Annotated in this window: 44 protein-coding genes (1 of these 44 running past the window's edge); 21 read left to right on the top strand and 23 right to left on the bottom strand. The window is 70.2% G+C overall.

Translation table 11 applies throughout. The features are described 5' to 3' along the window. The 4 genes from D7Y21_RS09360 to D7Y21_RS09345 form a co-directional block, all read left to right on the top strand. A protein-coding gene (locus D7Y21_RS09360; protein WP_121712644.1) for a LamG domain-containing protein crosses the window boundary here: on the top strand, positions 1–92 show its end. Its footprint begins 2,482 nt before the window's first position; only the last 92 of its 2,574 coding nucleotides appear in the window; its start codon lies beyond the left edge, outside the window; the stop codon is at positions 90–92. Between the two features lie 248 nt (positions 93–340). After that, complete coding sequence (locus D7Y21_RS09355) at positions 341–1,813, top strand: hypothetical protein (RefSeq protein ID WP_121712642.1); 1,473 nt, start codon at positions 341–343, stop codon at positions 1,811–1,813. 89 nt (positions 1,814–1,902) lie between these two features. Then, complete coding sequence (locus tag D7Y21_RS09350; protein WP_121712640.1) at positions 1,903–3,837, top strand: hypothetical protein; 1,935 nt, start codon at positions 1,903–1,905, stop codon at positions 3,835–3,837. A gap of 4 nt (positions 3,838–3,841) precedes the next feature. Then, positions 3,842–5,581: an Hsp70 family protein gene (locus D7Y21_RS09345; RefSeq protein ID WP_121712638.1), complete on the top strand. Its 1,740-nt coding sequence runs from the start codon at positions 3,842–3,844 to the stop codon at positions 5,579–5,581. Positions 5,582–5,584: 3 nt separating this feature from the next. Here the strand turns inward: D7Y21_RS09345 and D7Y21_RS09340 are convergent, their stop codons facing one another. Both D7Y21_RS09340 and D7Y21_RS09335 read right to left on the bottom strand, forming a co-directional pair. Then, a complete protein-coding gene (locus D7Y21_RS09340) occupies positions 5,585–6,820 on the bottom strand; it encodes an acetyl-CoA C-acetyltransferase (protein WP_121712636.1) in 1,236 nt (411 codons plus the stop codon). 140 nt (positions 6,821–6,960) lie between these two features. Beyond that, positions 6,961–7,410, bottom strand: a complete 450-nt coding sequence (locus D7Y21_RS09335; protein WP_233591735.1) for an OsmC family protein — start codon at positions 7,408–7,410, stop codon at positions 6,961–6,963. Between the two features lie 184 nt (positions 7,411–7,594). On the opposite strand from D7Y21_RS09335, the gene D7Y21_RS09330 reads away from it, so the two are divergent. Continuing rightward, positions 7,595–8,944, top strand: a complete 1,350-nt coding sequence (locus D7Y21_RS09330) for an MFS transporter (protein ID WP_233612036.1) — start codon at positions 7,595–7,597, stop codon at positions 8,942–8,944. A gap of 5 nt (positions 8,945–8,949) precedes the next feature. Here the strand turns inward: D7Y21_RS09330 and D7Y21_RS09325 are convergent, their stop codons facing one another. Genes D7Y21_RS09325 through D7Y21_RS43425 form a run of 3 tightly spaced genes read right to left on the bottom strand, consistent with a single transcriptional unit; the run spans position 8,950 to position 12,691 of the window. Then, complete coding sequence (locus D7Y21_RS09325; RefSeq protein WP_233612038.1) at positions 8,950–9,192, bottom strand: FHA domain-containing protein; 243 nt, start codon at positions 9,190–9,192, stop codon at positions 8,950–8,952. Beyond that, the gene (locus tag D7Y21_RS09320) at positions 9,144–10,385 is read right to left on the bottom strand and encodes a hypothetical protein (protein ID WP_147469238.1); all 1,242 of its coding nucleotides are present in this window, start codon (positions 10,383–10,385) and stop codon (positions 9,144–9,146) included. The genes D7Y21_RS09325 and D7Y21_RS09320 overlap by 49 nt, the downstream gene beginning before the upstream one ends. A 2-nt stretch (positions 10,386–10,387) precedes the next feature. After that, positions 10,388–12,691, bottom strand: coding sequence for a thioredoxin family protein (locus tag D7Y21_RS43425; RefSeq protein ID WP_121712628.1), 2,304 nt, complete (start codon positions 12,689–12,691; stop codon positions 10,388–10,390). 155 nt (positions 12,692–12,846) lie between these two features. Between D7Y21_RS43425 and D7Y21_RS09305 the strand changes: the two genes are divergently transcribed. Continuing rightward, positions 12,847–13,674: a RimK family alpha-L-glutamate ligase gene (locus D7Y21_RS09305; RefSeq protein ID WP_121712626.1), complete on the top strand. Its 828-nt coding sequence runs from the start codon at positions 12,847–12,849 to the stop codon at positions 13,672–13,674. A 1,092-nt stretch (positions 13,675–14,766) separates the two neighbouring features. Then, positions 14,767–16,044 carry a PKD domain-containing protein gene (locus D7Y21_RS09295; protein ID WP_147469237.1) on the top strand — a complete coding sequence of 426 codons (1,278 nt, stop codon included), beginning with the start codon at positions 14,767–14,769 and terminating at the stop codon, positions 16,042–16,044. Between the two features lie 3 nt (positions 16,045–16,047). Here D7Y21_RS09295 and D7Y21_RS09290 read toward each other — a convergent pair whose 3' ends face one another. Beyond that, positions 16,048–16,404, bottom strand: coding sequence for a hypothetical protein (locus D7Y21_RS09290; protein ID WP_121712620.1), 357 nt, complete (start codon positions 16,402–16,404; stop codon positions 16,048–16,050). A gap of 3 nt (positions 16,405–16,407) precedes the next feature. Beyond that, complete coding sequence (locus D7Y21_RS09285) at positions 16,408–16,743, bottom strand: hypothetical protein (RefSeq protein WP_121712618.1); 336 nt, start codon at positions 16,741–16,743, stop codon at positions 16,408–16,410. A gap of 103 nt (positions 16,744–16,846) precedes the next feature. Between D7Y21_RS09285 and D7Y21_RS09280 the strand changes: the two genes are divergently transcribed. The 4 genes from D7Y21_RS09280 (at position 16,847) to D7Y21_RS09265 (ending at position 23,170) form a co-directional block, all read left to right on the top strand. Further along, complete coding sequence (locus D7Y21_RS09280) at positions 16,847–17,623, top strand: RNA ligase family protein (RefSeq protein ID WP_120565155.1); 777 nt, start codon at positions 16,847–16,849, stop codon at positions 17,621–17,623. 355 nt (positions 17,624–17,978) lie between these two features. Continuing rightward, positions 17,979–20,780, top strand: a complete 2,802-nt coding sequence (locus tag D7Y21_RS09275; protein WP_121712616.1) for a serine/threonine-protein kinase — start codon at positions 17,979–17,981, stop codon at positions 20,778–20,780. A 135-nt stretch (positions 20,781–20,915) separates the two neighbouring features. Further along, positions 20,916–22,178, top strand: a complete 1,263-nt coding sequence (locus tag D7Y21_RS09270) for a sigma 54-interacting transcriptional regulator (RefSeq protein ID WP_233612037.1) — start codon at positions 20,916–20,918, stop codon at positions 22,176–22,178. A gap of 59 nt (positions 22,179–22,237) precedes the next feature. Then, positions 22,238–23,170: a hypothetical protein gene (locus D7Y21_RS09265; protein ID WP_120565153.1), complete on the top strand. Its 933-nt coding sequence runs from the start codon at positions 22,238–22,240 to the stop codon at positions 23,168–23,170. A gap of 81 nt (positions 23,171–23,251) precedes the next feature. Here D7Y21_RS09265 and D7Y21_RS09260 read toward each other — a convergent pair whose 3' ends face one another. The 3 genes from D7Y21_RS09260 to D7Y21_RS09250 all read right to left on the bottom strand — a co-directional run bounded on the left by D7Y21_RS09260 (position 23,252) and on the right by D7Y21_RS09250 (position 26,143). Further along, positions 23,252–24,526, bottom strand: a complete 1,275-nt coding sequence (locus D7Y21_RS09260) for a hypothetical protein (RefSeq protein ID WP_121712614.1) — start codon at positions 24,524–24,526, stop codon at positions 23,252–23,254. Positions 24,527–24,551: 25 nt separating this feature from the next. Further along, positions 24,552–25,589, bottom strand: coding sequence for a hypothetical protein (locus tag D7Y21_RS09255; RefSeq protein ID WP_121712613.1), 1,038 nt, complete (start codon positions 25,587–25,589; stop codon positions 24,552–24,554). Positions 25,590–25,873: 284 nt separating this feature from the next. Beyond that, positions 25,874–26,143, bottom strand: coding sequence for a GlsB/YeaQ/YmgE family stress response membrane protein (locus tag D7Y21_RS09250; RefSeq protein ID WP_120525713.1), 270 nt, complete (start codon positions 26,141–26,143; stop codon positions 25,874–25,876). 274 nt (positions 26,144–26,417) lie between these two features. Between D7Y21_RS09250 and D7Y21_RS09245 the strand changes: the two genes are divergently transcribed. The 4 genes from D7Y21_RS09245 (at position 26,418) to D7Y21_RS09230 (ending at position 29,325) form a co-directional block, all read left to right on the top strand. Next, positions 26,418–27,290: a JmjC domain-containing protein gene (locus D7Y21_RS09245; RefSeq protein WP_121712611.1), complete on the top strand. Its 873-nt coding sequence runs from the start codon at positions 26,418–26,420 to the stop codon at positions 27,288–27,290. 197 nt (positions 27,291–27,487) lie between these two features. Then, positions 27,488–27,853, top strand: a complete 366-nt coding sequence (locus D7Y21_RS09240) for a group 1 truncated hemoglobin (protein ID WP_121712609.1) — start codon at positions 27,488–27,490, stop codon at positions 27,851–27,853. Positions 27,854–27,875: 22 nt separating this feature from the next. Beyond that, positions 27,876–28,871 (top strand): 2Fe-2S iron-sulfur cluster-binding protein, encoded by a 996-nt coding sequence (locus tag D7Y21_RS09235; RefSeq protein WP_121712608.1) that lies wholly within the window; start codon positions 27,876–27,878, stop codon positions 28,869–28,871. Position 28,872: 1 nt separating this feature from the next. Further along, positions 28,873–29,325, top strand: coding sequence for an Rrf2 family transcriptional regulator (locus D7Y21_RS09230; RefSeq protein WP_120565146.1), 453 nt, complete (start codon positions 28,873–28,875; stop codon positions 29,323–29,325). Between the two features lie 11 nt (positions 29,326–29,336). Here the strand turns inward: D7Y21_RS09230 and D7Y21_RS42580 are convergent, their stop codons facing one another. Together D7Y21_RS42580 and D7Y21_RS09220 are read right to left on the bottom strand one after the other, a co-directional pair. Beyond that, positions 29,337–30,905, bottom strand: a complete 1,569-nt coding sequence (locus D7Y21_RS42580) for a hypothetical protein (RefSeq protein ID WP_233612035.1) — start codon at positions 30,903–30,905, stop codon at positions 29,337–29,339. 86 nt (positions 30,906–30,991) lie between these two features. Beyond that, positions 30,992–31,732: an SDR family NAD(P)-dependent oxidoreductase gene (locus tag D7Y21_RS09220; protein WP_121712606.1), complete on the bottom strand. Its 741-nt coding sequence runs from the start codon at positions 31,730–31,732 to the stop codon at positions 30,992–30,994. An 85-nt stretch (positions 31,733–31,817) separates the two neighbouring features. Between D7Y21_RS09220 and D7Y21_RS09215 the strand changes: the two genes are divergently transcribed. Further along, positions 31,818–32,213 carry a helix-turn-helix domain-containing protein gene (locus D7Y21_RS09215; protein WP_120565143.1) on the top strand — a complete coding sequence of 132 codons (396 nt, stop codon included), beginning with the start codon at positions 31,818–31,820 and terminating at the stop codon, positions 32,211–32,213. Positions 32,214–32,282: 69 nt separating this feature from the next. Here D7Y21_RS09215 and D7Y21_RS09210 read toward each other — a convergent pair whose 3' ends face one another. After that, entirely contained in the window at positions 32,283–36,638 is a 4,356-nt protein-coding gene (locus D7Y21_RS09210; RefSeq protein ID WP_121712604.1) for a carbohydrate binding domain-containing protein, read from the bottom strand. 179 nt (positions 36,639–36,817) lie between these two features. Here D7Y21_RS09210 and D7Y21_RS09205 point away from each other — a divergent pair, with 179 nt between their 5' ends. The 3 genes from D7Y21_RS09205 (at position 36,818) to D7Y21_RS09195 (ending at position 42,918) form a co-directional block, all read left to right on the top strand. After that, positions 36,818–39,889, top strand: a complete 3,072-nt coding sequence (locus D7Y21_RS09205) for an aminotransferase class I/II-fold pyridoxal phosphate-dependent enzyme (protein WP_121712602.1) — start codon at positions 36,818–36,820, stop codon at positions 39,887–39,889. Between the two features lie 1,006 nt (positions 39,890–40,895). Continuing rightward, positions 40,896–42,194, top strand: a complete 1,299-nt coding sequence (locus D7Y21_RS09200) for an acetamidase/formamidase family protein (RefSeq protein WP_121712600.1) — start codon at positions 40,896–40,898, stop codon at positions 42,192–42,194. Positions 42,195–42,330: 136 nt separating this feature from the next. Then, positions 42,331–42,918 carry an SRPBCC family protein gene (locus tag D7Y21_RS09195; protein ID WP_158627264.1) on the top strand — a complete coding sequence of 196 codons (588 nt, stop codon included), beginning with the start codon at positions 42,331–42,333 and terminating at the stop codon, positions 42,916–42,918. Between the two features lie 10 nt (positions 42,919–42,928). On the opposite strand, the gene D7Y21_RS09190 is transcribed toward D7Y21_RS09195, so the two are convergent. The 4 genes from D7Y21_RS09190 to D7Y21_RS09175 all read right to left on the bottom strand — a co-directional run bounded on the left by D7Y21_RS09190 (position 42,929) and on the right by D7Y21_RS09175 (position 46,755). Then, a complete protein-coding gene (locus D7Y21_RS09190) occupies positions 42,929–44,149 on the bottom strand; it encodes a serine hydrolase (protein WP_121712596.1) in 1,221 nt (406 codons plus the stop codon). A 63-nt stretch (positions 44,150–44,212) separates the two neighbouring features. After that, positions 44,213–44,842 (bottom strand): 2OG-Fe(II) oxygenase, encoded by a 630-nt coding sequence (locus D7Y21_RS09185; protein WP_233591732.1) that lies wholly within the window; start codon positions 44,840–44,842, stop codon positions 44,213–44,215. Positions 44,843–44,915: 73 nt separating this feature from the next. Then, entirely contained in the window at positions 44,916–45,854 is a 939-nt protein-coding gene (locus tag D7Y21_RS09180; RefSeq protein ID WP_121712592.1) for a RimK family alpha-L-glutamate ligase, read from the bottom strand. Positions 45,855–45,882: 28 nt separating this feature from the next. Then, positions 45,883–46,755 carry a hypothetical protein gene (locus D7Y21_RS09175; protein WP_233612034.1) on the bottom strand — a complete coding sequence of 291 codons (873 nt, stop codon included), beginning with the start codon at positions 46,753–46,755 and terminating at the stop codon, positions 45,883–45,885. A 158-nt stretch (positions 46,756–46,913) separates the two neighbouring features. Here D7Y21_RS09175 and D7Y21_RS09170 point away from each other — a divergent pair, with 158 nt between their 5' ends. Next, a complete protein-coding gene (locus tag D7Y21_RS09170; protein ID WP_121712590.1) occupies positions 46,914–48,257 on the top strand; it encodes an erythromycin esterase family protein in 1,344 nt (447 codons plus the stop codon). A gap of 16 nt (positions 48,258–48,273) precedes the next feature. Here D7Y21_RS09170 and D7Y21_RS09165 read toward each other — a convergent pair whose 3' ends face one another. Then, positions 48,274–48,741: a transcription elongation factor gene (locus D7Y21_RS09165; RefSeq protein WP_121712588.1), complete on the bottom strand. Its 468-nt coding sequence runs from the start codon at positions 48,739–48,741 to the stop codon at positions 48,274–48,276. Between the two features lie 90 nt (positions 48,742–48,831). On the opposite strand from D7Y21_RS09165, the gene D7Y21_RS09160 reads away from it, so the two are divergent. Continuing rightward, the gene (locus tag D7Y21_RS09160; protein ID WP_121712586.1) at positions 48,832–50,925 is read left to right on the top strand and encodes a WD40 repeat domain-containing protein; all 2,094 of its coding nucleotides are present in this window, start codon (positions 48,832–48,834) and stop codon (positions 50,923–50,925) included. On the opposite strand, the gene D7Y21_RS09155 is transcribed toward D7Y21_RS09160, so the two are convergent. The 5 genes from D7Y21_RS09155 to D7Y21_RS09135 all read right to left on the bottom strand — a co-directional run. Then, a complete protein-coding gene (locus D7Y21_RS09155) occupies positions 50,900–52,018 on the bottom strand; it encodes a hypothetical protein (protein WP_147469236.1) in 1,119 nt (372 codons plus the stop codon). The two genes, D7Y21_RS09160 and D7Y21_RS09155, sit on opposite strands and share 26 nt — an antisense overlap. Before the next feature lies 1 nt (position 52,019). Then, positions 52,020–52,508, bottom strand: coding sequence for a DUF962 domain-containing protein (locus D7Y21_RS09150; protein WP_120565131.1), 489 nt, complete (start codon positions 52,506–52,508; stop codon positions 52,020–52,022). A gap of 342 nt (positions 52,509–52,850) precedes the next feature. Next, positions 52,851–53,480, bottom strand: a complete 630-nt coding sequence (locus D7Y21_RS09145; protein ID WP_120565130.1) for a hypothetical protein — start codon at positions 53,478–53,480, stop codon at positions 52,851–52,853. Between the two features lie 18 nt (positions 53,481–53,498). Further along, the gene (locus tag D7Y21_RS09140) at positions 53,499–54,077 is read right to left on the bottom strand and encodes a hypothetical protein (RefSeq protein ID WP_147469235.1); all 579 of its coding nucleotides are present in this window, start codon (positions 54,075–54,077) and stop codon (positions 53,499–53,501) included. Between the two features lie 63 nt (positions 54,078–54,140). Further along, positions 54,141–57,530, bottom strand: a 3,390-nt coding sequence (locus D7Y21_RS09135; RefSeq protein ID WP_147469234.1) for an annexin, incomplete at its 5' end; no start/stop codon positions are given.

The raw sequence follows: 57,530 nt of genomic DNA, 5'->3' as shown, positions 1-57,530 counted from the left end.
CTGGCGTCGTGCAGGAGATTCCCAGCGCCACCAAGGCCCACGTGCACTGCTTCCAGCCGGCTGTGACGGCGCAGTGGCGGTACCTGCCGTAAGGCATTGCATGGCCTGACGGCCTCCGGGGTTGTGGGTCAACGGCCAGCTGGGCACGGGCAACGCCGGCTACCGCGTGGTGCCCTACCAGGTGTCGCCCACTCCCTGCGTGACATGGCCCTGGAGGCTCCCGCTGAAGCGGACTCAGCGGGGGCCTTCACGCGATGCCCGGATGTCCTTCATGGACACGTGAGCCCGGAGGGTGGCTCGGGTGCCATCAGGTTCCGCGCACGCTATCGTGCGGGCTCACATGGATATCGACGAAGCGCTCCGCGAGTTGGGCGTGGACGCGGACCCCGGCGATGAGACGGTCCGCCGCGCGTACCTTCGTCAGCTCAAGACGCGCAAGCCGGAGACGGACCCGGAGGGCTTCGCCCGCCTGCGCGAGGCCTACGAGACCGTGCTGGCCATCCGCGAGGGGCGTGCGGCGCCTCGCACCCGCGCGGAGCCACTCGCATCTCCGGTGCGGACCGCCGAGTCGTCCGGCGCGAGCGAAACTGACGCCGATCCCGAGGACGTGCTGGAGCGCTTCCGTGCGGAGTTCCGGGCGCTGCCTGCGGACGCTCCACCGGAAGCGCCCGTGGAGGTGGCTCTCCGCGCGGTGGAAGCCCTGCCGGATGAGGAGGAACCCTGGCGGTGGCTGACCAGCGCCCTGATCGCCGGGAGGAAACTCCCGGAGGCTGTCGCCGCCTATCGCGCCGCATACCGGCAGGGCCACCTCGTCTTCCTGCGGGAGCTCGTAGAGAACTTTCCCCTGGAGTTGGTGGACGAGGACCTCCTCGTCCTGGCGCGCGAGGCTCCGGTTCACTTCCTCTGGAGCCTGGCGGAGCAGCTGCTTGAGATGGGGGCCCCGGTGCCCGCCGCGCGCTGCTCGCTGCACGCGCTCGGGCGTACGGAGGGCAGGCTCCCAACGCTTCCGCTCCCAACCATCTGGTTCGCGAAGCTGGTGCTCGGGTTGCACGCTCAGTCCCGACCCGACCTCGCCGTGGAAGTCACCCGACACTGCTGGGCATGGCTCCAGGTGAAGGTCATCGCGGAGGACATCGGTCATCCAGAGACCGCATCGCTCTGGCGGAGCGCGGAACAGCTCAACGCGCTGCCCGTCGGCTTCAGCCCGGACCTGCGCATCCTCCTCGCCAACGCGGCGCTCGGCGATGACCTGGATTCCGTGCGGGAGGCCTACCAGCATCTGCTGGCGCAGGCGCCCGAGAAGACCCGGGAAGCGGCGGACATCGTCAGCAGGCAGACCCCGGACCTGAGCTCGCTTCTGGGACTGCCCACGCGGCCCCTGAACGAGTCGGACGCCTACTGGTCCAGGGTGCTCACGTTCCAGTTGGTGAAGGGCTTGCTTCTGGTCGTGTTCATCCTGCTACCCGTTGTTCTGACATCATACTGCTCCCACCGTCGCACCGTGGCCTCCCCCAGCACCCGGGAACCTCCGGTCGTGACGGAGGCGCGGCGAGTGGCGGAAGCGTTCTGCCTGCAGTTTCCGGAGGAACAACGGTCGTTCCGGTGCTTCCAGTTGCATCAGATGGTCGACCAGGCCACCACGAAGCAGTGCTCCCGCACGCACAGTGAGTGGGCCGCCGTGCAATCGCAGCTCGCCACCTGGGCCGCGGCCCGGAATCCTCGCGCGGATCCCAAGGTGGCGGCGGAGCTGGAGCGCATGAAGAGCCATCAGGAGGCGTTTGATCGCTCCCTGGGGAGGCTGTGCCCGCCGTGACGCCCTGATGCTTGCAGGAACGACCTTCTTCCCTGTCCATCCCGGGGGCGAGAGGCGCTCGCGGGCTTTGGGCTATCGTCGCCGCCTGAATGGATTTCCAGGAGGCGCTCCGGGAGTTGGAAGTGGAGTCCGACCCCGGTGGCGACGTCATCCGGCGCGCGTACCTGCGCAAGCTGAAGACGCGCAAACCGGAGACGGATCCGGAGGGCTTCGCCCGCCTGCGCGAAGCGTATGAGACGGTGCTCGCGCACCGTGAGGGCCGCGAGGGTCCGCGCACCCAGGCGGTCCCACTGGAGGCCGCCGCGGACAACGCACCCTCGGCGGAGCCTCCTCTGGATGAGCTGGAGAGCTTCCTCGCTGAGCTCCGGGCGCTCACCCCGGTGGATGCGGCCCGCCGCGCGGTGGAGGCCCGGCCGGATGCCGCCGAGCCTCGGCGATGGCTGGTGGATGCGCTGCTCGAGGCGAACCGCATCCCAGAGGCCATGGCCGCGTACCGCGACGCGTACCGGCAAGGGCACACCGAGTTCCTCGTGGAACTGGCGGAGTGCTTCCCCACCTTTCTGGAGGACGCGGAGCTCCCGCTGCTGGCGCAGGCGGTGTCGCACCGCTTCCTGTGGAGGTTGGCGGGCCAGTTGCTCCGGTACAAGAAGGCAGTGCTCGCGTCGAAGGTGGGGCTGGCCGCCTCCGAACGGATGGGGAAGAACCCCGAGAGTCCGCCTCCGCCGGCCGACTGGTTCATGCACTTCGTGTTGCGGTTGCATCAGCATGTCCAACCCGGTCCGGCGCGGGCGCTGGCGCGGCGCTACGTGACCTGCATGGACGTCGAGCGCCTGCGGGAAGCCTTCGCGTCCCAGGACGTGGTCCGGATCTGGCCGCTGGTGGAGGAGTTGGGGGCGCTGCCGGATTCCTTCAGTGGCACGATGCGCAGGGTGCTTGCGGAGGTCGTGCTCGACGGGCACAAGTCGTTCGCGGAGTCATCGTTCAAGGCCCTGGCGAAGGTGCGGCCCGAGGAGGCCGCCAACGCGGTCCACCTGCTGCGCGAGCATGCGCCTCGCCTGTACCAGATGATGGATTGCCCCGCGCCGCCCGAACCGAAGACGCAGCGGCAGGTCCCCCGTCGTGCAAAGGCTCCCAGGCCCGCGCCCGCGCCCGCGCCCGCGCCCGTGCCCAAGGTCGCGGCATGGAGTCAGCCGCCCGCTCATCAGGACCCGCCGCTGGTGGCGGAGTTGAAGGCGTTGCCGGATTCCTTCAGCGGCACGCTGCGCAGGATCCTTCGGGAGGTCGTGCGCGACGGGAACGTGGGGTACGCGCGGTCCTCGTTCAATGCCCTGGCGAAGGCGCGGCCCGAGGAGGCCTCCAACGCGGTCCACCTGCTGCGCCAGCATGCACCTGGCCTGTACCAACTGCTGGATTGCCCCGCACCGCCCGAACCGAAGACGCAGCGGCGTGTCCCTCGTCGTGCGAAGGCTTCCGGCCCCGCGACCAGGGCCGCGGAGGCGCGGCACGGAGCAGGAACCGTGCACGGCAAGGGGCCGGGCTCCGCCAGGCCGAAGGGGGAGCACGCTGCTCCGTCGGCTGCTGCCGCCTCGCGAGCTCCGATAGATCCCCTGCTGGCGAGGCCCTCCCGTGACTTCATGATGGCGTTGCGCGTGCTGGGCGTCGTGACGCTGCTCGTGGCGGTCCTGGTCGTCCACAACACCCGCTCCGGTCCTGACGGCGGCGGACGCGTGCCTGGGGACGCGCGGATAGAAGCCGCCCAGCGGCAGGCGGACGTGCTCTGTGCGCGCTTCTCCGGCCCTGAGCGCTACAGGAGTTGCAACCACCTCCAGTCGCTGGTGGTGCTGGGAACCGCGCGCAACTGCCAGAAGCTCTACGCCGAGCACATCGCGTTGAGAATTCAGCTGGGAACTCAGCTCATCGTCTCCGGCGCGAAAGACGACCCGACGCTGCGGGACCGCCAGCGCCAGATGGACGAGGCCTTCGCGGCCTTCGAGCAGGCGCTGGTGAACCTCTGTCAGGAGTGAACCGATGAGCGGTGGTCCGGGCCACAAACCCATCCTGGGCATCGACCTGGGGACGACGTACTCGCTGGTGGCGGTGCTGCGCGATGGCTGCCCCACCGTGCTGCCCAACGCGCTGGGCGAAATCCTCACGCCCAGCGCGGTGAGCCTCAACGCCGCGGGCGAGGTGCTGGTGGGCGCGGCGGCGAAGGCGCAGGCCGTGCTGGACCCGTCGTCCGGCGCGGTGGCCTTCAAGCGCGACATGGGCACGGACCGCCCGCGCATCATCGGTGGGCGGAGCTTCTCACCGCAGGAGCTGTCCGCGCTGGTGCTCGGCTCGCTGAAGCGGGACGCGGAGGCCGCGCTGGGCATGGCCATCGAGGAGGCGGTGGTGACCGTGCCCGCCTACTTCGGGGACCTCCAGCGGCAGGCCACCCGCGACGCGGGCGCCATCGCGGGCCTGAAGGTCGAGCGCATCATCAACGAGCCCACCGCCGCGGCGCTGGCCTACGGCCTCCACGAGCGCGACCGCGAGATGCGCGTGGCGGTGCTCGACCTGGGCGGCGGCACGTTCGACGTGACGGTGCTGGAGATCATCGAAGGCGTCATCGAAATCCAGTCCTCCGCTGGAGACGCGCGGCTGGGAGGCGAGGACTTCGACACCGCGCTGGCGCGCCACGTGGCGCACCTGTTCCGCGAGAAGCAGGGCGTGGACCTGGAGGAGCACGCCGCCGCGTGGTCCCGCCTGCGCGACGCCTGCGAGGCCGCCAAGCGCCGGCTGTCCGCCTCCGAGCGCACGCGCGTGGTGCTGCCGGAGCTGCCGCTGGAGACCGGCCGCCGGCTGACGCTGGACCTGGAGCTCACCCGGGACGACGCGGAGCGCGCGTGGGCCCCCGTGCTGGAGCGTGTGCGAGGCCCCATCCGGCAGGCGCTGCGGGACGCATCGCTCCAGGCAAAGGACGTGGATGAGGTGCTGCTGGTGGGCGGCTCCACCCGCATGTCGTGCGTGGCGGCGATGAGCGCGGAGCTGTTCGGCCGGCTGCCCCTGCGCAAGCTGCCGCCGGATGAAGCCGTGGCGCTGGGCGCGTCGGTGCAGGCCGCGATGAAGGGTGGAGACCGCGCGGTGGAGGACCTGATCGTCACCGACGTGGCCCCCTTCACGCTGGGTGTCGCCGCCATGGCGCAGGCGGGCCGGCAACACATCACCGGCGTCTTCAGCCCCATCCTGGAGCGCGGCACCGTCATCCCCACCAGCCGCGTGGAGCGCTACTACACCAGCAGCGACTTCCAGCGGGAGATCAACCTGGAGGTCTACCAGGGCGAGCACGCCCGCTGTGAAGACAACGTCAAGCTGGGCGAGTACCGCTTCAAGGGACTGCCGCCCGCGCCCGCGAGCGAGCAGGCCGTGGACGTGCGCTTCACCTACGACCTCAACGGCATCCTGGAGGTGGAGGTGACGGTGGTGGCCACCGGACGCAAGGAGGCCTTCGTCATCGAGCAGCGCCCCGGCCGCCTCACGCCGGCGCAGATTGAAGAGGCGCGGCAGCGGATGGCCGCGCTCAAGCTGCACCCGCGCGACGCGCTCCCCAACACCACGGCGCTCGCGCGGGCGGATGCGCTGTTCGTCCAGCTCACCGGCGCGCCGCGCGAGGAACTCTCGGCCGTCATCACCGCCTTCCGACTGGCGCTGGAGGCCCAGGAGCCCGGGCGCATCGCGGACGTGCGCGAGCGCCTCAACGCGATGGTGCGCGCCTACAGGGAGCGTTGAGCGCTACACCCGCTCGATGATGGTGGCGATGCCCTGGCCGCCGCCGATGCACATGGTGATGAGCGCCGTCTGCTTGCCCGTGCGCTCCAGTTCATCCAGTGCGGTGCCCAGGAGCATCGCGCCGGTGGCGCCCAGCGGGTGGCCCAGCGCGATGGAGCCGCCGTTGACGTTCACCCGGTCCGGGTCGATGCCCAGCGCTCGCGTCGTCTGGAGGACCACGCCAGCGAAGGCCTCGTTGATCTCCCACAGGTCGATGTCCCCGGCCTTCATTCCGGCCATGCGCAGGGCCTTCTCGCTCACGGGCGCGGGGGCGGTGAGCATGATGAGCGGCTCGGTGCCCAGCGTCGCCATGGCGCGGATGCGGGCGCGGGGCTTGAGCCCTTTCTCCTTCACGTAGCGCTCGGACGCCAGCGCCACCACGGCGGCCCCGTCCACGATGCCGCTGGAGTTGCCCGCGGTGTGCACGTGCTGGATGCGCTTCGCCTGGGGGTAGGCGGACAGGGCGATGCCGTCCAGCGTCTCGCCGTTCGGGCCCACGGCAGTCTCACCCATGGCGACGAATGCGGGCTTGAGCGCGGCCAGGCCCTGCGCGGTGGTGTCCGGGCGAGGGTATTCGTCGCGCTCCAGCAGCACGGCGCCGGTGGCCGGGTCCTTCACCGCGAAGAGGGCCTTGGCGAAGCGGCCCTCCTCGATGGCGCGGGCCGCTTGTCGCTGCGAGCGCAGGGCCCACGCGTCCACGTCCTCGCGGGTGATGCCCTCCAGCGTCGCGATGAGGTCCGCGCTGATGCCCTGGGGCACCTGGTAGACGCGCTCGCGCAGCCGCACGTTGCCGCCATCCTGGCCGCCGCCGTCCGCGCCCAGTGACAGGTGCGACATGCTCTCCACGCCGCCCGTCACCACGAAGTCCATGGCGCCGGAGGCGACCCCCATGGCGCCGAAGTTCACCGCCTGGAGCCCGGAGCCGCAGAAGCGGTTGAGCGACACGGCGGACACGTCCTGCGGCCACCCCGCCGCGAGCACCGCGTTGCGAGCGATGTTCGCGCCCTGCTCATTCACCTGCGACACGCACCCCGCGATGACGTCGCCCACCTCCCGCGCATCCCAGCCGCCGCGCCGCTGGAGCGCGTTGAGCGCCTGGGCGAGCAGTTCCTGCGGATGCAGTCCCGTCAGGGCCCCCTTGCCCATCTTCCCGCGCCCACGCGGGGTCCGGACGGCGTCGATGATGTAGCTGGCGGTCATGTGCGGCTCCTTTGATTTCGTTCGTAATATTATCTGCGTAATTCATAAGTCAAGGCGACCTGGGGTGGGAACGCACGACGGGCCCGGCGCCTGTTGTTGGCACCGGGCCCGCGGTGGGGATGGAGCGTGGGAAGGCGGACCTATGCGGCGGGCTGCATGGAGAGGTGGATGGGGGTGGCGTGGGCCAGGTTGTCGCTGACGGGGCAGCGCGTCTCCACCTCGCGCAGCAACCGGGCCAGCTGCTCCTGGGTGACGTCGCCCTTCACGTGGATGGTGGCGGTGAGGGACTGGTATCCAGCGCGCACGTCCCGGTTGGTGCCGGCGAACTTCGAGGGGTCCAGGGAGCCCTTCACGGTGATTTCGGTGCCGGTGACGGGGATGCCCAGCTCGCGGGCGATGAAGAAGGTCATGTAGTTCAAGCAGCCCGCATGCGCCGCGAGGATGAAGTCGAGCGGGCTGGGCGCGCCGTTCTGGCCTCCCAGCTCCACGGGCTCGTCCATGAAGATCTTGAACGCCTGCGCCTCCGTGGTGCTGCGGGCCATGCTCTCCCCCACGGTGCGGACCTGTCCGGTGTACAGCGGCTGTGCCATGACGTTTGCCTCCTGCACTTCATACGGAGGCAGGCCGCTGGATGGGTCGGCTGCGCAGTGTTGATGACCTGGAAGTCCACGGCGTCCGGGGCAGACAGCGCGGCAGGAGGCTCGCTACAAGACCTGGAGCGTCCCGACCTCCCCGGGCGCGCGGGGGCACACCTTGGGGGAGTCGGCGGATACCTTGACGCCTCCACAGCGGCTGGTCCTGGGAATCGCCGTGCTCGCCTCGCTCGTCACGTTCCTGGACGGGGCGATCATCAACGTCGCGCTGCCCGCGATGGTGCGGGACCTGGGCGGTGGGCTCAGCCTCCAGCAGTGGGTGGTGGATGCCTACCTCATCACGCTGGGCTCGCTGATGCTGGCCGCGGGCTCGCTGTCGGATGTGTTCGGGCGCAAGCGCATCCTGCGGCTGGGGCTGTTGGGCTTCGGGGCCACGTCGCTCCTGTGCGCGGTGGCTCCGACGGGCCCGGTGCTCATCCTCGCGCGTGCGCTGCAGGGGGCCACGGGCGCGCTCCTGGTGCCGGGCTCGCTGGCGCTCATCCTGTCCTTCTTCTCCGGCCCCGAGCAGGCGAAGGCCATTGGCGCGTGGACCGGCTGGACGGGTGGGGCGTTCATCGCGGGACCGTTGGTTGGCGGGCTGCTGGTGGACACGGTGGGCTGGCGTTGGATCTTCGCCATCAACGTGCTGCCCATCGGGTTGACGCTGGCGCTGCTCGCGCGCATGGAGGAGCCCACCCGCCCGGAGGGCGCGCGCATCGACGTGCTGGGCGCCGTGCTGGCGTGTCTGGGATTGGGCGGTCCCGTCTACGCGCTGATTGAGCAGGGGACGGTGGGCTGGACGCATCCCACGGTGCTGGTGTCGCTGGGCGTGGGCGTGCCGGCGTTCATCGCGTTCCTCTGGCAGGAGCGGCGGTCGCCGCACCCGATGATGCCCCTGGGCCTCTTCCGGGCGCGGAACTTCTGGGTGGGCAACCTGGCCACGACGTTCATCTATGGGGCGCTGGCGTTGAGCGAGTTCCTCATCACGCTGTTCCTCCAGCAGGTGGGAGGCTTTCGCGCGACGCTGGCGGGGCTGTCGCTGTTGCCGACGACGATCATCATGTTGCTGCTGTCGTCGACGTTCGGTGGGCTCGCGGGCAAGTTCGGGCCGCGCCTGTTCATGGCGGTGGGGCCGTGTGTCGCGGGCGCCGGGTTCCTGCTCATGCTTCGCGTTGGCATGCCGCTGGACTTCTGGACGCAGATGCTGCCGGGCGTGCTGGTGTTCGGGCTGGGGCTGACGACGACGGTGGCGCCGTTGACGGCGGCGGTGCTCGGGTCCGTGCACAAGGCGCAGGCGGGCATCGGCTCGGCCATCAACAACGCCATCGCCCGGGTCGCGGGGCTCATCGCCATCGCGTTCGCGGGGCTCATCGTGGGCCCGCGACTGGACGTCGCGGGCTTCCACCGGGCGATGCTCGTCTCCGCCGTGCTGCTGGTGCTGGGCGGAGTCACCTCCGCCCTGGGCATCCGCGATCCCCCGCGGAAGGCCTGAGCGCGTCAGTCCTCAGCAGGCTGGAGGGAGAAGTACACGGCTTCGGTCCCCAGGTTGAAGGTGTCCCCGTCCGCGATCTTCTGGCGCTTGATGCGCTGGTGGTTGATCCAGGTCCCGTTGGATGAGCCCAGGTCCTCAATGACGTAGTCCGCGCCATCGCGCACGACGGCGGCGTGCTCGCGGGAGACCCTGCCGGACTTCACGACGAGGCTGCACTGCGGGCCGCGTCCCAGCGTGAAGCGCTCCACGTCCACGCGCGTGGCGGGACCGTCCGGGCCCGGTTGGAGTCCGGGGGCGCGTCGTCCTCGGGCGCGGAGGGCCGGAGTACACGGCCCTGCCTGCGGGCGGCGGGGGCCTTCGCGGCCGGAGGCGCCACGAAGGGCATGTCCTGTTCCTCGGGTTCGTTGGAGCCCGAGTCCTGCTCTTCGTCCTCGGCGGACTCCTCGTCGTCCTCGCTGGAGGAGGCGGCCTGCGCAGCAGGCTCACCGGCCGCGTCGTCTTCCTCGGTGCCCGTGGCCTCCTCTCCCGTCCTGGCCTCTTCGGGCTCGGAGTCGTCGGCCTCGTTGGCGCCGGGGAGTTCCTCGGAGCCGATCGCCGCTGCGATGTCGGCCGCGGCTGCGTCGTCCTCCTCGGAGGACTGCGACCCGTCCTCGTCGTCCGAGCCCTGGTCCGTGGCGGCCGCCGCCTCGGAGGCATCCTCGTCGTCCGAATCCTCCTCCGCCGCTTCGGCGGCGTCGGAATCGTCGTCGTCCGAGTCCTCTTCCGCGGACTTCTCGTCGTCCGAAGATTCGTCGTCGGACTCCTCTTCGTCCGAGGATTCGTCAGCCGCTTCGTCGTCGGACTCCTCTTCGTCCGAGGATTCGTCAGCCGCTTCGTCGTCGGACTCCTCGTCGTCCGAGTCCTCGTCGGAGTCGGATTCTTCCTCCTCGTCCGCCTCCTCCTCGTCGTCGGATGCCACCGGCACGTCGCGGGGCTGCGCGACCGCATCCACCGCCGCGAGCACCTCCTGCATGCGTGCCCGCGCGTGAGCGGCTTCGTCCACGGAGGACTGTGCCTTCGCGGGTTCGGACACCGCCGCGGCCGGAGTGGCAGCCACGGGCTCCTTCGCGGGGACAGCGGCAGGCGCGGGGACAGCGGCGGGCGTGGGGACGACGGCCGCTGCGGGGACGACGGCCGCTGCGGGGACAGCGGCCGCCGAGGGGAGCTCCGCCGGACGCACCACGGGCTCCGGGGCACGAACCGCTGGAGCCCGCACGGGCTCACCCGCGCCCATCACCCCGAGCGCCACGGGCGTAGGCGATACGTACCCGTTCTGTCTCGCGAGCAGGAACAGCGCCTGGGCCACCAGGGCATTCCGGTCCACGCCCAGGTCGTGGCTCATCTGCTCCAGCGCCCGCCACAGGGGCTCCGCGACCTCGATGGTTTCACGAATCCGATTCATGCCTAGCTGCCCCTCAGATTGCTCTGCCACGGAGAGACGTGATCCGGGTCATTGAGCCAATAGAACATCGCTTGCGTCTCCGCGTACTGCCGCTCCGCGATGGACACCAGGTTCGGGTGCAGGTCGCCCAGCGCCACGCCCTCGAACAGGAAACCCTGGCCGGGCTTCGTCGTGCTGGCATTGCCCCGGAACTTGCGGTCCCGGCTCTGCCACAGCCGCTGCGCGGCCTGTCCCGCCGCCTGTCCGTAACCCGCCGGCGGCGCGATGCGCGTGGGCATCTTGAACGTCGTCTCGCCGCACGACCACAGCAGCCACGACAGCGCGCTCCAGTCCCCGCGCAGCATCAGCGTCAGGTCCGCGAACCCCATCTCCAGGTCGAGCGTCTCGTCGATCTCCACCTGCTCGTCCTCGTCCGACTCCATCTCTTCCTGCTTCAGCTCCACGGGCCCATCACCCAGCAGGCCCGACAGGTCCGGCGGCAGCCAGGACACCGCCGCGCCGGGCTTGTACCGCTGGAGCAGCGCGCCGCGGATCGCCTGGAGCCGCGTGGCGTACTTGCGCACCAGCTGCTGGATGGCCTCCAGGGACTGCTCGGGCTTCTCCGGCAGGCCGTCGTAGGTGCAGCTCGGAGGCTCCTGTCCCGCCCAGAAGTCGAAGCGGGGGAACAACGCCCGCGCGTACGTGGCCAGGAACCGGGCGGTGTCCGGCTCCACTGCCGCGAGCCCCTCCGCGTCCTTCTGCACTTGATCCGCCACGCCCAGGTTCAACAGGATGAGGCCGCGCGTGAACAGGTACGCCTTGCGCTCCGGCGCGAGCAGCATCGCCGCGTGCAGGAAGTCCAGCGCCGCGCGAGGCCGGTCCGTCTGGTCCAACAGCACCGCGTAGCCCCGCAGCAGCGTGGCCGCCTCACCGCCGCGCATGAGCGCGTCCGCCATGGGGGCCCACGCCTGTCCCGCATCCTCCACCACGCTGTGCGCGACCTGACGGGCCGAGTCCTGCGTGCGAGGCAGCGTCAGCTCCTCCAGGCCTTGCTTCAACGGCTGGACGTCCAGCGACGTGGCGCACGCACGCGCCGTGGCCAGCAGGGCCTCGCGGTAGCGCCGGTCCGCGCGGGCCTCCTTCGCCAGCTCGCGCCAGCCTTCCGCGCTCCGGGGGAGGTTGGAGAACACCGGCGAGCGCGCCAGCGTCTGCTCATCCATCGCCTGGCCCAGGTCGCGCTTGATCACCACCACCCGCTGCGCGTCCATCAGGGACCACTCGTCACACGCGAAGTCGCCTTCCGCCCGGCCCTCCTCGAAGTGGACGCGGAAGTCCGCGTAGGTGTCCTCCGCGCGCGACCAGTAGCGCCCGTTCCGCCGTCCGTTGTCGAACTCGGCCTCCCAGAGCAGCTGGCCCTGCGCGTCCCAGAAGCGGGTGAGTCCGTGGCGCTCGCGGTCCGCGTTGAGCGTCACCTTGGCCCACTGGTTCAGGTCCTCGCGCAGCTCCGCGTCCTCGGGCAGGTGGGCCGGACGGGTGGGGTAGGGCTCGCCGGTGGAGGGCACCACGCGCTGGCCGTCGCCGTTGAAGTGCTCCACCTGCCGCACGGTGCCGCGGTCGTAGTGCATCACCGTCTTGCGCACGCGCTCGCTCACGCCGCCTTCGTGCATGCGCTCGGAGGTGAAGCCGTCGGATGCAATCCAGGTGCGTGGGCCGTGGAGCTGGCCCTGCGCGAAGGCACCCTCCTGGGACACCGAGCCGTCCTCGTGGAAACGCTTGAAGGGGCCGTGCGGCCTGCCCTGCTCCATGATGCATTCGTTGCAGAGGGTGCCGTCGGCGCGCCAGTAGCGCCACGTGCCGTGCGGCCGGCCTTTTGCGTCCTTCGGGCCGAAGGACCACTCCTCGTCGCCGTCGTCCCAGGTGGCGCCCTCGGGAACGCCGGTGGGGAGTTCGCCCGCCTCGGTCCGCTCGCGGTTCGTCTTGCGGCGCTCCTCCTCCGTCACGTCCACGGCTCGCAGTGCGATCAGCAGCCGGTCCAGCGCCTCGGCGGGCAGCGCCTCGGAGACGCGGCGGACCTCCAGGCCGTCCTTGAACGCGACGATGGTGGGGTAGGCGTCGATGCCCAGCGGTTCGGCCACGGCCTCGTGGGCCTCCGCGTCGAGCCGGGCGAAGGTGATGTCCGGGAACCGCGCGGCGGCCTCGGTGAAGACCGGGGCGAACGCATGGCAGGGTTCACACCACGGCGCCCAGAAGTCCACGACGCACATGCCGGGCTTCTGGGTGACTGCTTCGAAATCCTCCGGGGTCAATTCGACCGGGACGCCTGCCAACGGGAACTCCTGCTCAAGGGGAGAGGCAGATAAGAGGGGCGCCGGGGGCGCGCGTCAACCGGCGCGTCACGGGGAGTCAGGCTTCCGTCCCGGCCGGACAGGGACGGCGGGTGCGTCCTCGCGCAGCAGGGGGCGAGACATGGAACGATGGCCGGATGCGGCCCACCCTCGTGGTCATCAACGGTGAACAGTACTGGCAGCGCTACTTCCCGGAATACGAGGTCGTCTTCCGCAGGCTTCAGGAGTGTTCCTGGGTCCTGCGCGGTGGCGAGCTCTGGTGCATCAACCGTGAGTCCGCGACCCGGCTGGACGGCGTGCTCTGGCGGGTGGGCGCCATCCGCCCGGACCCCCGGCACCGCGCGACGCTGGAGCTCATCCGCCTGAGCGGTGTGCCCTGCTCCAACCCGGCGTCCGTGCTGGCGCGCTGTCACGACCGGTTGTCGATGCTAGCGGAGATGCGTGAGGCGGGGCTGCCGGTCATCCCGTTCGACGCCGCGCTCGGCGACGACATGCTGCGACGGCTGGAGCGGCCCGTGCCGTTCGTCGTCAAGGTCGGCAATCACCACGCGGGGCTGGGCAAGGCGCTGGTGCGCGACGCTGGCGCGTGGCCGGAGATCGCGGACCTCCTCTTCGCCGCGGACGACTACGCGGTCGTCGAGCCCTTCATCGACTACGAGCGCGACGTCCGCTGCCTCGCGGTAGGCGAGCGCATGTGGGCGATGACGCGGGCGAGCGCGGGCTGGAAGGCCAACGTCGACACGCGCAAGTACCACGTCATCGACCCGCCGCCGGAGCTCGCGGATCACACGCGCCGGGCCATGCGGCATCTGGGCGCGGACGTGCTGGGCTTGGACTTCCTCCAGGCGAAGGACGGCGGCTACACGTTGCTGGAGTGCAACGACACGCCAGGCCTGTCCGGCTTCCCGGAGGCGCTGCGGGAGGACGTCGCGGAGTGCCTGCGTGTCCGGATGCGCCAGCGCTGAGTGGAGCGCCAGATAATCGGCAATCCATCCTTCAATCCGAAGGTCACCGCCAGGACGCGCGCTTCGCGGAGCGCAGCGACGCCGCCACGGTGTGCCGGAGCGGGCACCAGGGGGACCACGGACGAGGGGAGCCGTGGGCCGCGAAGTCGTGCCTGCACGGAAGCAAGGATGAAGCCACGTGCGGAGGCCGTGGTGGGCCGAGAGTCTGTGTCTGCGCGAGTGCAAGGCGGAACCACGGGCAGATGCCGCCCGTCGGGCGCGCATGCCAGAAACCTGTCCGACAGTCGGACAGGTTTGCGCCCCATGAGGCCCGAGGCCACGAGCTTGTCCGACAGTCGGACAGGTTTGCGCCCCATGAGGCCCGAGGCCACGAGCTTGTCCGACTGTCCGACAGGTTTGCGCCCCATGAGGCCCGAGGCCACGAGCTTGTCCGACAGTCGGACAGGTTTGCGTCGCTTGCGGCCCGGGGCCACGAACTTGTCCGACAGTCGGACAGGTTTGCGTCGCTTGCGGCCCGGGGCCACGAACTTGTCCGACAGTCGGACAGGTTTGCGTCGCTTGCGGCCCGGGGCCACGAACTTGTCCGACTGTCCGACAGGTTTGCGCCCCATGCGGCCCGAAGCCATGAACCTGTCCGACAGTCGGACAGGTTTTCACCGCTCGGGGCCGGAGGGGGTGCCCTCCGGTCGCCGGCGCGGACGGGTGCTCATGGGCCTATGTCAGACCCTTATGGTTGGATGGCGATGCTGGGACAGGGATGGGGAGGAACCGGGGAGGGCTCGTGGCGTACGTGGAGGCGCAGCTTGAGCGCGATATCGCGCTGGGAAGACCGCCGCCTTCCGCATTCTCCGTGCCCCCTGGCTTCATGAGCGGCGACAGCCCTTCGCGGCCTCTGTCGGTCATGACGCTCCACTCGCGCTCCCCTGGTGAGGTGCTCCTGCGCTGATGGGGCTCGAGCGCCTTTGTCAGCGCTGTACCTCCGTGGAGGAGGGGCCAACGCGCTTCCTGGCTACTTCCTTCGGTGGGTGGCCGTCGACAGCCGTTGGGACAGGCTGACACCCTGGGAGTTCCTCCTCCCCTCGGAGCTACCTCATGCGCCGTCTCTCCGTCCCGCGGTGGATGCCCTCTTGGCTTGGATGCGGGCTCGCCTTCGCGCTCGGCCTCACCGGCTGCGGCCCGGCGGAGTCTCCGGAGGACTTCCGGCTGGCGGAGGCGGAAGCGGCGGTCACGTTCGAGCCGGCGTCGGGCGTCCTCTTCGGTGCGTTCGCCGGCAAGCGCGGCACGGAGGACCACGCGGCGGCGCTGGATGCGCTGGAGCAGGTGGCGGAGCGGAAGATGGACGTCCATCGCATCTACGCGGTGTGGGACAAGGCGCAGCCGAACCAGTTCCTGCTCGCGGACCTGGAGCGCGGCCGCATCCCGCTTCTGTCCATCACGGCGAAGCGGCAGGACGGCAGTGGCGTGTCGTGGGCGAGCATCGCGAGCGGTGCCCAGGACGCGCAGCTCAAGGCGCACGCGCTGGCGCTCAAGGGCACGGGCAAACCGCTGTTCCTCATCTTCAACCACGAGCCGGACATGGCGGGCACGGCCCACGGCTCGCCCGCTGAGTTCGCGGCCGCGTTCCGCCGACTCGTCACGGTGTTCCGCCAGCAGGGCGTGACGAACGTGAGCTACTCGATGACGCTCGTCCCCTACAGCTTCCAATCGGGCGCGGCGGATGCGTTCTGGCCGGGCAGCACCTACGTGGACTGGGTGGGCGCGGATGCCTACAACTGGAATGGCTGCAACCCCACGGCGGGCGACACGTGGCGCTCGCTGGAGGAGGCGGTGGCGCCGGTGCTCGCGTGGGCCCATGTGAAGGGCAAGCCGGTGATGCTGCCGGAGTGGGGCTCCGTGGAGGACGCGAGCACGGCCGGGCGCAAGGGGCAGTGGTTCCGGGACGCGCTGGACACGTTCAAGCGCCACCCGGAAATCAAGGTCGCGTCGTACTTCCACACCACCGGCACCTGCCCATGGTGGGTGGACTCCTCGGCGTCCAGCGTGGACGGCTTTCATGCATTGGGTGCCAGCGGCTACACGCACGCGACGGCGGCGGCCTGGCTGCAGCCGTCCACCACGACGGGCACGGCGCCGCTCACGGTGACGTTCGACCTCTCCGGCAGCACGGGCTTCCAGTCCACGACGGGCACGGGAAACGACGCCTGGGGCCTGGACTTCGGTGACGGCTCCGCGCAGGTGACAGGGAGGGGACGGCCCACCGCGCTCCAGACGCACCGCTACACGGCGAAGGGCACGTACCGCGCGAGCCTTACCGTGACGGACTGGAAGGGCGTGAAGAACACCGACACGCGCGTGCTCACGGTGAAATGAGCCTCAGGCCGTGAACTTCCAGTGCTGCATGCGGAAGTAGAACTGGAACCCCGCGTCCTTCAGCGCGGTCATGCGCTCCGGCAGTTCGTCGTTCTCCCAGACGATGCCCAGGCACTCCAGGTCGATCTTCGCGAAGTCGATGACGTGCGTGTTGAAGTCCCAAGGGTCCAATCCCAGGCACCCGCCCACGTCCCGGAGCATCACCGGGTCGTGGGAGTCGTGCAGGATCGTCACGATGATCCGCGCGCCCTCACGCGTGTGCTCGTAGGAGTGCGCGGAGTATTCGAGGAAGGGCACCAGGCTCCGACGGAAGGGCCCGATGGCGATGACGCCCGCGACGATGGGAGAGAGCTCCGGCATGGGCTATCCGTTCGGCTGGAAGTAGAAGGAGAAGCCCGCGTCGCGCAGGCGCAGGAAGCACTCCAGCCGGTGCGCCTCGCCGGGCTGCTCGAACTGCTTGAGCGCGTCCACGTCCGCACGCCACGGGTCGAGCGCGTGGGTGTTGAAGTCCCACGGGTCCGCTCCCAGGCACTCGGCCAGAGCGCGACTGCGGGAGCTGCCCTCCGGCGCGGAGAAAACGGGGACGACGATGATGGCCCCCTCGCGGGTGTCCCAATGCCACGCCTCCGGCTGCTGGAGAAACGGCACCAGCTCGCGGTGGAACGGGCCGATGCCCAGGACCTCTCCATACATTCCCATGCGCTCGAACCTTCCGTGTGTCAGGCCCCGGCGGATGGCCGCGTCCCGCGAGCCTCCCAGGGGCCTCTGCTACCGTCGCCCCGCACACCCCCGAGGCCGCGCCATGACCTTCTCCGTCCGCACCGCCAACCTGCGCACGCTCAACTCGCTGACGAAGTACCCGTCCATCCCGACGTACCACACGCTCGGAGACAAGGGCCGGCTGGCCGAACCCGCCATCGCGTTCGACGGGCCCGTGGTCGGCACGGAGAAGGTGGATGGCACCAACGCGCGCATCGTGTTCCTTCCGGACGGCACGTACCTGCTCGGCAGCCGCGAGGAGCTGCTCTACGCGAGCGGTGACCTCATCGGGAATCCGGCCCTGGGCATCGTGGAGCACCTGCGCCCGGTGGCGGACGCCCTGCGTGAGAAGCGGCTCGACGCGGGCGGCATCACCGTCGTCTTCGGCGAGGTGTACGGCGGCAACGTCACCGCCCACAGCAAGCAGTACACGGGCGAGAAGCGCGTGGGCTACCGCGTCTTCGACGTGGTGCGCCTCACCGACTACGAGACGCCGCTCACCTGGTCCGCGGAGCAGCTCTCCGGCTGGCGCGAATCCGGAGGCCAGCCCTTCGTGACCGAGGACGCGCTCATGGCCTTCACCCGCGAGCACGGACTGGAGACCACGCCGCGCATCCTCGAACAGGACGGCGCCGCGATGCCGAAGGACCTGGAGGGAGCGTTCGCCTGGCTGCGCTCGCACGCGCCCGCGACCCGGTGCGCGTTGGATGCAGGGGCCGGGCAGCACCCGGAGGGCATCGTCGTCCGCACCCGCGACCGGCGCACCATCGCGAAGCTGCGTTACGAGGACTACGAGCGCACGCAGCGCGTGAAGCGCTGAAAAGCAAGAAGGCGGCGGTGTCTCCGTTCACCGCCGCCTCCATCCGCGCCACGCATTCAGTCAGTCGATTGCGGCTCGGCGATATTCATGTGGCCTGTCGCGGATGAGGTCCAACCGCACCCCGAAGTTGCCCGCGTTGTCCGTACCCATTGCGTCTGGCGTGCCAGCCTCCGGCCTGCCGGGCGCTCCCTGATTCCGGGGGTTTGTGTCCACGCCGACGGCGGCCCCTGGTGACCGCGGTCCTGCCGCTGATGACGGCTGTCACCAGGCAGGCAGCCTGGGTTGACGCGCCGCGGAAGGATGTTCGGAGCGGACGAGGGCCGGCGGTAGACTCGCGGATCAGGTCACGGCCCCCATGACGAAGAGAGACACCGGAAGGCGAAACACAGGCACCGGCAACTCGGACTCCGTGCGCTCGGGCGCGGGGACGGGCCGGGGCTCGGGATACGGAACGGGCCCCCGTCCGCGCCGCGCGGAGGACGTCCCGCCCGTTCCCCAGGTGGGCCGCTACCTGCTCCTGCGCAAGCTGGGGCAGGGCGGCATGGGCGTGGTGTACGCCGCCTATGACCCGGACCTGGACCGCAAGATTGCCCTGAAGCTGCTGCACCCGAATGCCAACCACGACAACGAGGAGGCGCGGTCCCGGCTCTTGCGTGAAGCGCAGGCCATGGCGCGTGTCTCCCATCCCAACGTCATCCCCGTCTTCGACGTGGGCATGTGGGGCGACCAGGTCTTTGTCGCCATGGAGCTGGTGGAAGGTGGCACGCTGGGCTCGTGGCTGAAGGAGGCGAAGCCGTCCTGGCGCGAGGTGCTGGAGCGCTACCTCCAGGCGGGCCGGGGACTCCAGGCCGCGCACGCGGCGGGCCTGGTGCACCGCGACTTCAAGCCCGCCAACGTGCTGGTGAGCCATGCGGGCCGCGTCTACGTGACGGACTTCGGGCTGGCGCGGCAGGTGGGCGACGGACCGGAGGCCCCGGCCTCGCCGGAGGAGGCGCAGGTCCTGGAGTCCTCGGACCGGCGCATGCTGGACACCACGCTCACGGAGGCGGGCCTGCTGGTGGGCACGCCCAACTACATGTCCCCGGAGCAGTTCCGGGGCACGCAGCTGGACGCGCGCACGGACCAGTTCAGCTTCTGCGCGGCGCTCTACGGCGCGCTGTACGGCACGCGCCCCTTCGACCCGGGCAGCATCAAGGCCTACGCGTCCGCCAGCCGGAGCGCGGAGCTGGAGGCCACCGGCACGCAGTCCCTGGGCGGCACGCAGTCGCTGAACGCCGCGCCCGCGAAGGCCCCCGTCATCTCTCCGCCGCCCGCGCTCATCCGCGAGCCCCCGCGCGACGCGAAGGTGCCCGGTTGGGTGCGGCAGGCAGTGCTGCGCGGGCTGGCGCTGGACGTGGACGCGCGCTTCCCGTCCATGCAGGCCCTGCTGGACGCGCTCTCCCAGGAGCAGCGGCACGGGCAGCGCAAGCGCTGGCTGGGCGCGGCGGGCGCCATGACCACCGCGCTCGCGGTGGCGGGCGGCGTGGCGTGGCAGCAGTCCCAGGTGTGCGCGGACGCGGGCGCGCTGATGGACACCGTGTGGACGCCGGACGCGAAGGTGAAGCTGGAGTCCGCCTTCCGCGCCACCGGGAAGCCCTTCGCGGAAGGCATGGCCGTCCGCGCCGTGCAGGTGCTGGGGCAGTACGCGGACGCGTGGAAGCACCAGCGCATCCAGGCGTGCGAGGACGCGCGCGTGAGCGGCGTGAAGCCGGAGGAGCAACTGGACCGGCAGGTGGTGTGCCTGGAGCGCCGCCGCAGGGACCTGCGCGCCACGGTGGACCTGCTCGCGAGCGCGGACGCCGCCATGGTGGAGAAGTCCGTGGACATGGCGCACGCGCTGCCCGCGCTGCACGAGTGCGAGGACGTGGAGTCGCTGGCAGAACAGCAGCGCCGCCCCTCCGACCCCGCCCTGCGCGACGCGATTGAAGCGCTGGAGGACCAGCTGTCGGAGGTGCGCGCGCAGGTGGACGCGGGCCGCTACCCGGCGGCGCTCGCGGCGGTGAAGGCGCTGGAGGCGCCGGTGGAGAAGACGGGCTACCTGCCGCTGAAGGCGGAGATGCGCTTCCACCTGGGCTGGCTCCAGGAGCAGACGGGCCAGTCGCCGGAGGCGTCCCGCCTGCTGTCGCGCGCGGTGTTCGACGCGGAGGCGGGCAGGGCGGACCGGCTGAAGGTCGCCATCCTCAACAAGCTCCTCTACGTGGAGGACGGCCAGAAGCACTTCGACCCGGCGGCGAACTGGGGCGAGCTGGCGGAGGCCACCCTCCAGCGCCTGGGCGGCGAGCCCGTGCTGCAGGCCGACGTGAAGGTGAACCAGGCCAACCTCGCCATGTCCCAGGGCCACATGGAGGAGGCCCGCGAGCGGCTGACGGAGGCGAGCGCCCTCTACGACAAGGCGCTGCCGCCCGAGCACCCCAAGCGCGCGCGGGCGCTCTTCCTGCTGGGGCGGCTGGTGCTGGGCACGGGCGACGCGAAGGGGGCGGTGCCGCTGTTGGAGGCGTCGCTCGCGAAGACCCTGGCGGCCGTGGGCCCGGTGCACCCGGACGTGGCCCGCCGGCATGGCCTGTTGTCCCTGGCCCTGCGAGACGCCGGCCAGCCCGAGCGCGCCCTGCCGCATGCCCAGGCGGTGGTGGACCTCTACAAGACCCTGCATGGCGCGAAGAGCGCCCAGGTGGCGGAGGCGCTGGACGAGCTGGGCATGTGCCAGCTGGGGATGAAGCGCTACGACGACGCGCTGAAGACCTACGAGCAGGCCGTGGCCCTCAAGCGCGAGCTGTTGCCCGAGGGCGACGAAGGTCTCCAGCCTTCCTACGACGGCGTGGGCCAGGCGCTGCTGGGCCTGGGCCGGGCACGCGACTCCGTGGCGCCGCTCCAGCTGGCGGTGTCCTTCGCGTCCGCGCCCCCGGATGCGCTGGCGGAGTCCGGCTTCGCGCTGGCGCGGGCGCTGTACCAGACGGGCCAGTCTCCAGAGGCCCGGGGCGAGGCCACCCGCGCCCGGGAGCGCTTCAGCGAGTCCGGGATGGACGAGCGCGTGGGCGAGGTGGACTCGTGGCTGGAGACCCTGCCCAAGGAGTCCCCGCGCCCGCCTGCCCGCAAGCCGCCTCGCGGCCGGCGCAGGTAGGACGTTACGCACGGCTGCTGGCGACCCTGGCGGGGCGTGCTACCGTCCCGCGCCGTGTCGCTGCCCCCAGATGACGACGAGGCGCTCCTGGACGCCACGGCCACCCTGAACCGGGGCCGTGCGGGACAGGTGCGGATGGTGCTGCGGGTGCTTTCCGGCGCGGAGGCCGGCAAGACCCATCCGCTCAAGCAGGGGACGTACACAGTGGGCAAGAACCCCACGTGTGACATCGTCCTCACCGACAAGGCCGTCTCCCGCCAGCACCTGAAGCTGGAGGTGCACGCCGAGCACGTCGTCGCCACGGACCTGGGCTCGCACAACGGCTCGTTCGTGGAGGGGCTGCGCTTCACCGCCATGGAGCTGCGCCCCGGCAGCGTCATCACGCTGGGCACCACCGAATTGAAGCTGGTGCCGGAGGACACGCGCGAGCGCTCGCTGCCGCTGTCCTCGCGCGACCGCTTCGGCGCGCTCGTGGGCGGAAGCCGCAAGATGCGCGAGGCCTTCACCGTACTGGAGCGCCTGGCGCCCGGCGGCGCGGACGTGCTCATCCACGGCGAGACGGGCACCGGCAAGGACCTGTGCGCGGAGGCCATCCACCAGCAGAGCCCGCGCGCCAAGGGCCCCTTTGTCATCGTGGACCTGGCGGGCGTGCCCTCCACCCTCATCGAGTCCGAGCTCTTCGGCCACGTGAAGGGCTCCTTCACCGGCGCCCAGGGTGACCGCGCCGGCGCCTTCGAGCGCGCGCAGAACGGCACCGTCTTCCTGGACGAGATTGGCGAGCTGCCCCTGGACCTGCAGCCGCGCCTGTTGCGCGTGCTGGAGCGCCGGCAGGTGAAGCGCGTGGGCGGCAACGACTACTTCACGGTGAACGTGCGCGTGGTGGCCGCCTCGCACGTGAACCTGGAGCAGGCCGTCCAGCAGGGGAAGTTCCGCCGCGACCTCTTCCACCGGCTCGCCGTGCTGCGCGTGACGCTGCCCGCGCTGCGCGAGCGCCCGGAGGACATCCCGCTGCTCATCGACCACATGCTCAAGCTGATGGGCCGGCAGCCGGGCGCGCTGTCGGACCAGACGCGCGCGCTGCTCATGCAGTACCCCTGGCCCGGCAACGTGCGCGAATTGCGCAACGTGGTGGAACAGGTGGTCAACCTGGGCGAGGAGGCCCTGCCGGACCTGGAGGCGCACCCGGGGGCGGACGGCCGCAAGGGTCCGGATCTGGACCTGCCCTTCAAGGAAGCGAAAGAACACCTCATCGAAGTGTTCGAACGTGACTACCTGAAGAACCTCATCGAGCGCTGCGAAGGCAACATTTCCAGGGCTTCTCGCGAAGCTGATATCGACCGTGTCTACCTCCGGAAACTCCTGCGCAAGCACGGGTTGGATCCGTCCGGGGAGCCTTAACACGGGGCGGCATCACAGGTAGGATGACATCCCCCTTCCCCCCCTCCGGAGCCACGACCGTGAGCGTGAACCTTTCTTCCAATCTCCTCCGTTCCTTCCAGCAACTGGCGGACGTGAAGCCGACCGCCGTACCGCAGCAGGCCGCTCAGCAGGCCGGGTTGCCGGAGGAGAAGGTCGTCTCACAGGTGGAGGGCGCGCCCACCCCCGTGCAGACGGAGCAGGCCACGGACGCCTTCGCGGCGGTGCAGGCCCTCAACCAGGCGTGGGCGAACCGCTTCCAGCCGGTGTCGGGCGCTTCCGCGCAGGACGTGGGCGTCGCGGGGAAGCTCGCGAACGCGCCCAAGGCTCCGGAGATTGGCGGCTGGGACGCCGCGGGGACGGACCCCGAGGTGGTCAAGCAGACCAACCAGAACGACTGCGGCGCCGCGGTGGCGGTGATGCTGGGCAAGGAGATTGGCAACAGCAAGGCCCAGCCCACGTCGGACAAGGAGAAGATGTCCGCGCTGGAGTCGCGCTTCACGCAGGGCCAGGGCACGTCGCCGCATGAGCTGTCCAACATGCTGGCGAACCAGGGCACGAAGGTGACGCAGACGTCGTCCAAGCTCGACACCAAGGCCCTGGATGACGCGCTCGCTCGCGGCGCCAAGGGCGCGGTGATGGTGGACTCCAGCCTGGTGGACCCCACGACGAAGCCGGGCGAGACGGGCCGCGCGCACTGGGTCTCCGTGGAGGGCAAGGACGACAAGGGCCGCTACCTCATCAAGGACCCCAGCACCGGCTCCAAGATTCCGGTGGACGCCCAGCGGCTCGCGGACTCCATGGAGATCAGCTGGAACCGGCACCAGGGCGGCGGGCAGATGATCGTCGAAAGCGCCCAGGGCATGTCCGAGGCCCAGGCCGCGCAGGAGGGCGGGCAGAAGGCCGTCGCGCTGGGCAACACGGATGGTGGCGGCTCCCGCGCCATGTCCAACTTCGGCCGCGAGTCTTCATAACCCCTGAAGACAGACGGCGGATGGACTGGAGTCCATCCGCCGCGGCTCATCGTCTTTCGCTTTTGCGCCTGCCGCGCGGCTTCAGACGGTGAGGTGCTGCACGGCCTGGAGCCGCAGCAACTGGCGCGCCAGCTCCTGCACCTGCTCCACCTCCTCCAGTCCCATCACCTTGCGCAGCGCGAGCCTCTTGTCCGTGGAGGCGCGCAGCAGCAGCGCGCGCAGCTGGGGATTGCTGAGCATCGGGTTGAGCTGGCGCAGGTGGCCTACCAGCGCGCCCAGCTGGGGCAGCGTGAGGCCCGCGACCATCACCTGCGTCGCGGAGCCCTCGTCCGGGCTCTGGCTGGTGGCCAGCATCCACGGTGACAAGAGCAGCGAACGGGTGAAGTCCGTCTCGCAGGACAGGCCCAGCCGCGCGCACTCCTCCACCACGGGGCCGGTGTCGTGGCCCGCGATGATGGGCTGGATGCGGGCGGCCTCGTACTTCTGGAGGACGGCGTCGTAGAGCTTCCGGGCCTCCACGCCCTGCGGCGTGCGCGGGAACTCCGCGAAGGCCTGCGCAATCTCCGCGCGCAGCGTGCCCAGGAGCGTGGCGTCGTCCGCCGTGCCGGGCTCGCCCAGGACCTGGGCCAGGTAGGCCCGGTCCTCGGGGACCGCGTTCGCGGACTTCCACCACTCGAAGGTGACGGTGCTCACGCTCAGGACCACCGGCAGGGTGACGACGCCCTGACGGCCGGGGTTGGCGAGGAAGGCGGCCATCTTCCCCTCCACCTCCGTGAGGCCGCGGTAGAGCCGGTGGAGGACGGCGGTGCGCAGCTTCGCGCGGCCCTCCAGCGCCTGCTTCGCGGCATCCGACGACTGTCCGTCCGTCGCGGTGCGCTCCCGCGAGGACTCGGAAGCGGCGGGCTGGCGCGCGAGCTGGGGCGCCCCGGGCACCTGCGGTGTCGTGGGCGGAGGCTGGGGGAGCGCCGGGGCCGTCTGGGGCGCCTGCGCCGCCAGGGCAGGGGGCTGCTCCAGGGTGCCCAGGCTGGCGGCGCCCTGCGACGTGCCAGGCGACATCCCGGCCTGCTGCTGGGCACCCCTGGCACCGCCACCGCCGCCTTCGTTGCGCTCCGTCTCGCCGGAGCGGCCGAAGTCCATGCCGTCCTGGGGGCCGGCCTGCTCCAGGCCCCCCTTGGCGGAGGCGCCCTTCGCGGAGCCTCCCTTGACGGCGACGCCTCCCTTGCCAGCGCCGCCCTTTCCAGAGGCCTTGCCCGATGACTTGCTTTCACCGGACTGCGCCTTCTCCTCCTTCTCCTTCGCGGGGCTCTGCAGGGGCAGGCCCGGGCGAGGAAGGCCAGACGGAAGGCGGACGCTCATGGACGGGGGCCTCGCTAGGGGGGAATCAGGCCAGGTTCTTCAGGTGGACGACCAGGTTGCTGTTCTTGCTGCCCAGCGTGCTCGCGTCATCCGTGGGGATGACGTAGCCCTGATCCGCGCCGACGTGCTTGCGGAAGAAGTCTACCACCTCCGGATCCTGCACGTTGGACGTGGTGCTCTTCTTGATGCCGTACGCGGAGCCGTCCGCTCCCTTGGCCTTCACGGAGTCAGGCGCGTTGGCGAGCAGGTTGTCCATCGTGCCCGACAGGCGGCCACCGCCGTCCGCCTGGATGGTCATCGCGGTGTTGTGACCCTCGATGTAGCTGACGTCGTAGTAGGTGTTCCCGAACCCGCCGTCGAACTTCACTTCACCGAGCGTCGCGTTCTTGCCGTCGCCGCTGTCGCTGCGGAAGTTGCCGGACCAGTTGTCCGGGAACTGCACCGTGCGGCTCTCACCGGGCTTCAGCGTGACGGAGTCGACGGCCTTCTCGCCCGCGTTGGGGGTGAAGTTCACCGTCATCGGTTTGTCGCCGTCGTTGTTGAGGGTGATGGTGTTCTTGCCCTTCGCCGCGCTCGAGTCGCCCACGGACTGGGGACCAGCGACGGCCGCGTTCTTCTGGGGAGCCGCCGGAGCCGGGGCGCCCTGCGCGGCGGGAGCAGCCTGCGCGGCCGGGGTCGCCTGCGCGGGGGCAGGAGCCGCGGCCTGGGCAGTGGCAGGAGCTGCGGCCTGGGCAGCGGCAGGAGCCGCGGCCGGACCCGCGGCCTGCTGCGCACCGGCGCCGTTCATTCCACCGAGCAGCTCCACCAGCTGATTCACCATCTGGACCATCTGGGCCAGCTGCTCCATGGGATTGCCGCCCTGGAGCGCGCCCTTCTTGCCCACGCCCGCCGGCGCGTCGAAGCCATCCGCCTGGAACATCCCCTGGAGCGAACCCGGGCCGCACTTCGCCTTCGCCGCGTCCGCCGTGGGGCGCGACACCGGGCTGGAGAGCTCCGTGGCGGACGTGCGGGGGGAGAAGGAGGAGCTGGCAACGGACGACTTCGACAGGGGGGAGAGCGCCATGGCGGTGTTCCTCGGAGATTGGATGGGGCGGCGGGGAGACGCCGTCCGGTTCAGCGATGCAGGGGGCTAGAGCACGGCGCGTGCCACGCGTCCCACACGCTTCTCGACGAGGTAACCGCTTGGAATCGCTCAGGGGACGGACGCGGCGGCGGGGGCGGAGGGCCACCGCCCTGATGACTGCCGTCAGGCCCCTGGTGTCTGGCGTCATCAGGCCCGGAAGCACGACTCGCGCGGGACGCATGCGCCCCGCGCGAGAAGTCACCGCGGTCTTCAGGCCGTGCGGATCAGACCCTTCGGACGGTGCTCGAATGGATGAGCCGCAGTATCAGCAGCAGCACCACCGCTCCGATGAACGCCACGAAGATGGTGCCCGCGAGGCCACCGAACGGGGCTCCCGTGCCGAGCGCCCGGAGGATGAAACCTCCCAGGAACGCGCCCACCACGCCCACGACGATGTCGCCAATCAGGCCATAGCCACCGCCCACCACCGCGGACGCGAGCCATCCAGCGATGAGGCCAATCACCGCCCACAACAGGATTGCTTCCAGCGCCATGTCTCTTCCTCCCATCGAGGTGATGGACGAAACATGGGCATGATTCCCAGCCGCGCCCGCCCCTCCCTCAAGGGCGACGGCAGGGCGGCCAGGCAGCCGGCGCCGGGGGGTCTTCAATTCGTTCCACATCCCACGAATCCGACTGTCTTCAGAGGGGAGCGGGGCAATATGCCCCATGAAGCCCCGGGGCAAAATGCCCCAATTTGAACCTGTGTGCGCGCTCTGCTGGCATTGAGTGAACACCTGTCGCTGAAGGCGGCAAGGAGTCACTTCCATGAAGCGCATCTTCGAGTCTGTCGGGTCGCCGTTGCAGTTCGACCGTGAGTCCTTCCGGTGCCGTCACACCCTCTTGGGACATCCCGCGTTGGAGCTGGAGAACCTGGCGGGCGTGGTGCAGCGGCTGCCTTCCGCGAACGTGTTCTTCAGCTCCGGCCTGGTGCCCAAGGACGCGGACTTCGACCGCGCGCACCTGGACTACCGCACCGGCCTGTCGCTGAAGGACACCGTGGAGAACATGATGACGAGCAACTCGTACATCATGCTGCGCGCGCCGGAGCAGGACCCCAGCTTCCACGACCTGTACCGCGCGCTCCTGTCGGAGGTGGAGGACCTGATGCGCCAGCAGGGCGTGGGCACCCACGCCGTGGATCCGATGCTCTACCTCTTCATCGCGTCCCCCGGCAGCGTCACGCCCTTCCACCTGGACCGCTACTCCACGCTGCTGATGCAGTTCCGGGGCAGCAAGGCGGTGCACGTCTCGAAGGCGTGGGACGAACAGGTGGTCCCCGCGCCGGACCTGGAGGCCTTCATCGCGCGCTCGGGCTCCAAGGTGAGCTACCGCGAGACCTTCGATGCGACGGCGGAGCGCTACGCCTTCGGACCCGGGGACGCGCTGCACATCCCCTTCGTGGCGCCGCACTACGTGAAGAACGGCACGGACGACGTCTCCGTGTCGCTGTCCATCATCTTCAACACCCGCGAGACGGCCCGGCACCTGCGCGCGCTGCGCACCAACCACGCGCTGCGCAAGCACCTGGGGCCGCTGGGGCACCGGCCCACGCCGGTGAACCGCTTCCTGCCGCTGGACCACGTGAAGAGCGGCATGGAGCGCGTGGTGCGCCGGGCGCGCGGCCTGCTGCACGCCTGAGCCTCCGCGTCCACGGGCAGGGGACCTGCTCCGCGGTCTGCCAGGAAAACACCTCCACGACTGTGCGCATGAGCCGATGGCACATGCGCGAGAAGTTAGCCCGATGCTCGGAACCCCGGGGGGTTGACGGCGGGACCCTTAAAGATGCATTCAGGATGCATCTTTTTGGGGCGTGGGCCCGGAAAGCGAGCGAAGTCATGACGAGCGTGTACGAGAAGATTGGCGGAGAGCCGGCGATGGCGGCGGCGGTGGACGTCTTCTACCGGAAGGTGCTGGCCGACGATCGCATCAGCCACTTCTTCGAGGACGTGGACATGGAGCGCCAGGCCGCGAAGCAGAAGGCGTTCCTGACGATGGTGACCGGCGGGCCCGCGAGCTACTCGGGCAAGGACATGCGCGCGGGGCACAAGCACCTGGTGGAGCGCGGGCTGAACGCGATGCACTTCGACGCGGTGGTGGGGCACCTGAAGGAGACGCTGGAGGAGCTGGGCGTGCCCGCGGAGCTGGTGGGCCAGGTGATGACCGTCGCCGAAGGGGCGCGGGCGGACGTGTTGAACCGCTGAAGCAGCCGTCAGGAGGCACGCCATGGCGAAGGTACGGCATGAATCCGAGTGGTATCCGCTGGAGCCCGGAGAGACGGTGCTGGACGGGCTGCTGCGCCAGGGCGTGCGCGTGCCGCATGCGTGCCGGGCGGGGGCCTGCCAGTCCTGCCTGATGCGGGCGACCTCGGGCCCTGTGCCCGAGGCGGCGCAGGTGGGGCTCAAGGACACGCTGCGGGCGCGAGGCTACTTCCTCGCGTGCACGTGCCGGCCCCAGGAGGGCACGGCGCTGGAGGTGGCGGGGGCGTCGGAGCTGCGCGTCCCCGCGCGCGTGGTGGACCTGGAGTCGCTCAGCGCGGACGTGTTCGCGGTGCGGCTGGAGGTGGAGACCCCGCTCGATTATCGCGCGGGGCAGTACGTCACGGTGGTGCGCGCGGACGGGCTCGCGCGCAGCTACTCGCTGGCGAGCCTGCCTCGCGAGGGCCGGCTGAAGCTGCACGTGCGGCTCGTGCCCGGGGGCGCCATGAGCGGTTGGTTCGCTCGCGAAGTCAGACATGGTGATCAGGTGCACGTGCAGGGGCCGGCCGGGGATTGCTTCTACGTGCCCGGGCAGCCGGAGGCGCCGCTGCTGCTGGCGGGGACGGGCACGGGGCTCGCGCCGCTGTATGGAATCCTGCGGGACGCGCTGGAGGCGGGGCACACCGGCCCCATCCACCTGTTCCACGGGGCGAAGGACCCGGGCGGGCTGTACCTCGTGGACGCGCTGAGGGCCATGGCGGCGAGCCATCCGAACCTCCACTACCGGCCCGTCGTGCTGGCGGGAGGAGGTGGGGAGGTAGAGGAGGGCGCCCTGGAGGCGAAGGTGCTCACCTGCCTCCCGAAGCGCCCGGTGGGCTGGCGAGCGTTCCTCTGCGGCAACCCCGAAGCGGTGCTATCCCTGCGCAAGAAGCTCTTTCTCGCGGGGTTCTCGCTGAAGGACATCCACGCGGATGCCTTCCTGCCGAGCGTGCCGCGAGCGGGGCCCGTCGCCGGAGCCGCCTGACTTGCACCTGACCCTTCACGCCGACTACTCGCTGCGCGTCCTCATGTACCTGGCGGCACGTCCCGGGCGGCCGTCGTCCACGCAGGAGATCGCCGACGCCTATGGCATCTCCAAGCACCACCTGGTGCGCGTGGTGCAGACGCTGGCGCAGGAGGGGCACGTGGAGGTGAAGGCCGGGCGGGCCGGCGGTGTGCTGCTGGCGAAGGCCCCGGGAGACATCCGGCTGGGCAAGGTGGTGCGCGCGGCCGAGCCGGACTTCCACCTGGTGGAGTGCTTCGACCGGGAGCGCAACACGTGCCCCATCGCGTCGCTCTGCGGCCTCAAGGGCGTGCTGGCGGAGGCGCGCGACGCGTTCTTCGCCACGTTGGACAAGTACTCGCTGGAGGACCTGCTGCGCCGCTCCAAGCCCGGCCTGTCGGACCTGCTGCTGAAGCCGGCCGCGCCACAGGAGTAGGCGCGCCCGGGTTACGGCGCCAGCAGGACACGCCGCACGTGCTCCCGCACGTTCTCCTCGGTGGACTCTGGAACCGAGGACAGGAATGCGCGCGCCGCGCCCAGGGCTTCCAGGAACGGCCCCGCCGCCGCCACCGCCTGCCGCTCGGCTTCGTCCGGAAGGTCGCGGGTGGCCTGCTCCGGCGTCCACACCGCGGCCTCGAGCGCGAGCACCATGGCCCGGCCCGCGGCGACACACCGCTGGCGCTCGCGGATGAGCTCCATGCCGCCACCGGTTTCGTCCTCCGTGAGCGCCGCGGACTGGATGAGCTTGCGCAGCGCTTCCACGTGCGGCGCCAGAGGCGTCTGGGAATCTCCCAGCCAACGCCGCAGGGCCTTCAATGCGGCGTGAGGGCCTGAGGCGCGGGCGAAGTGGAACTGCCAGTGGCCATCCTCCGGCACGCCGTGCTCCCAGATGCCCAGGCAGGGCTCCGCCACCGCGAAGGCCGCGAGGACCAGGGGACGGTGGCCCCAGCGCGACAAGCCCTGGAGCCACTCCGACACAGAGCCCTCGTGCTTCGCGGTGAGGTAGGCCTCCAAGCTGTCCTCGCTCGGGGGACGGGCGCGCTTGCGGTCCCGGGCCTCCGTGGTCATCCGCTGGAGGGTCTTGAACAGGGCTTCGTCCTCCACATTGAAGGGATCCGAGTAGCCCGTCCACCGGGCCGCGGCGATGGCGAGCGCCTGCCCCACGCGGTAGTCGGGCATCTCCGCCAGCAGGTCCAGCAGGGCCTGCATGACCTGCTCCGGCATTCGTTCCTGGCTCTGCCTCTCCATCGCGCACGTCCTGTCAGTGGGAGGCTGTCGCGAGACCCCTCCGTTACCGGGCTCGCTGACGAAGGCCGCCCAGTCGTCTGACGGGACCGTGGCGCCCGACCCCTTCCGCCAGGCGGTGACCTGCGCCTTCCAGGCCGCGGCGCCGCCTCTCAGGGGGAACGCGCGCGTGACCGCGAGCCGATGAACTGGTTCGTGTTCTCGCAACAGGCTGCGATTGACCGCGTCGACTTCACCGGGCCTCGCGCGCAGGCGCACCTCCGCTGCGATCCGGGAGCCCTCACGGCGGAGCCGCGCCCGCTCGTCCTCTGGCACCAGTTCCTCGAAGATGCTCCAGAGTCCCAGCAGCGGTTGCACGCGGCCCTCCAGGAGCGCCGCGTGCAACCGGTCGTGTCCATCCACGACGAGCCACTTCCGCACCCGTGTGAGGTAGGGCAGCAGGACCGGCGGCAGCGTTCCATCTCGCGCATGCTTGCGCCACGCCTTCAACCGTCCGCCTGATTCAGGAAATGGCGCGCGGAGAGGGATGACTCCGCCGCTGCGCTCCTCGGGAGTGCCTGGCCCGGCCCAGGACCACTCCTCCGAACGGAAGAAAGGGAAGCGCAGGATCCCATCGGGCGCGCACGGTGGGACCGGCAGCTCTCCCGTGCCTTCGATGGGCCCGCCCAGCATCACGCGCAGCGGATAGGGCCGGGTGGCTTCGACATGGAGCAGGGGACGTCGCAGCCAGTGTCCCCACGAGGGGACGGTCAGCAGCAGCCCGGGGGCCACCCACGGGCATCCGCCAATCCGTGTCATCCGCCGTCACGGCGATTCGTGGCTGCCTCAGGCGTCCTCCTCGGCCTGACATCATCGTGTCACACCGCCATGACACCCCCATCCACGAAGAGCTCGACGCCCGCGACGAAGCTGCTCTCGTTCGACGCCAGGAACAGCACCGCGTTCGCGACGTCCTCCGCCTGGCCGAGCCGCCCGAGCGGCGTCATCTGTTTCAGCACGTCCTCCATCCCCGCGTTGTTCTGGAGATACGTCTGCATCGCGGGCGTTTCAATCACCCCCGGTGAAATCACGTTGACGCGGATGCCCAGGCTCTTCAGGTCGGTCGTCCAGGTACGCGCGAGCGCGCGAATCGCGGCCTTGGTCGCGTTGTAGACCGACAGACCGGGGAAGCCTTTGCTGCCGCTGGCCGAGCCGGCGAGGATGACCGTCCCTCCGGGGGGCATGAGGGGCAGCGCCTTCTGCACGCTGAAGACCATGCCCTTCACGTTCGCGCCGAACACGCGCTCGAAGTGCTCCTCGTCGATCGCACCGAGCGCCACGGTTTCGGAGATTCCCGCATTGGCGAAAACGACATCGATCCTGCCGTGGTCGCGTTTGACGCGCTCGTAGAGCCGGTCGAGGTCGGAGAGATTGCCGACGTCCCCTTGGATGCCAACGGTGGCGCCACCGATTTCGTGGACCGCCTCGTCGAGCCTCTCCTGTCTGCGCCCGGTGATGTAGACCCTGGCCCCCTCCGCGGCGAAGGCCTTGGCGGTCGCGAGCCCGATGCCGTCACTTCCCCCGGTGACGACCACGACTTTGTCTTTGAATCGCGTCATGTCGATTTCATCTCCTTCAAGAGTGGCTCATTGAAGGTATCCGTTGCATACCAGGTGGCAAGAGCGTACCTGGAGCATCCCAGGTATGCCGAGCGATACTGAAGACGATCCCATCTACCGGTCCGACTGCCCCACCCGCCCGATCCTCGATCAGATAGGCGACAAGTGGTCGATGATGGTCCTTGCCGTGCTCGTGCCCGGGCCGAGGCGGTTCAACGCCCTCAAGCGACAGCTCGAGGGAATCACCCAGCGCGTGCTGACGCAGACGCTGCGAAAGCTCGAACGCAACGGGATGGTCCGCCGCCGCGTCCTCGGCGGCTCTCCGCCGGGCGTCGAGTACGCGCTCACCCCGCTGGGCAGGTCGCTCCAGGAGCCGTTCGCGGCACTGTACGATTGGACCCTCGCGCACATCGACGCGATCCAGAAGCACCAGGAAGCCTACGACCGCGAGGCGGTGGCCAGCGCTCGCCGTTCAGACTGAGCCGGGGCCCTCCGCGATACCTCACGGCGGGCCCGGTCTCCAGGCCCGCCGCGAGGCCACTTCAACGGCTCAGCGCCAGGTGTCGTTCACGGTCGAGGTGCCCGTGGCCGGCGTCGTCAGGGTGCGGTTGGCGCCGCTCTCCCAGGTGACGTTGTTGGCGGCGTCCTTCTTGATGAACTTGTACTCAATCGCCGTGGAGCCCGGCAGTCCGACGGCCGCGCTCCACGTGGGGTAGTTGGCCGCGGACAGCAGGATGGCATTGGCCGGGCTCCAGCTTCCCAGCGCGGCGACGTTGCCCACCACGTACACGTTCTGTCCCATCACGGTGCTCGCCGTGACGTTGAACGTGACCGTGGCACCGCTGGTGGGCGTGGTGACGGAGAGCGCGGAGGACTGCGCGGACGCGTTGCCCGCCGTGTCCCGTGCCCGCACTGTGTAACTGTACGCCGTGCCCACTGTCAGCCCGGTGTCCGTGTAACTGGCCGTCGTGGGCGAGCCCACCAGCGACCCATTGCGATACACGTCATAGCCCGCGATGCCGCTCGCGTCGGTGGACGCCGTCCACGTCAGCGACACGGTGGTCGCCGTCTTCGCCGGAGCCGTCAGCCCCGAAGGCACCGAGGGCGCCGTGGTGTCTTGTGACGGCGCACCCGCGGAGATGGTCCCCGCGTTGAAGGTGGAGGTGCCCGCGGGGAAGAAGTAGTTGAGCCCGCCGTTGTTGTCCCACGTGCCGCTGCCGTTGTTGAAGACGGCCTCCAGCTGCGTGGCCGAGCCCAGGTCCACCGTGTACTTCGCGTAGCCCGAGACCTCCGCCGTCGCCATGGCCGCACCCGGCGCCGTCGTCCACGTGCCGCCCGCCGGACGGTAGTGGAGGTACGGCGTGGCATAGCCCTTCTTGTAATAGACGGTCGCCGTGTTGCCCGCGCTGGTGGTGACGGAGAGCGCGGTGCTCGTCGCGGACGTGTTGCCCGCGGCGTCGCGAGCCTTCACCGTGTAGCTATAGGCTGTGTTGGAGGACAGCCCGCTGTCCGTGTAGCTCGTGGACGTGGGCGTGCCCACCTGTGTGCCATTGCGGAACACGAGGTAGCCCGTCACGCCGACGTTGTCCGTGGACGCGGTCCAGCTCAGTGACACCGTCGTCGCGGACTTCGACGGAGACACCAGTCCCGTGGGCACCGACGGCGCAGAGGTGTCGCTCACCGGCGCGCCCGCCGTGATGACACCCGCGTTGAACGTGGAGGTGCCCGTGGGGAAGAGGTAGTTGCCGCCGTTGTTGTTGTCCCACGTCCCGCTGCCGTTGTTGAACACGGCCTCCAGTTGCTGCACGGAGCCCAGGTTCACCGTGTACTTCGCGTAGCCCGTCACCTCCGCGTCCGGCATCAGCGCTCCGGGCGCCGTCGTCCACGTGCCACCCGCGGGGCGGTAGTGGATGTACGGCGTGGCGAAGCCCTTCTTGTAATAGACCGTCGTCGTGTACCCCAGGCCGGTGGTGACGGAGAGCGCAGCGCTGGCCACGGAGGTATTCCCCGCCGCGTCACGAGCCTTCACGGTGTAGCTGTACGTCGTGCTCGAGGACAGCCCCGTGTCCGTGTACGTCGTCGCCGTGGGCGCGGCCACCTGCGTGCCATTGCGGAACACGAGATAGTCACTCACGCCATAGTTGTCCGTGGCGGACGTCCAGTTCAGCACCACTGACGAACTGGTGACGCCTGATGCGGAGAGCCCCGAGGGCGCCGACGGCGCAGTGGTGTCCGGGGGCAGGGTGGTGACGGAGAGCGCGCTGCTCGCCGCGGAGGTGTTGCCCGCAGCGTCCCGCGCCCGCACGGTGTAGCTGTATGCCGTGCCCGCCGTGAGCCCGCTATCCGTGTAGCTCGTCGTGGAAGGCGAGCCCACCTGCGTGCCATTGCGGAACACCTGGTAGCCCGTCACGCCGATGTTGTCCGTGGCGGCCGTCCACGTCAGCGTCACGGAGCGGTCCGTGCGCGTCGCCGCGAGCCCCGTGGGCACGGACGGAGCGGTCGTGTCCACGCGGAGGAACGGGTAGGTGCCCGTCACCGAGCCATTGAGGTCCTCGATGTACTTGCCGCCCTCCAGCCGGTACTTCCCCGCGCCCACGTAGACGGATTGGATCTCGCTGCGCGTGACGTTGCCGCGCGAGTCGGTGGCCTCGATGTAGTAGTCGAGCAGCTGGTCGCGGTAGGCCCCGAGGTACACGTAGTAGAGGTCGCCAATCTCCTGCGCGGCCACCTTCTGCATCACCGGCAGGTGCGCCGGCTGCCACGCCACACCGTTCATCACCGGCCGCAGTTCGCGGCGCTGGAGCGGGTAATCCACCCACGCGCCCACGCGCGACGGGTCGATGCCAGGCACTCCCGCGGCCTTCAGCGCCACCGGGTCGTAGACGCGAGGCGTGTTGTCCAACGGGTCGATGCTCTTCGCCGCGTGCACGCGCACGCGCGCCTTGATGCTGGTGATGCCGCTCACGTCGAAGGCGTAGGTGTACAGCGCGAAGTTGTTGTCGAAGTGGTGCAGCGTCCACCCTTCGGACTTGTCCGTGTTGGCGCTGCCCGGGTTGTACGGCCAGCGCTGCGGCCACCAGACGGACGGGCCCGTGCGGTCCTGCGCCAGCCGGTCCTGCACGTACGGCTTGGAGAAGTAGAGCGACTGGTTGAAGGACAGCGTGGGCTTCACGTTGTCGTCCACGTTCTCGTCGTAGTAGCCGAAGCCGGAGTCCATGGCCGGCAGGAGGAAGTACCAGGCCAGCTCCGCGGGGTTCGCGCCGCCCGCCCAGTCATTCGCCGCGTCGCCCTTCACCGGGAAGGACAGCATCCACGGGTTGAGCTGGTTGCCCGTATGCGTGATCTGCGAGTCCAGCGCCGTGGTGGGCTTCCAGTGGTTGGGGTGCGCGTCCAGCCAGACCTGCTCGGCCGTCTTGGCGTAGTTGAGCGAGGCCTGGAGCAGCGCGAAGTTGCGCTCCAGGTAGTGCCAGCCGTGCTCCAGCGACACCGTCATCCCCTCCTGCACGCCGCTCAGGTTCGTCTTGGGCGCCAGGTTGAGCCCGGTGGCGGAGTTGAAGGACGGGAACTGTCCCTTCCAGATGCCGAAGGGCAGCCGCCAGTGGTGCCACTGCGGGTCGGACGAGGAGTCGCGCGTGTCCACCCACGAGCCGTCCTGCACGTGCACCACGTCCGTGGAGACGGGCGTGTTGTTGACCAGGTACTCGTCGATGCCCAGGCACTGCACACCGCCGGTGCAGGTGACAGCGCGGCCGTTGAGCCACGTGTCGAGCGACCCCGCGCGCCCGCCGGAGTTGTCGCCGTCATGCGCGAGCACGAAGAACTGCTTCTGGGACACCAGCCCCTCGAAGTTGCGCAGGCCCACCACGTCCACGGTGGCCTGTCCCTCCCAGCCCTCCAGCCAGGAGCCGTTCTGGTTGACGGGGATGCCCACGACGCGCGACTCGGCGCCCGTGGCCGGGTCCACGTAGCGCACCCAGTGCGGGGTGGAGGCGAAGGGGTACTTGTTGCGGATGACCTGCTGCTCGTGCGCCATGGACTCGCTCACCCAGGCGCCCACGGTGCTGGTGTTCTGGAGGTCCGCGCGGTTGGGCGGCGACACCAGCGTGTCGGAGCCCGGGTCGTTGAGGAACGGGTAGTCCTTCAGCGTGCGGGAGAAGTGGTTGTCACCGATGACGGACCACTTCACGCCCAGCTTCGCCAGCGTGGGGATGAGCCGCTCGCTGAAGCCCAGCTCCGTGGGGAAGAAGCCCTTGGAGGCCGTGAAGCCGCTGCCCAGGAAGTACGACTGGGACAGCGTGGCGCTCTGGTAGATGAGGTCCTTGAGGAAGTAGTCCGGCCCCACCAGCGGGCCCATGGAGTGGTGGCCCGTGAAGTGGATGAGGTCCAACGAGCGGTTGCCCGCGGGCGTGCGCAGGTTCGCGTAGCGGTCCCGCCAGGTGGCGCCCCAGTTGGCGTTGTCGTAGCCGGACACGTTGCGGCGGGTGACCAGGTCGTTGACGTTGTTCACCACCGCGCCGGACATGGTGACGTGAATCTGTCCCGTGGAGGCATTCGCCTTCATGTCCGCGGCCACGTCCGGCGGCCAGTATTGATACGCGCCCACCTTCGCGTGGTGCGAGTAATACGTCACCAGGTCGTCGTGCGGCATGGGCGCGCCCGACGGCAGGAAATAGGTGTAGTTGGCCGGAGGTGACTGCTTTATCTGGATGACCTGCCCGTCATACGCGTAGCGGATGGGGCCGCCCACCGGCGTCGCGTTGTATTGGGTCAGGTCGTAGTACGCCCAGAAGTTGGGCATGTGATTGTGATACACGTGCGCGGCGGCGATTTGAGCCTTTGCCGGCTGCGCGTGGAACAGGATGACGGCGAACACCGCGAGCAAGGCCAGTTGCGACTGTCTTTTCATGGGGCGTCCTCACCGGACGAGAGGGGCCGCCCGGTGGGCGCTGCTTACTGGCGTTTGACTCAAGATTTCCCATGTAAACTGGGAATGACAATCTGTAAATCGGTACTGCATCGCGTCAGGCATTCGCGAACAGGCTGTCGTTGACAGAGGAGAAGCGGGCCCGGACAGTCGGGCGCGCCATGGCCACCTATCCCGCGTCAGCCCGTGAAGCCTTTGTCCAATTGCGTACGCTTTCCGAAGCGCTGGCCCGGCCGGAGGAGCGTGCGCGGGCGTTGGCGGAGCTGCGCGAGCTGGCGGAGTTGTCGCGCGACCAGCCGGAGGGCGCGCCGTTGCGGCTGGCGTCGGTGGTGGTGGCGGTGGGCGCGTCCCAGGAGCGGCTGGAGCTGTTGATTCCGCCGTCCATCTTCGAGCCGGAGGCATGGGCGTTCACGTTCCTGGAGGGGCTCTTGAAGGTCCCGCTGGACGAGTACGCCGGCAAGCAGTTGGTGGAGGTGGGCTCCGGCTCCGGGTGGATCTGCATCGCGCTGGCGAAGTTCACGGGGCTCGCCCGCATCCGAGGGCTGGACCTGAACCCGCAGGCCCCGGCAGTGGGGCTGTGCAACGCGTGGCTCAACGGCGACGAAGCGCTGGTGTCCCGGCTGTCCTTTGGCGAGAGCGACCTGCTGCTGGGCCTGCCACAGAAGCCGGAGTGGGACTTCATCGTCGGGTGCATCCCGCAGGTGCTGCGGAGTGACGAGCTGCCCGCGGAGCTGGCGCAGGCGGATGAGCAGGCGCTGTTGGACTTGTCCAACTACACCTCGTTGCAGAACGTCTACGAGGACCACTTCGGCCTGGGGCTCATCGCGCGCCTGCTCAACGAGGCGCCGGAGCGGCTGCTGCCCGGGGGACGGCTGCTCTTGAACCTGGCGGGGCGTCCGGGCCGCGCCATCATCGCGCGGATGTTCACCCGGCGCGGTTTCACCACCCGCGTGCGAGTGGCCCGGCGGGTGATGCAGGCGGCGGACACGGACATCCGCCCGCTGGTGTCGCTGGAGCAGCGCACCGGGCGGGAGTTCGAGTTCTTCATGGAGGCCCACAGCCCGGAGCCCCTGCGCGCGGCGACGGCGTTGGGCTGGCTGCAGTCCGGCCACCCCATCTGGCACGAGGTGGCGGTGTGGGAGGCCCAGCTGTCGCTGCCCCGGGAGACGCTGTCCCTGCGCGCCGCGCTGCGCTCGCTGGGCATCGCGGCGCTCCAGGAGGAGTTGGACCTGGGGGCGGCGTCCGCGGAGCAGCTGGGCTTTGTCACGGCGCTCGCGGAGCGGCTGTCGCAGGCGCCCTTCCTGCCCTACGCGCACGAGGCCGGCGACGCGTCCTTCCGCAGGCTGGTGGCCCGCTACCTGGACCGCCACTTCGGCCTGAGGTTGTCGGAGGACTCGCTGTTCGTCGCGCCCGAGCGGGAGCAGGCCGTCTATTCCTTCCTGCTCGCCACGTGCGACCCCGGAGATACGGTGCTGGTGTCGCGCAGCCTGCACCCGCTCTACGCGCGTGCGCTGGACAAGGCGGGCGTGCGCGCCACCGTGACGCACAACACGCTGGGGGAGATCCGCCGCCTGCTGAGCGCCTTCGACGTGAAGGCCGTGCTGCTGACGGTGGAGCCGGGCGAGCGCACCAACCTGGCGGTGCTGCGCGACATCGTGGCGGAGGCCGCGCGGCGGGGCATCTGGGTGGTGCTGGACGAGAGCGCCTTCTTCAACATCACCGGCGACGTGGAGCCGCGCACCCTCTTCGAGTTCCTCGCGCGGACGCAGCACTCGCCCAACCTGGTCATCCTGTACGGCCTCATCAAGAACGCGGTGTGGCCAGATTTGGAGCTGACGCTGCTGTTGCCCGTGCCGGAGCCGCTGCGCGCGGACCTGGAGGTGGCGGCGGAGGTGACGTACTCGCGCATCAGCGTGCTGGCGGAGTGGTTCTACGAGCGCACCTTCTCGGAGCTGCTCGCCTTCCGCATGGCCTTCGCGGAGCCGGTGCCGCCCTCGCCGCACCGGGCGCCGGAGGTGCCGCTGCCGCGCTCGAACCGCATCGCGAGGCTGTCGGAGCTGCCCGCGTTCGCGCCCAAGTTCTTCCGTGAGGATGACCCGGAGCTCGTGCGCCTGGACTACGGCGAGAACGAGGGCCCCATGCCGCTGCCGTTGGTGGAGGGGCTCATCGCGGCGGGCGTCGCGCCGCGCGCGGACGGAGCGCAGACGGGGCTGGCGGAGGCCGTGGCGGCCTTCCTGCTGGAGACGCGAGGGGCCCGCTATGCCCCCGAGGACGTCGTGGTGGCGCCCGGCGTCTGGCCGCTCATGCACCACCTGGGCGTGGCGCTGCGCCAGCGGCTGGGCCGGATGCCACGCGTGTTCCTGGTGACGCCCTGTTACGGCGTGCTCGCGCCCACGTTCCTCGCGGCGGGGTGCGAGGTGGAGTCCGGCCCGCTGGGCACGCTGCTGTCACGCCGCGCGCGGGGAACGACGCCGGACGCGGTGGTGCTGTCGCAGCCGGCGAACCCCACGGGGCACTACCTGTCGCACGAGGAGTTGATGGCGCTGGCGACGTTCGTGGTGGAGCAGCGCTGTCTCTGGATCTCGGATGAAATCTTCGGCCTGGTGAACCTCACCAACCCCACGGCGGAGACGGTGCACAGCCCGGTGACGCTGGAGGGGGCGGTGCCCGGCATCAGCGCGCGGACGGTGCTGTTGGGCGGGCTGTCCAAGGAGTTCGCGGCCGGGGGGCTGCGCGTGGGCTGGGTGGCCACGAAGGACCGGGCGCTGGTAACGGCGCTGCGCGACAGCGCACCGGGCGTGCTGCATACGCCCACCGCGCGCGCGGCGGCATACCTGTACGCGGCCCATGCGCGCGGACCGGACGGACAGCTGCTCTATGCCGCCCGGCACAAGGCGCTGCGGAACTACCTGGCGAGGATGCGGCGCGACCTCGCGGAGAAGCGCGCGCTGTTGGCGGAGGCGCTGCCCGATGACGGCCGCGCTGAGGCCACGGAGGCGGGGGGCTTGTTCCTCGCGCCGCCGATGACGGCGTGGCTGGGGCGTTCAGTGGATGGGGTGAAGCTCACGCCGGACAACCTGCCGCGCGTCATCTACGAGCACACCCACGTGGTGCTCAACGGCGGTGCCTGGTGCGGCGACCCGGAGCGCGTGCGCGCGGTGTTCTCCATTCCCCGGGAGAAGCTGTTGAAGGCCCGCGACCGCTTGCGGACCTTCGGCCAGCGGCTGCGCTGACGGAACGGCGCGGCTTCAAGTGATGACCCAGGCGGCCGGGACGGAGCGGTCCAAACCTGTCCGACAGTCGGACAAGTTCCCGCCGCCCGGGCGAAGTGGGTGCTCCGGGCCGAGCAGTTCCAAACGTGTCCGACAGTCCGACAGGTTCTCGCCGCCGGGACAAAGTGGGCGCCGTCCGGCCCCAGCTCCAGGCCCGTCCGATAGTCCGACAGGTTCGCGCCGGCCGGGCAAAGCGGGAGCCTCCGGGCCGCGCAGTTCCAAACGTGTCCGACAGTCGGACAGGTTTCCGTAACCCGGGCGAAGCGGACGCCTCCCGGCCACGCCGGCCCAGACGTGTCCGACAGTCGGACAGGTTTCCGAGGCCCGGACGAAGCGGACGCCTCCCGGCCACGCCGGCCCAGACGTGTCCGACAGTCGGACAGGTTTCCGTGGCCTGGATGGAAACGGGCGCGTCCCGCCCGCGCCGGCCCAGACGTGTCCGACAGTCGGACAGGTTTCCGAGGCCCGAATGGATACGGGCGCGTCCCGGCCGCGCCGTTCCGGACCTGTCCGACAGGTTTCTGCTGCCTGGACGAAGCGGCCTGGCCCTGCCGTGCAGTTCCGAACCTGTCCGACAGTCCGACAGGTTTCCGCCTCCCGGAAGCGGACGCCTTTCGGCCGCGCCGTTCCGAAGCTGTCCGACCGTCGGACAGGTTTCGGCCACCCGGACAAAACGGGCAGCTCCCGGCCGCGCCTTCCTTAACGTGTCCGACAGTCCGACAGGTTTCGGCCGCCTGGACGCGGCGGGCACCTCCCGGCCGTGCCTTTCAAACCTGTCCGACTGTCGGACAGGTTTTGGCTGTGCGCCGCCGGCAGGGGCGTCCCCGGAGCGTTCTCCTGTTCTCAGCCCTTTGGATGGAGCTCATGCCCGAAGGCTGGGGCTGATGGAGGCCCGGGGGCTGCGAGCCCGGGGCCACCGGCTGAGGCGACGCGGACCCGGGACCGTTCCTCTACACTGCTCCGGCCCATGATCCGTTCCCTTGCCGTCCTCCTCTGCTGTCTGCCTGCCGGCGCGCTCGCGGCCTCCGAGTCCTGGCTCGTGACGACCGACCTGTGGGGCAACCCCGCCTACCAGTTCCTCACGTTGGAGCGCGACGGGAAGCGCCTCACCGGCGAGCTGGATGGGGACGCGCTGAAGGGGGAGCGCACGGGCAACGTCATCCACTTCGTCGTCACGGACTCGCGCCAGGAGACCTACGTCTTCGACGGCAAGGTGAGCGGTGAATCGCTGCGCGGCACCGCGGACTACCCGGACAGCAACAACCCGAAGACGCGGGCGTCCCATGCCTTCACGGGCCGGTTGCTTCCCTCGCGCCCCGCGGGCGGTCCGCGCGTGCATGACTTCACGCCCACCTCGTGGTCCAACGAGTTCACCGCGCACCGCGCGCCGGTGCTGACCGTCTGGCCGGGCGACACGGTGCGCACCTCGACGCTCGACTCTGGCGGCATGGACGCGAAGGGCGTCACCCGCGCCCTCTTTGGCAACCCTCAGACGGGGCCCTTCTTCATCGCCACCGCGAACCCGGGCGACACGCTGGCCATCCGCATCCGCCGCCTCAAGCTCAACCGCACGTTCGCGGACAGCCTGGATGGCATCGTGGGCCGCGCCCTCACGCCGGGGCTCGCCGCGAAGGCGACGGAGCTGGGCAAGCCCGTGCGCTGGAAGCTCGACCCCGAGCGCGGCGTCGCGACCCCGGAGAACCCGACGGAGCGCCTGAAGGCCTTCACCGTGCCGCTGCGGCCCATGCTGGGCGGGCTGGCCGTGGCGCCCGGCTTCGGCTCCGCGCCCCTGTCCACCGGCGACACGGGCCGCTACGGCGGCAACATGGACTTCAACGAGGTCGTGGAGGGCAACACCGTCTACCTGCCCGTGGCGCAGCCCGGAGCGCTTCTGTACCTGGGCGACGCACACGCCGCGCAGGGCGATGGCGAGACGTCGCAGTATGCCCTGGAGACCTCCATGGACGTCGAGTTCACCGTGGACGTCCTGCACGGCAAGCCTCCGCCCTCCACGCCTCGCGTGGAGTCCCCCACGCACCTGATGACGCTGGGGCAGGGCGGTTCACTGGATGACGCCCTGCGCTCCGCGACGCAGGGGCTGACGCAGTGGCTGGAGCAGGACTACGGCCTCACCCTGTCGGAGAGCGCGCAGGTGCTGGGCAGCTCCGTGCAGTACGTCGTCGCGAACCTCGCCGGGCGCAGCGTGGGCGTCGCCGCGAAGCTGGACAAGGCGCGGCTACAGGCCCTCCGCCCCTCCGTGAAGTGAGCTGTATTCCGGGGGGCCGAGGCCCCGGAAAATGGGGCGGAAAATGCCGTGTCGATTCCTCGGCCCCTCGTTCGACGTGGAGATGAACCCTCCCGGTCATCCGGGAGCACTTCTTCCATCGAACCGGGATCCTCCCATGGCCAGCAAGATCGCAATCGCCGTCCTCGTCCTCGTCGTCGCGCTGGGCGTCTTCGTCGCCACCCGCCCGGACCACTTCCGCATCGAGCGCAACGCGCACGTGGCCGCGCCCCCGGCCACCGTCTTCGCGCTGATCAACGACCTGCGCCGGTTCGACACGTGGAACCCGTTCCACTCCGAGCCCGCGCCTGGCGTGACCAATGTCTTCGACGGGCCCAACGAAGGACCGGGCGCCAGCTTCACCTACGGCGGCGGTGAGGCCGGGGATGGGCGCATGACCATCGTGGAGAGCCAGCCCGGCGCGCGCGTCGTCCTCAAGCTGGAGTTCTTCAAGCCGTTCGAAGCCACGAACCAGGCCACCTTCACGCTCACCCCGGAGAACGGCGGCACCCGCGTGAGCTGGGCGATGGAGGGCGAGAACACCCTGATGGGCAAGGCGATGTCGCTCGTCGTGAACATGGACACGATGCTCGGCAAGGAGTTCGAGCGGGGCCTCGCGAACCTGGATGCCGTCGCGCGAGGCGGCACCCCGGCTGCCAGCGCGAGCGCCCAGTCCGACGCGGCGACGCCCGCCCCGGCGAACTGAGCGCAGCGCCTCAGTCCTCCAGCGCCCGGTAGGCGCCCTTGGAGAACGCCATGGCCAGGGCCTCGTCGTCGGGGCCCTGCGCCCGTCGCTGCGTCAGGAGGAGGGCGGTCAGGTCCTGCCGGGGGTCGATGAAGAACGTCGGGCCGTAGCCGCCGGCCCAGCCGTAGCGTCCAGCGGTGGGGGAGATGCCATCCGGCTTGGTGCACACGGCCCCGCCGAAGCCCCATCCAGATGCATCCCAGAAGCCCGGGAAGAAGGGCGAGGCGGCCTTCTGCTCCTCCGGAATCTGATCCGTCAGCAGTTCCTGGACGCTCGCGGAGGACAGCAGGCGGGTGTTCCCGGCCTGGCCCCCGCTCAGCAGCATCCGGCAGAAGGCGAGGAGGTCATCCGCCGTGGACACGAGCCCTCCCTGGCCTCCTCCCGACAGGAACGCGGGAGGCCGTGACCAGTAGCTGTCCGCCGGTGTGTCCCACGCTTCCATCCTCCCCGTGGCGTCGTCGAGCGCGTAGGCCGTCGTGAGCCGGTCCAGCTTCTCCGCGGGCACGGTGAACGCCGTGTCGTTCATGCCCAGCGGCACGAAGAGCCGCTCGCGCAGGAAGTCGTCGAAGCGCATGCCCGAGGCCCGCGCGACCAGCACGCCCAGGACCTCGTAGCCGGTGTGATAGAGCCACCGCTCTCCCGGCTGATGCATGAGCGGCAGCGTGCCCAGCCGCCGCATGAATTCGTCGGGCGGATCCGTGAGCGCGTGGAAGCCGGGCGACACCCGGGCCTCGCTCATGGCCCGCTGGATGGGGTGCGTGCCGGGTGGCGCCATCACCGCGCCCAACCCCCAGCGCAACGTGAGCAGGTCCCGCACGGTGATGGCGCGCTTCGCGGGAACGGTGTCATCGAGCGGGCCGCCGGGAGTGCGCAGGACGCGGCGGTTCGCCAACTCCGGCAGCCACGGGTCGACGGCGCCGTCGAGCGGGAGCTTCCCGTCCTCCACGAGCATCAGCGTGGCCACCGCCGTGATGGGCTTGGCCATGGACGCGAGCCGGAAGAGGCTGTCCCGCCGCATGGGCGGACCGGAAGGCGTAAGGCCCTGCGTGCCCAGCACGTCGACGTGCACGGTGTCTCCGCGCGCGACCAGGGCGACGACGCCGGGCAGGTCACCGCGCTCGACGTGGCCGCGCAGGGCGGATGTCACGTCGGCGAGCCGTGGCGGGGACAGCGCGGAGGAGCGTTGGATCATGGCCTTGAGTTTAAGCCCGCGACGCCGGCCGCAAGTCCCGGAGCGTGGGAACTGGCGAGCGCTTTAGCGCTTCGCGAGGATGAAGGCGGTGACGGAATAGCGCTGGTGGCCCCGGGCCTCGGACGTCCATTCCGTCACTCGGTGGGGAGCGCCCCTCGCGCGAAAGATGAACACCGAGTTGAAGAGCGGCGGGACGCGCATCATGTCCGCGTCCACTTCGGGATGCCGGAAGGTGAGGACGCCGCCGAAGCGGTCCTCCCACGGGCGCGTGAAGTTGTAGACGACGGCGAGCCCTTCCTCGTCCGTGTCCCGGTGCTCCGGGAAGGACTCGCCCACCTCCATGCGCGACACCTGCACCTGCCGCGTCTCCAGCGGCTCGGGCCAGCCCACCAGCGCGGCGTGGAAGGCCGCGCCGTCCGCGCTCTGAATCCACGCGCAGAAGTCCGTCAGGGCGGAGGGCTCCTGTTGCTTCAACGGCGCGATGTGCAGCGGATAGGGCCCGTGGTGGTGGCGCACGAAGTGCGCGTCGCGCAGGGCCTGGTGCAGGGCCTCGGCGCGCTCGGGGAGGAGGGCGTCCCGGAGGCAGAGGTGCGGCACCCGTCCGCCTTCGATGAACTCCCGGCGGAGCGTGGCGTGCAGGGCTTCGGACACGGAGGCCAGGCGCGTCCACTCGGTCGCGGACGCCGGGAACACCTCCGGCTTCGGGGCCGGGACGGGGCCGAAGATGCTGTCGGCGTAGTCCGTGATGAAGAACCCGCTCGGGCGCTCAGGCCTTGGAGACGAGGTAGCTGGCGAGCCGGGTGATGACTTTGCCGTCGCGCGGATCATCGAAGAAGGAGATGGCGGGAGTGGGGTTGAATTCAAGCGCCACGAAGGCGCCGTCAGACGTGCGCCGCAGGTCCACCGCCGTGAAGACCATGCCCAGCGCCTTGGCGCCCTTGAGACACACCGCCCAGGCCTCCTTCGGCAGGCGGGCGGGCTTCACCCGGTGCAGGTTCTGCCTCGCGTCCACCACGCCGTCGGTGGGGATGTGGAAGGCGGACACGGGCTCACCGTCGAGCACGTAGGCGCGGAACTCGTCGCCCTGGATCTGCTCCTGGAACAGCACCGGGCAATTGGCGAGCAGCTGGAGCCGTGCCTCGGTGAGGTCCGCCTCCTCCACCTTGCGCACCAGCGCGCCGCCGCTCAGGGGCTTGTAGATGACGGCCCGGTGGCGCGCGACGAACTCGCGCACCGCGTCCGGCGAGGCGGTGGCCAGGGTGCTGGGGACGGGAATGCGGTGGCGGCGCAGCAGGGCCAGCTGTTGCAGCTTCAGGTAGTGCAGCTCCACCGCCTCCAGCGGGTTGACGAACGAGCCGCCGCGCCGGTGGAGCGAACGCAGCACGGAGTGGAGGAACGACTGGCGCTCCCGCTCCGCCAGGTACTGCTCCTGCCAGCGCGGGAAGTTGCGCTCGGACAGGGCCTCGGCCTCGGGGACCGGGAGCGAGAGGCGCACGAGCTTGAGGTAGAACGAGCGCAGGTCGCTGAGACACTCACCGTCCCAGTGCACCTCGCCGTCCTCCCAGCTCAACGCGGCGGAGTCCGGGACCCGGTCCGTTTCCAGGACGATGGCTCGCGCACGACGCCGCTCCACCGCTTCCGCGACGAAGCGGGTGGCGTCATCCGAGCGCGAGCCGATGACCACGACCTTCTTGCGAGACGTCATGGGGTCCCTGACTTCGCCCGTCCGTCGTTCAGACCGGGCTGTCCATCTTGACCTTCACGATGCCGCCATCCAGCGGCTTGAGGTCCGGGGGCTTCGAGCCACGCGTGGGGTCATCCATCATGACCTTCACCACGCCGATGTCCTCCGGAGGCTTGAAGTCCGGCAGCTTCAAGCCACCGGTCGGATCATCCATCCGGATCTTCACCCGGCCGCCGTCCGGCGGCGTGAAGTCCGGCAACTTCGAGCCACGGGTCGGGTCATCCATCATGACCTTCACCCGGCCGCCATCCGGCGGCGTGAAGTCCGGCAGGTTCAAGCCACCGGTCGGATCATCCATCCGGATCTTCACGCGGCCGCCATCCGGCGGCGTGAAGTCCGGCAGGTTCAAGCCACCGGTCGGATCATCCATCCGGACCTTCACCCGGCCGCCATCCGGCGGCGTGAAGTCCGGCAGCTTCGAGCCACGGGTCGGGTCATCCATCATGACCTTCACCCGGCCGCCGTCCCGCGGCTTGAAGTCCGGCAGGTTCAAGCCACCGGTCGGATCATCCATCCGGATCTTCACCCGTCCGCCGTCCGGCGGAGTGAAGTCCGACAGCTTCGAGCCGCGGGTGGGGTCGTCCATCATGACCTTCACCATGCCGCTGTCCTTCGGCGGCTTGAGGCCGACGCCGTCGCCCACGAACTGGTCCGCGAGCACACGGGCCTTCGGGGTCAACTTGACCTGCTCGAAGGCGTCGCGCACCTGGGTCTTCTGCTGGGGGCTCAGCTGGCTCGCGTCGGCGCCCTGGAGCGCCTTCTTCAGGGCCGGGGCGCCCACGGCCTTGCCAGCCGTGCTGGCGGTCTTCAGGGCGGTCTGCAGCGACGAGACGAAGCCCGTGGGGGATTTGATCTGGGTCATAAAGATTCCTTTGAAAAGGTTATCGTCATGCCCAGGCAGGAGTTGCTTGATTCTCTGAGGATGAGAGCCCCGGTAGGACAGGGCGCCGCCTGGCCGTCCGCTGCCTTCCTTCGGGTGTGCGCGACCCAACCCTTGAAGACAAGGGGAGGAGACACACCATGGCGCACCGAGACGACGGACTGTTGGTGCGAGCGCTCGCGGAGTCCGTGCGGCCGCTCCAGGGGACGCGGGAGGACTTCGGACCCCTGATGGACCTGGTCGGCGACGCGAGGTGCGTGCTGATTGGCGAAGCGACCCACGGCTCGCACGAGTTCTACCGGCTGCGCGCGCTCCTGACGCGGCGGCTCATCGAGGAGAAGGGCTTCAACGCCGTCGCGGTGGAGGCGGACTGGCCGGACGCGTACCGCATCAACCGCTACGTGCGGGCCATGGGCCACGACGCGGACGCGGTGGAGTCGCTCTCCGACTTCCAGCGCTTCCCCGCATGGATGTGGCGCAACGCGGACGTGCTGGACTTCGCGGGCTGGCTGCGGACCCACAACGACCGCCACTCCGCGCGAGAGAAGGTCGGGTTCTACGGGCTGGACCTCTACAGCCTCCACTCGTCCATGGGCGCGGTGCTGAAGTACCTGGACCGGGCGGATCCGGAGGCCGCGAAGCGCGCCCGGTACCGCTACGCGTGCTTCGAACATTTCGGAGAGGACCCGAAGGACTACGGCCACGCGACATCGCTGGGCCTGTCGCCGGATTGCGAGCGTCAGGTCGTCGACCAGCTCCGCGAGCTGCAACGGGAGCGCGAGGCCCTGCTGCGCCGGGACGGGTTCATCGCGGAGGACGCGCAGTTCGAGGCGGAGCAGAACGCGCGGGTCGTCCAGAACGCGGAGGAATACTACCGGTCCATGTTCCATGGGCGCAGCTCGTCCTGGAACCTGCGCGACACGCACATGGCGGACACGCTGGATGCGCTGATGGGCTTCCTGAAGCGGCGGCTGGGGGTCGCCCGGATCGTGGTCTGGGCCCACAACTCGCACGTCGGGGACGCGCGCGCGACGGAGATGGGGGAGTCGGGCGAGGTGAACCTGGGACAACTGACGCGCCAGCGGCACCCGCGAGCGACGCGGCTCATCGGCTTCAGCACGTACCGGGGCACCGTCACCGCGGCCTCCAACTGGGGTGGGGCCGCCGAGCGCAAGCAGGTCCGCCACGGACTGGCGGGCAGCTGCGAGTCCCTCTTCCATCAGGTCGGCCTGCCGGGCTTCCTGCTGGACCTCCGTGAGCTGGGAGAGGCCGCCGGAGCACTCCGCGAGCGGCGCCTGCAGCGGGCCATCGGCGTCATTTACCGGCCCGAAACGGAGCGCAGGAGCCACTACTTCCACACGCGGCTGCCGGAGCAGTTCGACGCGATGTTGCACATCGACGAGACGCGCGCGCTCGAACCGCTGGAGCGCACCGCCGGATGGGAGCGCGGTGAAGCGCCGGAGACCTATCCGACGGGCCTGTAGTCGCCAGGCATCGCGGCTACCTCCGGGGCCGGCTGGACGCCTTGCGGGTGGCCGCTGCCTTGCGGGCGGACGTCTTGCGCGCGGTGGTCGTGCGCTGGCGTGAGGCGCTCTTCGCCTGGGCGGACAGGGCCTGCTTGGAAGCCGCCTGACGGCCCTCCCGCTTGAGCGCGCCCTGCGTGGCCTTGCTCCGCTTCTTCGACGGTGCCCGGGGCTTGAGCTCCTGCTGCCCCACCTCCAGGTCCTGCTTCGCCGAGCGACGTGTGCGCGCGGAGGACTGCTCCTTCGTGGGTGCCTTCAGCGGTACACCCGCGCGGCGCGCCTTCGACAGGCCAATCGCGATGGCCTGCTTCGAAGCGCGTGCGCCGTGCTCGCCTTCGCGGATGTGCTCCAGTTCCTCGTGCACGAACTCACCCGCCGCGGTGCTGGGGCTCTTGCCCTCGCGCAGGTCCTTCTTCGCTCGTTCAACGGTCGCCTTGTCGGGCATGGCTTCCTCCCATTCGGGTTACGGTCCTGGCTCAAAGGTGCGGACGCTCCGCGCCCAGGCAAGCCGTGCCCCGTGTCCGGAGGGAGCCCCATGCGGTGGTGGTGCCTCATGCTGTTGCTTGCTTCCTGTTCGGCGCACCGCTCCTCCGGTGGCGGCACGCCGGACGATGCGAACGCGCGGGACCTGCGCGCCCGCATCCACGAGGCCCGGGGCGAAGCGGCCACCGAGTCCCGGCAGTGGAGCGTGGCGGCGGCGTCGTTCGCGCTCGCTCGGGCCTCGCGGGATTCGCTCGCCGCGCAGTGGGGACAGGGCCAGGCGGTGGACCGCGCCTCCACGCTGCGCTGGTCGAAGCGCATCCAGGGTTCGGTGCTCGCCCTGGCGTTCACGCCGGACGGCCGCGTGCTGGCGTCCGGGCATTACGACTCCGTCGTCCGGCTCTGGGACGTGGAGCGCGGCGAGCTGCTGGCGGAGCTCAAGGGCCACACCGTCGAGGTCCACGCCGTCGCCTTCTCGCCGGACGGCCGCTGGCTGGCTTCCGCGGGAAGACCCGGCGAGCTCCGGGTCTGGGATTGGCGCCAGGGCAAGCCGCACGCGGTGATTCCCGGTCACACCGACGTCGTGCTCGGGCTGGCCTTCTCTCCCGATGGCAGGCGGCTGGCCTCCGGCGGCCTGGACAAGGCGGTCCGCGTCTGGGACTTCGAGACGGGCGCCGAGCAGCTGCGCTTCGAGCACGACGACAACGTCATCGCCGTCGCCTTCTCTCCGGACGGCAGGCGGCTCCTGTCCACGAGCGCGGACCGGAGCGCGCGACTCTGGGACCTGGAGTCGCGCAAGGAGGTCCACCGCCTCGTGGGACATGAGGAGAAGGTGGTGGCGGGCGCGTTCTCCTCGGACGGACAGCGCGTCATGACGGCGGCGGCCGACCGGGCCGTGCGCTTCTGGGACGCCCGCTCGGGACAGCTCACCGACGTGTTTCGCAACGCTGGCGATGTCTCCGTGGCCGCCATCGACGGCGGGTTCCAGCTCCTGGTCCAGGGCGGATGGGACGGGCGCGTGCAGCTCCTCGAAGGCCATGGGGGCGCGCTGCTGGAGCGGATGGATGCGCATCAAGCCTTCGTGATGAGCGTGGCCTTGTCACCGGACGGGCGCACGTTCGCTTCGGGCGGGATGGACGGCGTCCTCGACGTGTGGCGCCGGCCGGAGGTCCCCGCGCAGGTGCTGCTTCGTGGCCCTGCCGTCTGGGTGGAGGCGCTCGCGTTCTCCCAGGACCGCGAATTGATGACAGGCAGTGAGGACGGCTGGCGGCGGTGGCGCATCGCGGAGGGAAGGGAGCTCCGTCCGGAAGTGGGAGGAACGGAGTCAGCGGTGTCCCTGGCGGTGAGCCCGGACCGCGAGCGCATCGCGGTGGGCACGCTGAAGGGGAGGGTGCTCGTGCTGGATGCGCGTTCGGGGCGCGTGCTGCTGGAGTTGCCAGGGGGGAGCGGCTCCGTGCGCGCGGTGGCCTTCAGCCCGGATGGGTCGCTCGTCGCGGTGGCGGGCGATCCGGACATCCAGCTCTGGTCCGTGTCCGACAGCAGGCCCGTGGGACTGCTCCAGGGACATACCGGCAAGGTCTGGGCCCTGGCCTTCGACAGCACGGGGCGCAGGCTCGCGTCGGGCAGCAAGGACACGACGGTGCGGACCTGGGACGTGGAGCGGCGTCAGCCCCTCTTGCGGCTCGACATGGGCGAGCCCGTGCGCGCCGTGGTCTTCACTCCGTCCGAACCCCACCTGGTGACGGCGGGAATGCGGCAGCCCCTCCGCGTCTGGGACGTGACGGAGGGCCGGCTGTTGAAGACGCTGGGCGAGAAGACCGTGGGCGTGCTCGCCCTGGCCGTGTCGCCGGATGGCCGCTTCCTGGCTTCGTCGGGCATGGAGGCAGGGGTGAAGGTCTGGGGGCTTCCCTCCGGCGAACAGTTGGGGACGCTCACGGGCCAGCAGGGCTTCGTGGCGGCCCTGGCCTTCTCACCGGACGGCGCGCTCCTCGTCTCCGCGGCCTCCGACCAGACGCTCCAGCTGAACCGGTTCGACTCCATCGCCCATCCGCCCCCGGCGGGAGCGGGCATTGACGACCTCCTGCGCCGCTACGGGCTCGTCTGGGACGAGGCGCGGTTCCGCCTCACATCAGCCGCAGGAAGCGATTGAGGTCGCGGAACAACCAGAGGGGATTGCCGTACCACACGGCCATCTCCAGCACCCCCGCCCAGACGACAAGGCCCAGGCGCACGGCCGTGGGCCAGCGAGGCGCGCGCAGTACGCCCACGCACAGGGGCACCAGCAGCAGCGCGGACGCATGCCACCAGTGTCGCGTGTCGATGACCGCCAGCAACACGCCCAGCCCCACCGACGCGGTCACCAGCCCGTCCGCCCCGCGCCAGGAGAGCGCCAGCACCGCCGCGCTCAAGCCCATCACCAGGGCCACCGTGCCGGGCTCGCCCAGGATGGACGGTGTCGCCGCGTCGGTTTGCGCGGCCAGCGGCGCCATCCACAGGAACGTGCGCACGCAGAGGACTCCCGCCGCCGCCACGCCCATCAGCGTGCCCCACGGCCACTGGCGCACCGGCCGCCCATGCACCACGCGCCACAGCGCCACCACACCCACGGCGACGAGGACGAGCGCCCGGTAGTGCAACAGCGCCGCGAGCGCCAGCCAGCGCAACGCGACCACCGGCCGGTCCTTCGCGAGCGCCGCCAGCGCCAGCACCCCGCAGACGAGCCACGCGCCGTCGTACTGGCCATAGAGCGCCAGCCGCATCAGCACCAGCCAGCAGAGGAACCCCACCGCCCAACGTCCACCCGCGGGAAGCCCATCCAGGAGCCGCAGCGCCGCGTAGAGCGCCACATGCGCGAAGGCCAGCAGGTACAGCAGGCACACCTGCCCGAAGGCCTGGGGCGACAGGGGCACCCACTCGCCCACGAGCGCCAGGGGCAGGAAGAGCACCAGCGCGCCGGGCGGATAGACGTACGGCACCTCCAGCCACTGGTCGAGGGCCTGGCGGTAGGGGACGCCTTCGCGAAGCTCGCCCAGCGGCGCGGTGTAGAGGGCCTGCAATCCGCGATGCAGCCCCACCCAGACCACGTACGGATGGCGCACGTGGTCCGTGTAGCCCTCCTTCAGCGTCCCCCGCGACGTCACCCCGGACAGGGGGACGGCGGAGAGCACGAGGAGCGACACCAGGGTGAGCAGTCCCCACCGCGCGGCGGGATGCCGGACGAGGATGCCGGGGCCTTCCATCACGTCAGGTGCTGGAGGCCGCCACACGCGCGCGCAGGTCTTGCTTGAGTCCCAGCGAGAAGAGCACCAGGGTGAGCAGGTACACGGGTTCGATGAAGAAGAGCTGCGGGCCGCCCAGGGACAGGCCGTGGGTCTTCTTCTCGAAGACGACGTGCGCGCCCACCACCATCGCGAAGCGGAACACCATCACGCCCACCGCGATGCCCGCGGCCGTCCCCGTGGGAAGCCGCGCCACCGCTTCCGCGGCGAGCAGCGTGGGCACCAGCGGCAGGGCCATGAGCAGGCCGGCGGTCCACTCCAGCGTCATGGCGTACACGGCCACCGCGGCCACCAGCAGGTGCGCGGCGGTCAGAGGCGTGCCGGGCACGCGTACCCAGCACAGCGGCACCAGCAGGGCGAACGTGAAGAGATAGGCCCCCACGAAGTGCACGGCGCGGCTGACGCCGTTCTCATGCAGGGGCATCCAGACGCGCATCTTGTCGGCGAAGCTCATGGACCCCCACCGTAGGCCATCCGCGCTCCGGTTGCCTCCCCTTGGAGAGGGGCTCGGTCGCAGCCCAGTCGGCGTGAAACGTGGACGCGATCAGGCGGAGGCGTTCAGCGCCGCGTTGCGCGCGTCACACGCGGCCTGCGCCAGCCGTGAGCCCACCGCGATGTAGCCGGGATGGTGCACGTAGTCCGGAAGCGCGAGTCGTCCGGCCCCCGCACGATGGCCGCGCCTCCAGGGTCGTCAATCACCTGAGCCCGCAGGTCGAGTCCCCGCAGGCGCGCGTTGCCGACGATGGCGAGCTGCGGGACGTAGTTGCTGCGCGGCAAGGGCATGGCGTCGCGGAGGTCAGCTCCGGGTCGCCTCGAGCACCTTGGCGATGAGGCCCGCGTCCGTCACGCGGTCGTACGTGTAGGGCTGTCCGTAGACCGCCTTGTAGCGGAAGACGGTGAAGGGCCCCTCGTCGTCGCGGGCGTGCTCCAGCACGAGCACCGCGAAGCTCTCATTTCCCACGCCCACCATGTCGATGCAGCGCAGGCGCTCCAGCTTTCCGGCCGGGTCGCGCAGGTTGTAGACCTCGTCGATGCCGAAGCCGACGACGCCTTCGACTTCGGGCTGCTTTGGCAGGTACTCGCGCAGCAGACCCAGCACCTGCTCCAGGTACTGGCGGGCCGCCTCGGGGGTGGCCGGCAGCGTCTCCCGCTTCGCGTCCTCGCGCACCAGCGACACCAGCGTCGAACCGGGAAGCCGCGGGTCGGAGAGGACGGTCTCCAGTCCCTCGATGCCCGTCCACAGCGGGATGCTGTTGAACCCGAGCACGTGCCGGATCTGGTCCTCCACCTCCTCCAGCGTGGAGTTGGGCGCGCAATAGGACTTGAGGAAGGTGCGTGCCTTCTCCAGCGGGGGCGCGTTCGTGAGTGCGTCGATGCGCGCCTTGAACCTCTGGTAGGTGGCGTCTGCCTTGGGGTCGGCGCTCATGGCATGGCGTCCCTGGGGTCAGCTCTGGGTCGCCTTGAGCACCTTCGCGATGACGGCCGCGTCCGTCACGCGCTCGTACTTGAAGGGCTGTCCGTAGACCGCCTCGTAGCGGTAGACGGTGAAGGGGCCCTCGTCGTCGCGGGCGTGCTCCGGCACGAGCACCGCGAAGCTCTCCTTGTCCACGCCCACCACGTCGGTACAGCGCAGCCGCACCAGCTTGTTGGCCGGATCGCGCAGGTTGTAGACCTCGTCGAGGCCGAAGCTGACGACGCCCTCGCCTTCGGGCCGATCGGGCAGGTAGTTGCGCAGCATCGCCACCACCTGGCCCAGGTAGTTCCGGGCGGCGTCCGGCGTGGCGGGCAGTTGCTGGCGCTTCGCGTCCTCACGCGCCAGCGCGACGAGCGCCGCGCCCGGCACCTTCTTGTCGGCGAGGACGGCCTCCAGCCCTTCGAGCCCCGTCCATATCGGGATGCCGTTGAAGCCCAGCGCGTGCCGGACATGGTCCTCCACGTCCTCCAGCGTCGAGTTGTTCGCGCAGTAGGCCCGGAGGAACGTGCGCGCCTTCTCCAGCGGGGGCGCGTTCTTGAGGGCTTCCATGCTCGCCTTGAGCTCTTTGAATTCAGGGCTGTCTTTGATGTCAGCGGTCATCGGGAGTGTGCCTCAGGGACCAGGGAACGCGGTCAATACCACCACCTGGGGTGGCACGCCGTCGACCATGCGCAGCTTGAGCGTGAACGTGGTCGCGTCCGTGGGGATCGCCGTGTTGGCATTCGTCACGGGATTCTTCCCCTGGACGAACCCCTTGCCCACCGTCGTGCCCGCCGGGGCGGGGATGTCCACCTTGTCGAAGTAGCCACGCCGCGCGAGCTCCTCCTGGATGGTGGACCAGTTGTCCTTGATGTACTGGTTGATGGTCTCGTTCATCTGCGCGTCGCTGTCCCACTTGAACGAGCGGGTCTCCACACTGCCGCTGCCCCCCCAGCCGTCGCCGGTGGTGACGCGGCTCTCGATGGTGCGCGTTCCCGGGGGCGCGTCCGAGATGGAGTGGGGCACGCTGGCGCCGTGCCGGTCGAGTGTATGCGCGTTGTGCGCGGTGCCGTGGGCCAGGTCGTTGGCCGCCACGTCGACCGTGGGACCGTTGGGGAAGACTTCGGTCAGCTGTTGCTTGCGCACGAGGACCCGGCGCATGACCTCATCCTCGGCCATCTGCGCGCGCAGGCGGGCGTACTGCTGCGCTTCCGTGACTTTGACGCCCGCCGAATCCGTCCGGGTGTAGGGGGCCGGCTTGGCGTCGTGGTTGAGCTGCTCCTGGGTACGGGTCTTCGGGTCGTAGGTGCGCTTGACGTAGTCGCTGTAGCCCTGGTTCACCCGATTCCTGTACTCGACCTTTGTCTCGGTCGGAGCTTTGGAGGTGGTGATGGCGGCGTATTCCTCCGGCGACATCGGCGACAGCGGTGGAGGCGACTTCGGGGCAACCCTGTTCACGGAGGTGCCCACGCCCGCCCAGTCCGGCGTCGTGGCGGCCGGCGTGCCGTGCATGGCCACGGAGCCCACGCCCGGCGCCAGCGAGTCCAGCCGCTTCGCGTGGAATTCAATCTGGAACTCCACGTTGGCGATGTCTCGCTGGAGCGCCGCGCGCTCGGCGACGGTGGCCGCGGTGGGCTTGCCGCTCATGCCCGCGATGCTGTCGTCGATGCGCTTCTGCGCCGCCTCCAGGCCACCCAGGATGTTCTTGAGCTTCTGCACCTCCAGCTTGGACTCGAAGCCCTGCGTGCCGTAGCCCGGCGTGCTCGTGAGGGCCTGCTGGACGCGGTCCTTGAGCTGGCGGATCTGCCCGGTGGGCCCCTCGTACTTCTGGAGCAGGCGCGCCGTCTCCTGGTGCGCGGCGATGTCCGCGGGCGTGGCGTGCGGCCCCGCCTCGATGCGCACCTGGCCGTTGTCGTAGCGCACCTTCGTGGTGTTGCCCGGCAGGTCCGGGTTGTGAATCACCGGGATTTCGCGCGGCTTGAGCATGTCCGCGCCCTTCGCCATGCCGCCGCTGACGACACCGCCCGTCACCGCGCCCACGGTGCCGTCCGTCACCGCGCGGGTGGCCACGCGGCCCACGCCCGTGAGCGCGCCGTCCTTCCACGTCTCGGACTGGGTGGCCGCGTCCATGGCGCCACCGGCCGCGCCGCCGTAGGCACCTTCCTTGATGCCCTGCTTGATGGCGGTGCGCACGGTGCCTTCCGCGGTCTCCCGCACGGTCGTGCGGACCGCGGCCTCCGTGGCCTGGGTGGCCGCCACGCGCGTGCCACCCGAGGCGAGAGAAGCGCCCTTGCCCACGGGAATCACCGCCGTGCCGCCCTCCACGGCGCCGATGAGCGCCTGGCGGCTCAGGTCCTGCGCCCCGGCGGCGTCGCCCTGGATGGCGGCGTACGTCACCGCGCGCGTGGTGGCGCCCAGCGCCGCGTACCCGGCGACGGCCAGGGGTGTGGCCGCGCCGCCCGTCGCGATGACGGCCGCGGTGGTCGCGGCGACCACGGCCACGGTGGCCGTGGTCTCCGCCAGCGAGTCCTTGGCGGACTGGAGCGCCTTCACGTCCTCCGTGGCGTAGCCCGTCAGCGTATTCGCGCGCTGGGTGTCACCCGTCGCGATGGCCTGGTCGGCGCGGCCCAGGTTGCGGTTGAGGATGTCGTTGTCCGACTCGCCCTTGGTGAGGTGCTGGATGCCGTCCAGCAGGTTCACGCCGAAGCCGGACTCATTCGCCTGGACCTCGCGCAGCCGCCGCACGCGCTCCTGCGCGGCGTTGGGGTCGTTGGGGTCGATGGCGCCCAGGTCGTAGTCCTGCTTGAGCAGCTCCAGCTCGTCGCGGCCGTCCAGCTCGCCGTCCAGCTCCGCGCGCAGGTCCTTGCCGTACTTCTGCTGGTAGGCGGCGGCGATGGAGTCCAGCTCCGCCTTGGACTTGCCGCCCAGCTCGGAGCGGATGGCGTCCTCGTCCGTGCCCATGCCGTCCATGGCCAGGAACAGTCGCTCCGCGGAGGCCTCCGCCTGCCCCTTCGCGTCGTCCGCGGCGGGCGGGTTGAGCATGCGCAGCGTGACGTCCCGGTCGCCGCCGTCCCACGTGCGCACCTGGGCGTCCAGCGACTGGCCCGTCTGCTTCTGGTACTCGGCCTTGATGGCGTTGATCTGATCCGGCGTCTTCCCCTGGAGGATGTCGCGCACGCCGCTCTCGTCCGCGCCGAAGAAGCCGCCCAGGGCCTCGCGCAGCCGGGCCGCGTCCGCCTGGGCCGGGTTGTCCTGCATCAGGCCGACGGCGCGGTCGTACTCCTCGGTGGACAGCTCGTCCTTGAGCTTCGCCTTCAGGCCCTCGTCCTGGGCGAGGATGGCGCGCTGCTCCGGCGTGGCCCGCTCCAGGCGCTCGAAGATGCGGCCCTCGTCGGTGCCCCAGCCGGCCATGTCCTCTTCCAGGCCGGCCTTGAGCGCCTGGGTCTCCAGCGCGGTGGCCTCCGCGGGCGTGGACGCCTGACCCGCGTTGAGCATGCTCCGGGCGCGCTCCAGCTGCGCGCCGTCCATCTCCCGGCCCATGCGGGCCAGCAGGACGTCCTCGGGCTTCTGGCCCGCCGGGGTGCCGCCGTTCATGTCCGCGTACTGCTGCGCGATGGCGTGGCGCTCCGCGGGCGAGCGCTTCTCCAGGATCTTCAGCATGTCCTCGTTGGAGCCGAAGAGGCCGTCCATCTCGGACTGGAGGTTGACCGCGTCGCTCTTCGCGCCGTTGCCCTGGAGCAGGCCTTCCGCGCGCCGCAGGTCGGAGCCACCCAGCTCGTCCCGGATCTTCTCATCCAGGTTCTTGCCGTAGTGGTCCTGGTAGCTCTGGCGGATCATCGCGATCTGCTCGGGCGTCTTGCCCTCGAGCGTCGAGAAGATCTTGTCCTCGTCGGTGCCCCACCCGGTCATGCCGCCGTCCATGGCCTCGCGCAGGGCGCTGGCGTCCTTGTCCGCCTGGGCCTGCGTGTACGAAGGCGCGGCCGGGGCGGGAGCCTGCGGGGCGGGCGCGGGCGGTGCCGGCGG

This window comes from Corallococcus sp. AB045, from assembly GCF_003668895.1.
GTDB classification, from domain to species: Bacteria; Myxococcota; Myxococcia; order Myxococcales; family Myxococcaceae; genus Corallococcus; species Corallococcus coralloides.
The sequence above is the reverse complement of the archived record's forward strand: the minus strand, read 5'-3'. Positions and strand labels throughout refer to the sequence as shown.

Coding starts and splice junctions, on each gene's coding strand:
- D7Y21_RS09200 (WP_121712600.1), top strand. CDS start 40,896: ATGATCCGTTCCCTTGCCGTCCTCCTCTGCTGTCTGCCTGCCGGCGCG.
- D7Y21_RS09220 (WP_121712606.1), bottom strand. CDS start 31,732: ATGACGCGATTCAAAGACAAAGTCGTGGTCGTCACCGGGGGAAGTGAC.
- D7Y21_RS09290 (WP_121712620.1), bottom strand. CDS start 16,404: ATGCCGGAGCTCTCTCCCATCGTCGCGGGCGTCATCGCCATCGGGCCC.
- D7Y21_RS09175 (WP_233612034.1), bottom strand. CDS start 46,755: ATGACCCAGATCAAATCCCCCACGGGCTTCGTCTCGTCGCTGCAGACC.
- D7Y21_RS09235 (WP_121712608.1), top strand. CDS start 27,876: ATGGCGAAGGTACGGCATGAATCCGAGTGGTATCCGCTGGAGCCCGGA.
- D7Y21_RS09150 (WP_120565131.1), bottom strand. CDS start 52,508: ATGAGCTTCGCCGACAAGATGCGCGTCTGGATGCCCCTGCATGAGAAC.
- D7Y21_RS09280 (WP_120565155.1), top strand. CDS start 16,847: ATGACCTTCTCCGTCCGCACCGCCAACCTGCGCACGCTCAACTCGCTG.
- D7Y21_RS09255 (WP_121712613.1), bottom strand. CDS start 25,589: ATGGCGCTCTCCCCCCTGTCGAAGTCGTCCGTTGCCAGCTCCTCCTTC.
- D7Y21_RS09260 (WP_121712614.1), bottom strand. CDS start 24,526: ATGAGCGTCCGCCTTCCGTCTGGCCTTCCTCGCCCGGGCCTGCCCCTG.
- D7Y21_RS09165 (WP_121712588.1), bottom strand. CDS start 48,741: ATGCCCGACAAGGCGACCGTTGAACGAGCGAAGAAGGACCTGCGCGAG.
- D7Y21_RS09350 (WP_121712640.1), top strand. CDS start 1,903: ATGGATTTCCAGGAGGCGCTCCGGGAGTTGGAAGTGGAGTCCGACCCC.
- D7Y21_RS09295 (WP_147469237.1), top strand. CDS start 14,767: ATGCGCCGTCTCTCCGTCCCGCGGTGGATGCCCTCTTGGCTTGGATGC.
- D7Y21_RS09160 (WP_121712586.1), top strand. CDS start 48,832: ATGCGGTGGTGGTGCCTCATGCTGTTGCTTGCTTCCTGTTCGGCGCAC.
- D7Y21_RS09345 (WP_121712638.1), top strand. CDS start 3,842: ATGAGCGGTGGTCCGGGCCACAAACCCATCCTGGGCATCGACCTGGGG.
- D7Y21_RS09170 (WP_121712590.1), top strand. CDS start 46,914: ATGGCGCACCGAGACGACGGACTGTTGGTGCGAGCGCTCGCGGAGTCC.
- D7Y21_RS09215 (WP_120565143.1), top strand. CDS start 31,818: ATGCCGAGCGATACTGAAGACGATCCCATCTACCGGTCCGACTGCCCC.
- D7Y21_RS09240 (WP_121712609.1), top strand. CDS start 27,488: ATGACGAGCGTGTACGAGAAGATTGGCGGAGAGCCGGCGATGGCGGCG.
- D7Y21_RS09285 (WP_121712618.1), bottom strand. CDS start 16,743: ATGGGAATGTATGGAGAGGTCCTGGGCATCGGCCCGTTCCACCGCGAG.
- D7Y21_RS09355 (WP_121712642.1), top strand. CDS start 341: ATGGATATCGACGAAGCGCTCCGCGAGTTGGGCGTGGACGCGGACCCC.
- D7Y21_RS09195 (WP_158627264.1), top strand. CDS start 42,331: ATGGCCAGCAAGATCGCAATCGCCGTCCTCGTCCTCGTCGTCGCGCTG.
- D7Y21_RS09335 (WP_233591735.1), bottom strand. CDS start 7,410: ATGGCACAGCCGCTGTACACCGGACAGGTCCGCACCGTGGGGGAGAGC.
- D7Y21_RS09210 (WP_121712604.1), bottom strand. CDS start 36,638: ATGAAAAGACAGTCGCAACTGGCCTTGCTCGCGGTGTTCGCCGTCATC.
- D7Y21_RS09140 (WP_147469235.1), bottom strand. CDS start 54,077: ATGGAAGCCCTCAAGAACGCGCCCCCGCTGGAGAAGGCGCGCACGTTC.
- D7Y21_RS09275 (WP_121712616.1), top strand. CDS start 17,979: ATGACGAAGAGAGACACCGGAAGGCGAAACACAGGCACCGGCAACTCG.
- D7Y21_RS09205 (WP_121712602.1), top strand. CDS start 36,818: ATGGCCACCTATCCCGCGTCAGCCCGTGAAGCCTTTGTCCAATTGCGT.
- D7Y21_RS09320 (WP_147469238.1), bottom strand. CDS start 10,385: ATGAATCGGATTCGTGAAACCATCGAGGTCGCGGAGCCCCTGTGGCGG.
- D7Y21_RS09340 (WP_121712636.1), bottom strand. CDS start 6,820: ATGACCGCCAGCTACATCATCGACGCCGTCCGGACCCCGCGTGGGCGC.
- D7Y21_RS09180 (WP_121712592.1), bottom strand. CDS start 45,854: ATGACGTCTCGCAAGAAGGTCGTGGTCATCGGCTCGCGCTCGGATGAC.
- D7Y21_RS09145 (WP_120565130.1), bottom strand. CDS start 53,480: ATGAGCGCCGACCCCAAGGCAGACGCCACCTACCAGAGGTTCAAGGCG.
- D7Y21_RS09250 (WP_120525713.1), bottom strand. CDS start 26,143: ATGGCGCTGGAAGCAATCCTGTTGTGGGCGGTGATTGGCCTCATCGCT.
- D7Y21_RS09190 (WP_121712596.1), bottom strand. CDS start 44,149: ATGATCCAACGCTCCTCCGCGCTGTCCCCGCCACGGCTCGCCGACGTG.
- D7Y21_RS09305 (WP_121712626.1), top strand. CDS start 12,847: ATGCGGCCCACCCTCGTGGTCATCAACGGTGAACAGTACTGGCAGCGC.
- D7Y21_RS09270 (WP_233612037.1), top strand. CDS start 20,916: ATGGTGCTGCGGGTGCTTTCCGGCGCGGAGGCCGGCAAGACCCATCCG.
- D7Y21_RS09245 (WP_121712611.1), top strand. CDS start 26,418: ATGAAGCGCATCTTCGAGTCTGTCGGGTCGCCGTTGCAGTTCGACCGT.